The sequence below is a fragment of the Amycolatopsis azurea DSM 43854 genome (assembly GCF_001995215.1).
Lineage (GTDB): Bacteria > Actinomycetota > Actinomycetes > Mycobacteriales > Pseudonocardiaceae > Amycolatopsis > Amycolatopsis azurea.
In genome coordinates this window covers 115,344-173,014 of the sequence record NZ_MUXN01000025.1, presented here as the reverse complement: position 1 = coordinate 173,014, position 57,671 = coordinate 115,344, and the positions used below count along the sequence as shown (strand labels likewise).

At 69.0% G+C, this 57,671-nt stretch carries 50 protein-coding genes and 1 pseudogene (2 of these 51 cut by a window edge); 43 read left to right on the top strand and 8 right to left on the bottom strand.

Annotated elements, in window-relative coordinates:
* The 12 genes and pseudogenes from B0293_RS33330 to B0293_RS33280 all read left to right on the top strand — a co-directional run.
* A protein-coding gene (locus B0293_RS33330; protein WP_005158073.1) for a tryptophan halogenase family protein crosses the window boundary here: on the top strand, nt 1–790 show its 3' portion. Its footprint begins 680 nt before the window's first position; 790 of the gene's 1,470 nt are visible here — the last part of the coding sequence; the start codon falls outside the window, past its left edge; the stop codon is at nt 788–790.
* Between the two features lie 46 nt (nt 791–836).
* The gene (locus B0293_RS33325; protein WP_005158075.1) at nt 837–2,042 is read left to right on the top strand and encodes a glycosyltransferase; all 1,206 of its coding nucleotides are present in this window, start codon (nt 837–839) and stop codon (nt 2,040–2,042) included.
* 29 nt (nt 2,043–2,071) lie between these two features.
* Nucleotides 2,072–3,223: a glycosyltransferase gene (locus B0293_RS33320; RefSeq protein ID WP_005158078.1), complete on the top strand. Its 1,152-nt coding sequence runs from the start codon at nt 2,072–2,074 to the stop codon at nt 3,221–3,223.
* Nucleotides 3,224–3,231: 8 nt separating this feature from the next.
* Nucleotides 3,232–4,464, top strand: coding sequence for a glycosyltransferase (locus B0293_RS33315; RefSeq protein WP_005158086.1), 1,233 nt, complete (start codon nt 3,232–3,234; stop codon nt 4,462–4,464).
* Nucleotides 4,464–5,684, top strand: a pseudogene (locus B0293_RS44935) (glycosyltransferase); the annotation flags it as partial. The gene B0293_RS33315 and the pseudogene B0293_RS44935, both read left to right, overlap by 1 nt.
* Nucleotides 5,685–5,699: 15 nt before the next feature.
* On the top strand, nt 5,700–6,449 hold the full coding sequence (locus tag B0293_RS44930) for an FkbM family methyltransferase (protein ID WP_407640113.1): 750 nt from the start codon (nt 5,700–5,702) through the stop codon (nt 6,447–6,449).
* A 91-nt stretch (nt 6,450–6,540) separates the two neighbouring features.
* Complete coding sequence (locus B0293_RS33305; RefSeq protein ID WP_005158091.1) at nt 6,541–7,320, top strand: class I SAM-dependent methyltransferase; 780 nt, start codon at nt 6,541–6,543, stop codon at nt 7,318–7,320.
* 26 nt (nt 7,321–7,346) lie between these two features.
* Nucleotides 7,347–8,504 (top strand): glycosyltransferase, encoded by a 1,158-nt coding sequence (locus B0293_RS33300; RefSeq protein WP_005158092.1) that lies wholly within the window; start codon nt 7,347–7,349, stop codon nt 8,502–8,504.
* Nucleotides 8,505–8,550: 46 nt separating this feature from the next.
* On the top strand, nt 8,551–9,810 hold the full coding sequence (locus tag B0293_RS33295) for a class I SAM-dependent methyltransferase (protein WP_052014469.1): 1,260 nt from the start codon (nt 8,551–8,553) through the stop codon (nt 9,808–9,810).
* Nucleotides 9,811–9,851: 41 nt separating this feature from the next.
* On the top strand, nt 9,852–10,676 hold the full coding sequence (locus B0293_RS33290; RefSeq protein ID WP_005158095.1) for a PIG-L deacetylase family protein: 825 nt from the start codon (nt 9,852–9,854) through the stop codon (nt 10,674–10,676).
* Between the two features lie 47 nt (nt 10,677–10,723).
* On the top strand, nt 10,724–12,583 hold the full coding sequence (locus B0293_RS44430; RefSeq protein ID WP_005158097.1) for an ArnT family glycosyltransferase: 1,860 nt from the start codon (nt 10,724–10,726) through the stop codon (nt 12,581–12,583).
* Nucleotides 12,580–13,935 carry a hypothetical protein gene (locus B0293_RS33280; protein ID WP_005158099.1) on the top strand — a complete coding sequence of 452 codons (1,356 nt, stop codon included), beginning with the start codon at nt 12,580–12,582 and terminating at the stop codon, nt 13,933–13,935. The genes B0293_RS44430 and B0293_RS33280 overlap by 4 nt, the downstream gene beginning before the upstream one ends.
* 453 nt (nt 13,936–14,388) lie before the next feature.
* Here the strand turns inward: B0293_RS33280 and B0293_RS33275 are convergent, their stop codons facing one another.
* Entirely contained in the window at nt 14,389–15,672 is a 1,284-nt protein-coding gene (locus B0293_RS33275; protein ID WP_005166430.1) for an aminotransferase-like domain-containing protein, read from the bottom strand.
* Nucleotides 15,673–15,828: 156 nt separating this feature from the next.
* Here B0293_RS33275 and B0293_RS33270 point away from each other — a divergent pair, with 156 nt between their 5' ends.
* The 15 genes from B0293_RS33270 to B0293_RS33200 all read left to right on the top strand — a co-directional run bounded on the left by B0293_RS33270 (nt 15,829) and on the right by B0293_RS33200 (nt 32,902).
* Entirely contained in the window at nt 15,829–16,659 is an 831-nt protein-coding gene (locus B0293_RS33270; protein ID WP_039919611.1) for an alpha/beta fold hydrolase, read from the top strand.
* Nucleotides 16,656–18,389, top strand: a complete 1,734-nt coding sequence (locus tag B0293_RS33265) for an amino acid adenylation domain-containing protein (RefSeq protein ID WP_005166432.1) — start codon at nt 16,656–16,658, stop codon at nt 18,387–18,389. The genes B0293_RS33270 and B0293_RS33265 overlap by 4 nt, the downstream gene beginning before the upstream one ends.
* Nucleotides 18,390–18,403: 14 nt before the next feature.
* Nucleotides 18,404–19,594, top strand: a complete 1,191-nt coding sequence (locus tag B0293_RS33260; protein WP_005166433.1) for a cytochrome P450 — start codon at nt 18,404–18,406, stop codon at nt 19,592–19,594.
* Nucleotides 19,595–19,703: 109 nt separating this feature from the next.
* The gene (hppD, locus tag B0293_RS33255) at nt 19,704–20,762 is read left to right on the top strand and encodes a 4-hydroxyphenylpyruvate dioxygenase (protein WP_005166435.1); all 1,059 of its coding nucleotides are present in this window, start codon (nt 19,704–19,706) and stop codon (nt 20,760–20,762) included.
* The gene (locus B0293_RS33250; RefSeq protein WP_005166437.1) at nt 20,759–21,835 is read left to right on the top strand and encodes an alpha-hydroxy acid oxidase; all 1,077 of its coding nucleotides are present in this window, start codon (nt 20,759–20,761) and stop codon (nt 21,833–21,835) included. The genes hppD and B0293_RS33250 overlap by 4 nt, the downstream gene beginning before the upstream one ends.
* Before the next feature lie 40 nt (nt 21,836–21,875).
* On the top strand, nt 21,876–23,225 hold the full coding sequence (locus B0293_RS33245) for a cation:proton antiporter (RefSeq protein WP_005166439.1): 1,350 nt from the start codon (nt 21,876–21,878) through the stop codon (nt 23,223–23,225).
* A gap of 419 nt (nt 23,226–23,644) precedes the next feature.
* Nucleotides 23,645–25,096 carry an NDP-hexose 2,3-dehydratase family protein gene (locus B0293_RS33240; RefSeq protein ID WP_005166444.1) on the top strand — a complete coding sequence of 484 codons (1,452 nt, stop codon included), beginning with the start codon at nt 23,645–23,647 and terminating at the stop codon, nt 25,094–25,096.
* Nucleotides 25,093–26,202 (top strand): DegT/DnrJ/EryC1/StrS family aminotransferase, encoded by a 1,110-nt coding sequence (locus B0293_RS33235; protein ID WP_005166446.1) that lies wholly within the window; start codon nt 25,093–25,095, stop codon nt 26,200–26,202. Before B0293_RS33240 ends, B0293_RS33235 begins: the two co-directional genes overlap by 4 nt.
* Nucleotides 26,203–26,230: 28 nt before the next feature.
* Entirely contained in the window at nt 26,231–26,863 is a 633-nt protein-coding gene (locus tag B0293_RS33230; protein WP_005166448.1) for a dTDP-4-dehydrorhamnose 3,5-epimerase family protein, read from the top strand.
* The gene (locus B0293_RS33225) at nt 26,860–27,657 is read left to right on the top strand and encodes an SDR family oxidoreductase (protein ID WP_005166449.1); all 798 of its coding nucleotides are present in this window, start codon (nt 26,860–26,862) and stop codon (nt 27,655–27,657) included. Before B0293_RS33230 ends, B0293_RS33225 begins: the two co-directional genes overlap by 4 nt.
* Before the next feature lie 190 nt (nt 27,658–27,847).
* Entirely contained in the window at nt 27,848–28,948 is a 1,101-nt protein-coding gene (dpgA, locus tag B0293_RS33220) for a 3,5-dihydroxyphenylacetyl-CoA synthase DpgA (protein ID WP_005166451.1), read from the top strand.
* Nucleotides 28,942–29,604 carry an enoyl-CoA-hydratase DpgB gene (dpgB, locus tag B0293_RS33215; RefSeq protein ID WP_005166455.1) on the top strand — a complete coding sequence of 221 codons (663 nt, stop codon included), beginning with the start codon at nt 28,942–28,944 and terminating at the stop codon, nt 29,602–29,604. The genes dpgA and dpgB overlap by 7 nt, the downstream gene beginning before the upstream one ends.
* Nucleotides 29,601–30,815: a (3,5-dihydroxyphenyl)acetyl-CoA 1,2-dioxygenase DpgC gene (gene dpgC / locus B0293_RS33210; RefSeq protein ID WP_077241454.1), complete on the top strand. Its 1,215-nt coding sequence runs from the start codon at nt 29,601–29,603 to the stop codon at nt 30,813–30,815. Before dpgB ends, dpgC begins: the two co-directional genes overlap by 4 nt.
* Entirely contained in the window at nt 30,812–31,609 is a 798-nt protein-coding gene (dpgD, locus tag B0293_RS33205) for an enoyl-CoA-hydratase DpgD (RefSeq protein ID WP_039918929.1), read from the top strand. The genes dpgC and dpgD overlap by 4 nt, the downstream gene beginning before the upstream one ends.
* A gap of 216 nt (nt 31,610–31,825) precedes the next feature.
* Entirely contained in the window at nt 31,826–32,902 is a 1,077-nt protein-coding gene (locus B0293_RS33200; RefSeq protein ID WP_085939694.1) for a 3-deoxy-7-phosphoheptulonate synthase, read from the top strand.
* Between the two features lie 21 nt (nt 32,903–32,923).
* Here B0293_RS33200 and B0293_RS33195 read toward each other — a convergent pair whose 3' ends face one another.
* Nucleotides 32,924–33,304, bottom strand: coding sequence for a winged helix-turn-helix transcriptional regulator (locus B0293_RS33195; RefSeq protein ID WP_245191998.1), 381 nt, complete (start codon nt 33,302–33,304; stop codon nt 32,924–32,926).
* 46 nt (nt 33,305–33,350) lie between these two features.
* On the opposite strand from B0293_RS33195, the gene B0293_RS33190 reads away from it, so the two are divergent.
* Nucleotides 33,351–33,923 (top strand): hypothetical protein, encoded by a 573-nt coding sequence (locus B0293_RS33190; protein WP_245191997.1) that lies wholly within the window; start codon nt 33,351–33,353, stop codon nt 33,921–33,923.
* 56 nt (nt 33,924–33,979) lie between these two features.
* Here B0293_RS33190 and B0293_RS33185 read toward each other — a convergent pair whose 3' ends face one another.
* Entirely contained in the window at nt 33,980–34,552 is a 573-nt protein-coding gene (locus tag B0293_RS33185) for a peptide deformylase (RefSeq protein ID WP_039918928.1), read from the bottom strand.
* Between the two features lie 46 nt (nt 34,553–34,598).
* Here B0293_RS33185 and B0293_RS33180 point away from each other — a divergent pair, with 46 nt between their 5' ends.
* A complete protein-coding gene (locus tag B0293_RS33180) occupies nt 34,599–35,150 on the top strand; it encodes a PadR family transcriptional regulator (RefSeq protein WP_005160907.1) in 552 nt (183 codons plus the stop codon).
* A gap of 7 nt (nt 35,151–35,157) precedes the next feature.
* Here B0293_RS33180 and B0293_RS33175 read toward each other — a convergent pair whose 3' ends face one another.
* Nucleotides 35,158–36,048 carry an oxidoreductase gene (locus B0293_RS33175; RefSeq protein ID WP_005160905.1) on the bottom strand — a complete coding sequence of 297 codons (891 nt, stop codon included), beginning with the start codon at nt 36,046–36,048 and terminating at the stop codon, nt 35,158–35,160.
* A gap of 95 nt (nt 36,049–36,143) precedes the next feature.
* On the opposite strand from B0293_RS33175, the gene B0293_RS33170 reads away from it, so the two are divergent.
* Nucleotides 36,144–36,821 (top strand): response regulator transcription factor, encoded by a 678-nt coding sequence (locus tag B0293_RS33170; protein WP_005160902.1) that lies wholly within the window; start codon nt 36,144–36,146, stop codon nt 36,819–36,821.
* Nucleotides 36,822–36,885: 64 nt separating this feature from the next.
* Here the strand turns inward: B0293_RS33170 and B0293_RS33165 are convergent, their stop codons facing one another.
* Nucleotides 36,886–37,473, bottom strand: a complete 588-nt coding sequence (locus tag B0293_RS33165) for a cadmium resistance transporter (RefSeq protein ID WP_077241453.1) — start codon at nt 37,471–37,473, stop codon at nt 36,886–36,888.
* A 72-nt stretch (nt 37,474–37,545) separates the two neighbouring features.
* Here B0293_RS33165 and B0293_RS33160 point away from each other — a divergent pair, with 72 nt between their 5' ends.
* Both B0293_RS33160 and B0293_RS33155 read left to right on the top strand, forming a co-directional pair.
* Nucleotides 37,546–38,349, top strand: coding sequence for an ArsR/SmtB family transcription factor (locus B0293_RS33160; RefSeq protein ID WP_039918927.1), 804 nt, complete (start codon nt 37,546–37,548; stop codon nt 38,347–38,349).
* Nucleotides 38,350–38,353: 4 nt separating this feature from the next.
* A complete protein-coding gene (locus B0293_RS33155; RefSeq protein WP_005160895.1) occupies nt 38,354–39,700 on the top strand; it encodes an MFS transporter in 1,347 nt (448 codons plus the stop codon).
* Between the two features lie 100 nt (nt 39,701–39,800).
* Here B0293_RS33155 and B0293_RS33150 read toward each other — a convergent pair whose 3' ends face one another.
* The 3 genes from B0293_RS33150 to B0293_RS33140 all read right to left on the bottom strand — a co-directional run bounded on the left by B0293_RS33150 (nt 39,801) and on the right by B0293_RS33140 (nt 41,722).
* The gene (locus B0293_RS33150; RefSeq protein WP_005160892.1) at nt 39,801–40,094 is read right to left on the bottom strand and encodes a hypothetical protein; all 294 of its coding nucleotides are present in this window, start codon (nt 40,092–40,094) and stop codon (nt 39,801–39,803) included.
* A gap of 251 nt (nt 40,095–40,345) precedes the next feature.
* Nucleotides 40,346–40,948, bottom strand: a complete 603-nt coding sequence (locus tag B0293_RS33145) for a C39 family peptidase (protein ID WP_005160890.1) — start codon at nt 40,946–40,948, stop codon at nt 40,346–40,348.
* Nucleotides 40,949–40,996: 48 nt separating this feature from the next.
* Nucleotides 40,997–41,722: a S1 family peptidase gene (locus B0293_RS33140; RefSeq protein ID WP_039918936.1), complete on the bottom strand. Its 726-nt coding sequence runs from the start codon at nt 41,720–41,722 to the stop codon at nt 40,997–40,999.
* 421 nt (nt 41,723–42,143) lie between these two features.
* Here B0293_RS33140 and B0293_RS33135 point away from each other — a divergent pair, with 421 nt between their 5' ends.
* From B0293_RS33135 to B0293_RS33090, 11 genes are all read left to right on the top strand, one after another.
* Entirely contained in the window at nt 42,144–42,458 is a 315-nt protein-coding gene (locus B0293_RS33135; protein ID WP_005160886.1) for a hypothetical protein, read from the top strand.
* 35 nt (nt 42,459–42,493) lie between these two features.
* Nucleotides 42,494–43,702, top strand: a complete 1,209-nt coding sequence (locus B0293_RS33130) for a hypothetical protein (RefSeq protein WP_005160883.1) — start codon at nt 42,494–42,496, stop codon at nt 43,700–43,702.
* Between the two features lie 64 nt (nt 43,703–43,766).
* Nucleotides 43,767–44,168 carry a hypothetical protein gene (locus B0293_RS33125; protein WP_005160880.1) on the top strand — a complete coding sequence of 134 codons (402 nt, stop codon included), beginning with the start codon at nt 43,767–43,769 and terminating at the stop codon, nt 44,166–44,168.
* A gap of 676 nt (nt 44,169–44,844) precedes the next feature.
* A complete protein-coding gene (locus B0293_RS33120; protein WP_005160877.1) occupies nt 44,845–47,145 on the top strand; it encodes a vWA domain-containing protein in 2,301 nt (766 codons plus the stop codon).
* 25 nt (nt 47,146–47,170) lie between these two features.
* The gene (locus tag B0293_RS33115; protein WP_005160875.1) at nt 47,171–50,329 is read left to right on the top strand and encodes a tubulin-like doman-containing protein; all 3,159 of its coding nucleotides are present in this window, start codon (nt 47,171–47,173) and stop codon (nt 50,327–50,329) included.
* Complete coding sequence (locus B0293_RS33110; protein WP_005160872.1) at nt 50,326–52,500, top strand: hypothetical protein; 2,175 nt, start codon at nt 50,326–50,328, stop codon at nt 52,498–52,500. Before B0293_RS33115 ends, B0293_RS33110 begins: the two co-directional genes overlap by 4 nt.
* Before the next feature lie 2 nt (nt 52,501–52,502).
* Entirely contained in the window at nt 52,503–53,531 is a 1,029-nt protein-coding gene (locus B0293_RS33105) for a hypothetical protein (protein WP_005160869.1), read from the top strand.
* On the top strand, nt 53,528–54,664 hold the full coding sequence (locus B0293_RS33100) for a TRAFAC clade GTPase domain-containing protein (RefSeq protein WP_005160867.1): 1,137 nt from the start codon (nt 53,528–53,530) through the stop codon (nt 54,662–54,664). The genes B0293_RS33105 and B0293_RS33100 overlap by 4 nt, the downstream gene beginning before the upstream one ends.
* Nucleotides 54,661–56,370 carry a hypothetical protein gene (locus B0293_RS43600; protein ID WP_005160865.1) on the top strand — a complete coding sequence of 570 codons (1,710 nt, stop codon included), beginning with the start codon at nt 54,661–54,663 and terminating at the stop codon, nt 56,368–56,370. Before B0293_RS33100 ends, B0293_RS43600 begins: the two co-directional genes overlap by 4 nt.
* Nucleotides 56,361–57,248 (top strand): DUF4231 domain-containing protein, encoded by an 888-nt coding sequence (locus tag B0293_RS33095; protein WP_052014513.1) that lies wholly within the window; start codon nt 56,361–56,363, stop codon nt 57,246–57,248. Before B0293_RS43600 ends, B0293_RS33095 begins: the two co-directional genes overlap by 10 nt.
* A 3-nt stretch (nt 57,249–57,251) precedes the next feature.
* A protein-coding gene (locus B0293_RS33090; RefSeq protein WP_005160854.1) for a TIR domain-containing protein crosses the window boundary here: on the top strand, nt 57,252–57,671 show its 5' end (the start). Its footprint extends 876 nt past the window's final position; the window shows 420 of its 1,296 coding nt (coding positions 1–420); its start codon is at nt 57,252–57,254; the stop codon falls past the right edge of the window.

The following is a 57,671-nucleotide window of genomic DNA, read 5'->3' as shown; positions in this document are numbered from 1 at the left end:
CGACACGCTGACCAGCGTCGGCGCGGTGGTGCGCCGGGAGGACGCGGACAAGGTCCAGGGCGACCGGGAGAAGGCGCTCACCTCCTTGATCGCCGAGGCCCCGTTGATCGCGGAGTACCTCAAGGACGCGAAGCGGGTGACGACGGGCAAGTACGGGGAGATCCGCGTCCGCAAGGACTATTCCTACAACCAGACCGAGTTCTGGCGGCCGGGGATGATCCTGGTCGGTGACGCCGCCTGCTTCGTCGACCCGGTGTTCTCTTCCGGCGTGCACCTGGCGACCTACAGCGGTCTGCTCGCGGCGCGGTCGATCAACAGCGTCCTCGCCGGGGATCTGGACGAGAAGACCGCCCTGACCGAGTTCGAGGCGCGATACCGCCGCGAGTACAGCGTGTACTACGAGTTCCTCGTGGCGTTCTACGAGATGAACGTGAACGAGGAGTCGTACTTCTGGCAGGCCAAGAAGGTCACCAAGAGCAAGCACACCGACCTGGAGTCGTTCGTCGACCTCGTCGGCGGGGTGTCCTCCGGGGAGAACGCCCTGGTGAACCAGCTCGTCGAGCGCAGCGCCGAGTTCGCCACCGCCGTCGACACGATGGCGGGCGGTGACGACGCCAGCATGGTGCCGCTGTTCAAGTCGCAGGTCGTCCGGCAGGTGATGCAGGAGGGCGGCCAGGAACAGATGCGGGTGGTCCTCGGCGAGGACGCCGAGCCGGAGATGCCGCTGTTCCCCGGCGGGCTGGTGGTCTCGCCCGACGGCATGAAGTGGCTGCCCCACCATCCCGTCTGAGCCGACCCAGCCGACGCCGGAACCAGCGGAACGAGGGAAGTACGCGATGCGGGTGTTGTTGTCGATGTTCGGGACACGCGGGGATCTCGAACCGGTGCTGGCGTTGGCGGTGCGGTTGCGGAACCGCGGCGTCGAGGTGCGGGTCTGCGGGCCCGCGGACTTCGCGGAGCGGCTGGCCGAATTCGGGGTGCCGATGGTGCCGGTCGGCCCGCCGGTCCGGACGGGCGCGGGGCCAGGGCCCGGGTTCGCGACCGAGCTGATCGACGCGCAGTTCGACCAGGTGCCCGCGGCCGCCGAGGGCTGTGACGTGGTGGTGGCGACGGGGATGGTGGCCGTCGCCTCCGCCGTCCGGTCGGTGGCGGAGAAGCTGGGGATCCCCTACTTCTACGCCGCCTGCCATCCGATCGACATCCGGTCGCCGTTCGACCCGCAGCTGCGGCCCGATCGCGACGGCGAGTCGTTCGCGCTGGACGACACCGACCAGCATTCGCTGCGGGACATGCGCGACGAGGGCCTGTTCCAGCGGTTCGGAGAACCGGTCAACCGCAGGCGGGCCGCGCTCGGGCTTCCGCCGGTGGACGGCATCATCGACCACGCCTACACCGATCGCCCCTGGCTGGCGGCGGATCCGGTCCTGGTCCCGCTGCGGCAAGGTCAGGAGGCCGTGCAGACCGGGTCCTGGTACCTGGTCGACGAACGGCCTCTGCCCGCCGAGGTGGAGGAATTCTTGGCAGCGGGGACGCCGCCGGTGTACGTGGGCTTCGGCAGCCTGGACGCTCCCGACGACGCCGCCAGGGTGGCCATCGAGTCGGTCCGCGCCCAGGGGCGCCGGGTGATCCTGTCGCGCGGCTGGGCCGAGCTGGCCCGGATCGATGACGAGAGCGACTGTCTCGTCATCGACGAGGTGAACGTCCAGGTGCTGTTCGGCCGGGTGGCCGCCGTCGTCCATCACGGCGGTTCGGGGACGGCGCACGTGGCCACCCGGGCCGGGGTCCCGCAGATCATCATCTTCCAGGGCATGGACCAGCCGTACTTCGCCGCCAGGGTCGCCGAACTGGGGATCGGCGTGGCCCACGACGGCCCGGTCCCGACCGTCGAATCGCTGTCGGCCGCGCTCGTCACGGCCCTGGCGCCGGAGACGAGCGCGCGAGCCAAGGCCGTGGCCGAGATCGCCCGCACGGACGGGGCGGCGGCGGCCGCGGAACTGGTGCTCGGCGCGGTCAGCCGGGGAATGCCCGCGGTTTCGGTGTGAACCGGACAAGCTCGATCAGGAGAGGCGAGATGCGCGTTCTGTTGTGGGCCAGGGGATCACGCGGCGACGTCGAACCGCTGGTGGCCTTGGCGGCGAAGCTGCGGGAGACCGGCGCCGAGGTGCGGATGTGCGCGCCGCCGGACAGCGCGGCGCGGCTGGCGGAGATCGGGGTGCCGCTGGTGCCGGTCGAACGCTGGAAGGGCGCGTCGGCGTCGCACGGGACGCCCGACGCCGAGGCCGGGTCGAACGCCGAGCGGCTCGAACAGATCCTCAAGGTCGCTGAAGGCTGTGACGTCGTGGTGGCGGCCGGTCTGCTCTCCGGCGCGGTCGCCGTCCGGTCGGTGGCCGAGAAACTGGGCATCCCCTACTTCAACGTCGTGCTCTGCCCGATCCACCTGCCCTCGGCGCTCCCGCCGTCGCAGCGGGCCGACTACAACCAGGGCACCGACAACCTGATCGGCGGCATGCTCAACGACCAGCGGGTCGCCCTCGGCCTGCCGCCGGTGAAGAACCTGTTCGACTACGCCGCCACCGACCGTCCCTGGCTGGCGGCGGATCCACTCCTCGCCACCTTGCGGCCGGGCGAGGAGGCGTTGCAGACCGGGGCGTGGATCCTGCCCGACGAACGGCCGCTTTCCCCTGAGCTGGAAGCGTTTCTGGCCGCGGGTGAGCCGCCGGTGTACGTCGGTTTCGGCAGCTCGCCGGAAACCGCCGACGTCGCGAGGGCGGCCATTACGGCGGTCCGTGCCCAGGGCCACCGGGTGCTCCTTTCCCGCGGCTGGGCGGACCTGGCCCTGCCCGACGACGGCGCCGACTGTTTCGCCATCGGCGAGGCCAACTTCCAGGAGCTGTTCCGCCGGGTGGCCGCCGTCGTCCACCACGAAGGCACGGGTACGACGCACGTGGCCGCGCGGGCGGGCGTCCCCCAGGTCGTGGTGCGCCACATCGTCGGCCAGGTGTACTACTCCGAGCGGATCGCCGACCTGGGGATCGGGGTGGCGATCGACGGTCCGGCACCGACGGTCGAGGCCCTGTCGGACGCGCTCACCACCGCGCTGTCCGCGGAGACCCGCGCGCGGGCGGCCGACGTCGCGGGCCGGATCCGCACCGACGGGCCGACGGTGGCCGTGGAACTGCTGCGCGACGCGGTCAGCCGGGAGAAGCCGGCGGTTCCCGCGTGAACGACGTAATGCGGGTGCTGTTGTCGACGTCCGGCAGTCGCGGCGACGTCGAACCACTGGTGGCCTTGGCGGTGCGGCTGCGGGAACTCGGGGCGGAGGTGCGGATGTGCGCGCCTCCGGACGCGGGGGAGCGGCTGGCCGAGTTCGGGGTGCCGCTGGTGCCGGTCGGCGAGTCGACGCGTGCGATGACGCACGAGAAGAAACCGCCGTCGCCCAAGGACGGACCCCGGCTTTCGGCCGAAGCGATCGCCACGCAGTTCGAGCAGGTCCCGGCGGGCGCCGAAGGCTGTGACGCCGTGGTGGCGACCGGGATGCTCGCGGCCGCGGTGGCCGTGCGGTCGGTCGCCGAGAAGCTCGGCATCCCGTACTTCTACGCCTTCCACTGCCCGATCTACCTGCCGTCGCCGCACTACCCGCCCCCGCCACCGCTCGGCGAGCCGCCCGCCCCGGCCGGGACCGACATCCGTTCGCTGTGGGCGCGGAACAGCCAGAGTGCGTATCGGCGGTTCGGCGAGCCGCTCAACAGCGAGCGGGCCGCGATCGGGTTGCCGCCGGTGGACGACATCTTCTCCTACGGCTACACCGATCACCCCTTGCTGGCGTCGGATCCGGTCGTGGCCCCCTTGTTGCCGACGGATCTCGACGCCGTCCAGACCGGGGCCTGGACACTGCCCGACGAACGGCCGCTTTCCCCTGAGCTGGAAGCGTTTCTGGCCGCGGGTGAGCCGCCGGTGTACGTCGGTTTCGGCAGTATGCGCGCCCCGGAGGACGCCGCGAAGGTGGCCGTCGAGGCGGTTCGCGCTCAGGGCCGCCGGATGATCCTTTCCCGTGGCTGGGCCGATTTGACGCTGATCGACGATCAGGCCGACTGCTTCGCCGTCGGCGAGGTGAACCACCAGGTGCTGTTCGGCCGGGTGGCCGCCGTCGTCCATCACGGCGGGGTGGGGACGACGACCGCGGCCGCGCGGGCCGGTGCCCCGCAGGTCGTGGTGCCCCAGATCGCGGACCAGCCGTATTTCGCCGGCCGGGTGGCCGAACTGGGGATCGGGGCGGCCCACGACGGCCCGACCCCGACCGTCGATTCGCTGTCGGCCGCGCTCACCGTCGCGCTCTCCCCGGAAACCCGGGCGCGGGCGGCCGCGGTGGCGGGCACGATCCACCACGACGGGGCGGCGGTGGCCGCGAAACTGGTCCTAGAAGCGGTTAACCGCCAAGGATCCACAGAACGAGGAACCCTGTGATGCGTGTCTTGTTGTCGACGAGCGGACTCCGCGGCGACGTCGAACCGATGGTGGCGCTGGCGACCCGGCTGCGGGCGCTGGGTGTCCAAGTGCGGATGTGCGCACCTCCGGACGCCGCGGACCGCTTCGCCGGTCTCGACGTCGAGGTGGTCCCGGTCGGACAGTCGCTGCGCGCGATGATGCGCGCGATCACCGGATCGTCGCGCGGGGACGGGCTCCGGCTCCCTGCCGAGGAGATCGACGAGCAGTTCGACCAGGTCCCGGCGGCCGCCGAGGGCTGCGACGCGGTGGTGGCGACCGGAGTGCTGTCCGCCGCGATCGGGGTGCGGTCGGTCGCCGAAAAGCTGGGCATCCCGTACTTCTACGCCGCCTACTGCCCGATCTACCTGCCCTCGCCGCATTTTCCGCCACCGCTCGGACGCGGTGACGGTGAGCCGCCCGAGGACCTGGACATCAACGACAACCGGGCGCTGTGGGAGTTCTACAACCAGGTCTACTTCGACAGGTACGGTGGCCCGCTCAACCGCAGGCGCGCCGAAATCGGGCTGCCGCCGGTGGAGAAGCTCATCGACTACGGCTGCACCGACCGGCCCTGGCTGGCCGCGGACCCGCTCCTGGCCCCGCTGAAGCCGGACCAGGACGTGGTGCAGACCGGGGCGTGGATCCTGCCCGACGAACGTCCGCTTTCCCCTGAGCTGGAGGCGTTTCTGGCCGACGGTGAGCCGCCCGTGTTCGTGGGCTTCGGCAGTACCTCGGACACCGACGTCACCGCGAAACTGGCCGTCGAGGCGATCCGGGCCCAGGGCCGCCGGGTCGTTCTTTCCCGTGGCTGGGCCGAGCTGGCCCTGCCCGACGACCGGGCAGACTGTTTCGCCGTCGGTGAGACCAACTTCCAGGCGCTGTTCGGCAGGGTCGCCGCCGTCGTCCATCACGGCGGTGGCGGAACGACGACCGTGGCTGCGCGGGCGGGTGTCCCTCAGGTCGCCATACCCCAGATGACGGATCAGCCGTACTTCGCCGATCAGGTGGCCGCGCTGGGTATCGGCGTGGCCTTCGAGGAGTACGGCCCGGCCCCGACTTTCGAGTCCTTGTCCGCCGCGCTCGCCACGGCGCTTTCCCCGGAAACCCGCGAGCGGGCGGCCGCCGTGGCCGCCGAGATCCGCTCCGACGGGACGACGGTCGCCGCCGGACTGCTACGCGACGCGGTCGGCCGAAGCGAGAAAGGAAACTCGAACATGTCCGGAAACATCACGCAGGCGAACGAGCCGGTGCTGGTCGAGGTGACGGAGGACTTCACCTGCTACGCCGGTCCGGATCCGTCGGGTCAGCACGACGAGCTGATGTTCATCTTCAACGAGGTCTTCCATTTCGACACCTACGCTCAGAGCGTTGGCGCGGTACCCGAGAACGGGGTCATTCTCGACGTCGGCGCCAATGTCGGGCTTTTCTCGATTTACGCGAAAAGGCAAAAACCGAATGCCAAGCTGATCGCCTTCGAGCCCATTCCGGCGTCGGCTGCGGCGCTGCGCCGGAACGTCGAACTGCACGGCATGTCCGGCCTGACCATTCACCAGCTGGCCTTGGGCGAGGCGGATCGGAAGGACGTCGCCTTCACCTACTACCCCGGCATGCCCGGGAACTCGACGCGGCATCCGGAGACGAAGAACGAACACTTCGCGGCTCAAGCGGTCGAGGTCGGCGTCGAGGTGGCGACACTTTCCTCCGTGCTGGCACAGCATCCCGAGCTGGACCGCGTCGACCTGGTCAAGGTCGACGTCGAAGGTTCGGAGCTGGAGGTCCTCGCCGGATTGACCGAGGACGACTGGGCGAAGATCCGGTCCTGGGTCATCGAAATCAGCGACGCGAAGGGCGAGTTGGCCGAACTCCGGAAGGAACTGGAGAGCCGCGGTTACACCGTGGAGGCCGAACTCGACGACAAGATCATGGTGGAACCGATGTATCTGGTGCACGCTTCCCGAAAATGACGCCATTCCGTGGCCGACGTGGACATCGCGCAAAATGACTAGGGTGGAAAACATGTCCAAGCTTGCCTCTGAACCGCATGAGAACCGGCAAATGGCGGAGTGGTTCGGTCTCGACGCCGCGCGCTACGACCGCGCCCGCCCCGGCTATCCGGGCGCGCTGGTCGACCGGATCATCGGCTTGAGCCCCGGCAAGAACTTCGTGGACGTCGGCTGCGGCACGGGCCTCTCCTCGCGTCCGTTCCAGGCGGCGGGCTGCACGGTGCTCGGAGTCGAACCGGACGCGCGGATGGCGGACGTCGCGCGAGGGCGGGGTCTCGACGTCGAGGTCGCCAAATTCGAGGACTGGGACCCGGCGGGCCGCACCTTCGACGCGGTCGTCTCGGGTACCGCCTGGCACTGGGTGGACCCGCTCGCGGGGGCGCGCAAGGTGGCGGGCGTGCTGGCGCCGAACGGCCTGATCGCGTTGTTCGACAACGGTTTCGAGCTGCCGCCGGCCGTCATGAAGGCGCAGGGCGAGGCGTACCGGCACGCCGTTCCCGACGCCTCCTTCCAGGAACCGTCCAAAGAGGACAGAGAAGGGGACGTGGAGGAGTACGCCAAACAGATCTACGCCAAGCAGTACGTGAAGGCGGCCGAAGGCATCCAGCAGACCGGTGCGTTCACCGAGCCGCAGCGACTGCGCTTCGTCTGGGAACGCGTCTACACCCGTGACGAATGGCTGGACCTGGTCCCCACCCAGGGCGGGCTCAACCACCTCGACGACGACGCGCGCACCCGGTTCCTCACGCATCTCGGCGCGTCGATCGACGCGCTGGGCGGCTCCTTCACCATTCACTACGCCACCGAAGGCATCACCGCGACCAGGCGGTGAACGCCATCGGGAGAAGGGGAACCGGCATGCGGGTGTTGTTCTGGGCGTACGGGCCGCGCGGGGATGTCGAACCGTTGGTGGCACTGGCGGTGCGGGTGCGGGAACTCGGCGCGGAAGTGCGGATGTGCGCGCCTCCCGACTACGTGGAGCGGCTGGCGGAAGTCGGTGTGCCGCACGTGGTCGTCGGCGAGTCGGTGCTCGAAGGGGCCCGAAGCGGGCTGGGCGGGCCGCCCGACCCCGAGCAGGCCGTCGCGGGGATCGCCGAGCAGTTCGACAAGGTCCCGGCGGCCGCCGAGGGCTGTGACGTGGTGGTCGCGAGCGGTCTGCTGACCGGCGCGATCGCCGTGCGGTCGGTGGCCGAGAAGCTCGGCATCCCGTACTTCTTCGCCGTCGCGTCCCCGATTCTGCAGCCGTCACCGGAGCAGCGGGGCATGTACAACCAGGGCATCGACAAGATGTTCGGCGGCGCGCTCGACGATCGGCGCGCGGCGATCGGCCTGCCCCCGGTGCGGAACCTGTTCGACTACGGCTGCACCGATCGTCCTTTGCTGGCGGCGGACGAGGTCTTGGCCCCGCCGCGGCCGGAGTTGGCCGGGGTGCGGACCGGAGCGTGGATGGTCTCCGACGAACGGCCGCTTTCCCCTGCGCTGGAAGCGTTCCTGACGGACGGCGAGCCGCCGGTGTACGTGGGTTTCGGTAGCTCGCCCGCTCCCGACGACGTCGCCAGGGTGGCCGTCGAGGCGATCCGGTCCCAGGGCCGCCGGGTGATCCTCGCGCGCGGCTGGGCCGGTCTGACGCTTCCCGACGACGGCGCCGACTGTCTCGCCATCGACGAAGTGAACCAGCAGGTGTTGTTCGGCCGCGTGGCCGCCGTCGTCCACCACGGCGGGGTCGGCACGACGCATGTGGCCACGCGGGCCGGCGTCCCCCAGGTCGTGGTCCCGCAGATCGCGGACCATCCGCACCACGCGGGCCGGGTGGCCGAGCTGGGTGCCGGGGTGGCGCACGACGGTCCGAACCCGACCGTCGGGTCCCTGTCGGCCGCGCTCGTCACGGCCCTTTCCCCGGAAACCCGCGCGCGGGCCACTGCGGTGGCGGGCACGATCCGCGCCGATGGGACCACGGTGGCCGCGGAGCTGCTGCTCGACGCGGTCAGCCGGGAGAAGCCGTCTGTTTCTGTCTGAACCACCCCTTGGCTGGAAACCGAGTAAGGAAACGGGAGAACCGTCCATGAGCGCCACCGGAAAGCAAATGATCGCCGACAGCTGCCGGATCTGCGGCAACACGGAACTGTTGCCCGTACTGGATCTCGGCTCGCAAGCCGTCACGAGCGTGTTCCCGCGGACCCGCGGGATCGTCCCCGTCGTCCCGCTCGAACTGGTGAAGTGCTCGCAGGGCGGCTGTGGACTCGTCCAGCTCCTGCACACCACCGACTCCAGCCTGATGTACGGCCACGGCGGCTACGGCTACCGGTCCAGCATTCGGCCGTACATGATCAATCACCTGCACGGCATCGTCGGGCAGGTCACCGACCTGGTCGAGCTGCAGGCAGGCGACCTGGTCGTCGACATCGGCAGCAACGACTCCACCCTGCTGCGGGGCTACCCGGTGAACGGTCCGGAGCTGGTGGGCTTCGACCCCAACGGCGAACAGTTCCGCGACCTCTACCCCGACCACGTCGGCCTGGTCGCGGATTACTTCACCGGCAAGGCTTTCGCGGACCGCTACGGCGACCGGAAGGCCAAGGTCGTCACCTCGATCGCCATGTTCTACGACCTGCCCCGGCCGGTCGAGTTCATGCAGGAGATCCACGACATCCTCGACGAGGACGGCCTCTGGATCTCCGAGCAGGCGTACCTGCCGTCCATGCTGGACATGGTCGCCTACGACGCGATCTGCCACGAACACCTCGAGTACTACGCGCTGCGTCAGTTCGAGTGGATGGCCGAGAAGGTCGGCTTCACCGTCGTCAAGGCCGAGATGACCGAGGTGCACGGTGGCAGCATCCGGGTGACCATGGCGAAGAACAGCGGTCACTACAAGGTGGACGAAGCCGGCCTCGCGGCGTTCCGGCGCGGCGAGGAGGCCGTCGGCCTGCACACGATGGCCCCCTACGAGAAGTTCGCCGCCAGGACCAACGCGCACCGCGACGAACTGCGCGACTTCCTCGACGCCTCCCGGGCCGCGGGCAAGCTGACCCTGGGCTACGGCGCGTCGACCAAGGGCAACGTGATCCTCCAGTACTGCGGGCTGACCGAAAAGGACCTGCCCGCCATCGGTGAGGTCAACGCGGACAAGGCGGGATGCTTCACCCCGGGCAGCGAGATTCCCATCGTGTCGGAGGAAGACGCCAAGGCGCAGAAGCCCGACCAGCTGCTGGTCCTGCCGTGGGGATACCGCGACAGCTTCATCGAGCGCGAGCACGAGTACCTCGCGAACGGTGGAACGCTGGTCTTCCCGTTGCCCCAGCTCGAAATCAAGTCTTCCTGAGTACTGACCGCCATTCGGGCCGTTGTGAGGAGACCGATCACATGCTTGAAGACCCCGCGACGGCCCGGATCCTGGCGATCTCCCCGCATCTGAACGACGCGGTGCTGTCGGTCGGCGCCTGCCTCGCGCAGGCGGCGCGCGACGGCGCGGAGGTGCTCGTCCACACGGTGTTCGCCGGGAGCGCGCCGCCTCCGTATTCCGCCGCCGCCGAACGGATGCACGCGATATGGGGGCTCTCGCCGGAGGAAGACGCGACGCTCCTTCGTCGTGAAGAGGACGTCGCCGCTATCGGCCACTTAGGACTGTCCTATCGGCACGGACGATTCCTCGACTCCATCTATCGCAAGCGGCCGGACGGCGAATGGCTGGCGTCGCCCAGGGAAGGCGGCGCGAAACTCGCCGTCGAGGAACGCGCGCCGGACGGCGATCCCGGACTCGTCGCCGAGATCAAGGCCGACATCGAAGCGGTCATCGGGGACTTCGATCCCACGTTGATCGTGACCTGCGCGGCCATTCTCGATCATCCGGACAATCAAGTGTCCCGCGACGCCGCGCTGTTCGCCGCTTTCGAGAAGGACATCCCGATCCGGCTGTGGGAGGACCTTCCCTATGTGACGAACAGGCCGGGCCCGGTCGAGCTACCGCCGGGATTCCAGCGTGGTGCTCCCGCTTTCGTCGCGGTCGGCGAAGAGGTCCGGACACGGAAATTCGAGGCCGTGGAGTGCTATTCTTCCCAGCTGGGAATGCTCAACGGACGTAACAAGAACATGGTCCACCGAATGGACGAGCACGCCCGGAAGAATTCCCCGGACGGCGGATACGGCGAAACGACTTGGCCGGTCGTCCGCGTCGAAGAACACCGCTGAGCCCGACCTCCCTTTTGTCGACGCCGCATCACGCCCGGAGGTACCGAGTGTCCACAACACTCACTCATCTGCCGTCTCCACCCCAGGACACCACGCCTCCCGAAAGCGGACGCGGCCGGTGGGCGTTCTGGCGTTCGCCCGCCGGTCAACCGCCGTGGGCAAGGCCCGCGCTGCTGGGCATCGCGTTCGTCGCGGTGGTGCTCTACGCCTGGAACCTGCCGAGGGTGGACTACGCGCCGCTGTATTCGGACGCCGTCAAGAGCATGTCCGGGAGCTGGAAGGCGTTCCTGTTCGGCGCCGTCGACCCGCAGGCGACGGCCACCCTCGACAAGCTCGCCGGTTCGTTCGTGCCCCAGGTCGTCTCGGCCAAGATCTTCGGCTACAGCGAATGGTCACTCGCGCTGCCGCAGGTGATCGAGGGCGTGATCTCGGTGCTCGTGCTGTACCGGGTCGTGCGGCGCTGGGCGGGCGTCGTCCCCGGCCTGCTCGCCGCGGGCATCTTCACCCTCACACCGGTCGCCGCGTCGATGTTCGGGCACAGTATGCAGGACGGCCTGCTGACGATGTGCCTGGTGCTCGCCGTCGACGCCTACCAGCGCGCCGTCCTGGAAGGGCGGCTCCGGTCGCTGGTGTGGGCCAGTGTCTGGATCGGGATCGGCTTCCAGGCCAAGATGCTGCAGGCGTGGATGATCCTGCCCGCGCTGGCGATCGGCTATCTGCTCACCGCGCCGATCGAGACGCGCCGCCGGGTCAAGCACGTGGGGATCGCCGGAGTGGTGATGCTGGCGGTTTCGCTGTCGTGGGTCGCGCTCTACACCTTCACCCCGGCGAGTTCCCGGCCGTATGTCAGCGGCACCACGAACAACAGCGCCTTCGCCATGGTGTTCGGCTACAACGGTCTCGCGCGGGTCGGCATCAACCTGCCCGGCGCCGTGCCGGACGCGGGCCGTTCGGGCGGTGCGCCGGCGCTCGGCCCGCCGGACCATCCGCTGGACATGTCGGAGGCGGGCCCGGGTGACGTGGGCCAGGGCCCTGGTGACCGGGGAGCCGGTGACCGGGGACCCGGTGACACCGGTCCGGGTGACACGGGACCGGGAGCCGGTCAGCCTGGCCCCGGGGACATGGGACCCGGTGACACGGGGCCCGGTGACACCGGCCCGGGTCAAGGTCAGCCGGAGCCTGGACAGGGTCAGCCCGGTCCGGGTGACGTGCTGGTGCTGCCCAACGGTGACGTGATCGTGGGGCCGGGCGGCGGACCGCCTCCGCAGGCGGACCCGTCGAAGGTCGAGAGCCGCACGGACCCCTTGGGCTGGAACAAGTTGCTCGACGGGCACCTCGGCGTCGCGATCTCGTGGCTGTTTCCGCTCGCCTTCCTGGCGCTGTTCTGCGGGCTGTGGTGGTCGCGCCGGGCCGAGCGCACCGACCCGGTGCGCGGCGGACTGCTGATGTGGGGCGTGTGGCTGGTGACCTTCACCTTCGTCTTCAGCTTCGGGGACGTCGCGCACACCGCGTACGTGGCCTCGTTCGCTCCCGCACTCGCCGCCCTTTCCGCTCTGGGCATCGTGATGTTCTGGCGGGCGTACCAGCGCGGCGGCCGGGCGGCCTGGGCACTGCCGGTCGCGATCGCGGCGCAGGTGGCGTGGAGCGCCTGGCTCTGGTCGCACTACCCGGGCTTCCTGCCCTGGGCGAGGTGGGGCACGCTGGCACTCGGCGTACTCGCGCTCGTCGTGCTGATCCTGGCGCGGGTCCTCAAGAATCCCTCGTCCACGGTGGTGAAGGCCGGACTCGTCGTCGGCGTCGTGGCCATGCTGGCCGCACCCGCCACCTACGCCGTCTCCGTCCTGGACTCCGACTACTCCGGCAGTTCCTTCGACGCCAACGCCGGCCCCGCTTCAGGATCCGCGTGACGGATCTGCGTATCGCTCCCGGCGAATCCCTCGCCGGGAGCGACATCCAGACGGGCTGGCGTGCGCCGACGCGGATCGCGTTCCGCTTCTGCGTCGTCTACTTCGGACTGTTCTGCCTGCTCCTCCCGCAGATCCTGTTCGCGCTCCTGGGGGCGCTCGGCCCGTGGATCGTCGGCCCCGCCCAGCCGTGGTTCGTGTTCGTGACGGACCTGGTCACCGGCTGGGCGGGCAGGACCTTCTTCGGCGTCGACGCGGTGCTGCACGCGGACTCGGGAGCCGGGGACCAAACGGCGGTCTGGGTGCTGGCGTTCTGCATCCTGATCGTGGCGGCGGTGACCACGGTGGTGTGGACGGCTTTCGACCGTCGTACCGCCCACCCGCGGCTGCTGGCGTGGTTCACGCTGTTCGTGCGGCTGTGCCTCGGCGGGCAGATGCTCGGCTACGGGGTCGGCAAACTGGTTCCCAGCCAGATGCCCGGCCCGACACTGACACAGTTGTTGCAGCCCTTCGGCGACCTGAGCCCGGCCTCGGTGCTGTGGCTCCAGGTCGGCAGCTCTCCGCCGTACGAAATGGCTCTCGGCGCGGTGGAGGTCCTGGCCGGGCTGCTGCTGTTCGTGCCGAGGACCGCGGTGCTGGGCGCCGTGGTGAGCCTGGCGAGCATGGCGAACGTGTTCCTGATGAACATGACGTTCGACATCCCGGAGAAGCTGCTCTCCTCGCACCTGATCCTGCTCGCGCTGTTCCTGCTGGCCCCGTACTTCTGGCGGCTGGTCAAGGTGTTCGTGCTGAACCGCGCGGCCGAGCCGTTGACGCAACCTCCGCTGTTCGCCGACGCACGGAAGAACCGCGTCGCGGTTTGGCTTCAAGTGGCCCTCGGCCTCTGGATCGCGGTGAGCGGCGGGTATTCCCGGTGGGAGATCTGGTCCGAACAGGACGGACCCGGCAGCCCCAAGTCCGCGCTGTACGGGATCTGGGACGTGCGGGACTTCTCCTTGGACGGGCAGCCGGTGCCGCCGTTGACGACCGACGAGAACCGTTGGCAGCGGGTCGTTTTCGACGATCCGGAGGCGGCGACCTACCAGCGGATGAACGGCGAACTGGTGCCGGCGCGCGCGGACCTCCGCCCCGACGGGCAGCTGGAACTCGCCGCGGTGCCAGAGCAGCCCGGTGCCGAAAGCCCGCCACCTTTCGCGACGCTGCGCGCCTCGCGAACCGGGCCCGATCGGCTTTCGTTGAGCGGGAAACTGCGTGACCGGGCGGTCGTGATCACGCTGGAACGCGTGGATCCGAACAGCTTCACGCTGCGGAGCCGGGGATTCAACTGGGTGCAGGACTACCCGTACTTCCGTTAGCCGGGTGGGCCTTCCTTCGTGCGCGGGGGCCTGGGCGGGGGCTTGGGTGTGTGCCGGTGGCATGTCGCGAAAGCCACTTTCGGGACATCAGGTGTCGCGAAAGTGGCTTTCGCGACACCGCCCTCCTGTCAGACCGCGCCGGGTACAGGTGGTCGTGAGTGATAAGTGTCGTTCTAACGACACTTATCACTCACGACCACCCGCACCGATCGCTCGCGTAACCTCGGCCGGAGGTTGCGAAAGCCACTTTCGCAACGTTGAAGGTTGCGAAAGTGGCTTTCGCAACACCTGAGGTCGGCGTACGGGCGAGCGACTGAACACGCCACATTGCCTTACCCCTCAATAACCCGAAACGCCACTCACGACCACCGCGCGCCCGCCCCAAGTACGTGAAGGCCCCCTTCACTGCGCTAGACGCAATGAAGGGGGCCTTCACGTACTTTCAGGGCAACCTCAGAGGCGCGAGGTGATCAGGGCGGCCAGCCGCGAGACGCCCTCTTCGATCAGGTCCGGGGTCAGCAGGCTGATCGACAGCCGCAGCTGGTGGAACCCGCCCTTGCCGCCGTAGAAGTGGTGCATCGGGGTGAACAGCACGCCGTGGTCGCGGGCCGAGATCTCCAGCAGTTCGTCGTCGACGACGAACGGCACGGTGACCGTCACGAAGAACCCGCCCGTCGGGGAGTTCCACGAAACCCCCTCGCACGCGCCGAGCCTGCGCTTGAGCTCGCCCAGCGTGAGGTGCAGATTCCGTTGGTAGATCGCGATTTCCCGCTCGTTGGCCTTGGTCAGGCTGAAATCGTTGAGCAGGAGCTTCCCGGCGATCACCGCCTGCGCGATGGGGGAGGTGTTCACCGTGAGCATGCCCTTGAGCTTCGAAAGCTGGTCGGCGTACAGGCCGCCGTCGGCCATCCGCTGGTCCGCCACCGCGAAGCCGACCCGGGCACCGGGCATACCGCTCTTGGCGAAGGAACCTATGTAGACCACGGATCCCGACCGGTCGAGCGATTTGAGCGAGGGCAGCCGCTCGGCCCCGAACAGCCCGTACGCGTTGTCCTCCAGCAGCAGGATGCCGTGCGCCTCGGCGACGTCGAGGAGCCGGTGCCGCGACGGCAGATCCATGCTGGTGCCGGTGGGGTTGGCGAAGTTGGGGGTCACGTAGCAGGCCCGGACCCGCTTGCCCTGCTCGTCGGCCCGCTTCAGCTGGAGGACGAGGTCGTCCGGGTCGATGCCGTTCTCGTTCGACCGGACCGGCCAGACGGGGGTGTCGGTGAGCAGCGCCGCCCCGGTCAGGCCGACGTAGGTGGGCGCGGGGGCGAGCAGCACGTCCCGGTCGCTCGCCCGCAGTGTGCGGAGGACCAGGAACATGGCCTCCTGCGCGCCGACGGTGACGACGACGGATTCGGGGGCGGTGTCGATGTGCTCGTCCTCGGCGAGATTGCGCGCGATGAGGTCGGCGATGACGCCCTTGGTGGTGCCGTATTGGAACAGCGTCCGGGTGACACCCGCTTCGTCCATTTTCCGGTCGTCGCGCAGATGCGCGCAATAGGCGTCGAGGTAGGTGTGAATGAGTCGGATGTCGAAGAACTCTTCGTACGGCCGGCCTGCCGCCATGGAAATGGCCACAGGGTATTCGTCGATCAGTTCGTTCAGCAGGTTCATCGACGAGATGGCCGGATCGGTGAGCGATCCGTGCAGCGTTTCCACGTTCAAGTGAGTGGACAGACCGTTTGAATCCATGAATACTAGGATTTCCATACGCCGCTGAGGTGTCAAGAAAAGTCCGTGGACGCCGGAACGGTTTCCCGTTTTCTCGCGCTGTCCATCGCTGAATACTTCGGACACCCGATCTCCGAAGGTACGGTCGGCTTCGTGCCATTCTCCGGGAGGAGCATCATGCTGATGACAACCGAGAACGGGATCCGGTTGTCCTACAACGACTTCGGCGACGGACCGCCCGTACTGTTGCTGACCGGGACCGGCGCGCCGAGCTCGGTGTGGGATCTGTATCAGGTACCCGCGCTCCGCGCCGCCGGTTTCCGGGTGATCACCATGGACAACCGCGGGATCCCGCCGAGCGACGACGGTGCCGCCGGATTCACCATCGAAGATCTCGTTTCGGACGTCGCCGCGTTGATCGACTATCTCGACGCGGTGCCCTGCCGGGTGATCGGCACGTCGATGGGTTCGTACATCGCGCAGGAGCTGGCGCTCGCGCGACCGGAGTTGCTGGACTCGGTCCTGTTGATGGCCGCCTGTGGCAAGAGCAGTCTCGTCCAGCGGGTGCTCGCGGAAGGCGAGGCGAAGCTGATCGAGCAGGGCACCGAGTTGCCGCCGGGTTTCCTCGCCGCGATCCGCGCCATGCACAACCTGGGGCCGGCGACGCTCGCCGACGACGACCTCACCGGTGACTGGCTCGACCTGTTCGAGGCGGCGGGAGCCTGGGGTCAGGGAGTCCGGTCACAACTGCTGCTGAGCGCGCTGCCCGACCGCCTCGACGCCTACCGCGCGATCAAGGTTCCCTGCCACGTCGTCTCTTTCGAGCACGACCTCGTGGCGCCACCGGCCGCCGGACTGGAACTGGCGTCGGCGATCCCCGGCGCGACCTACCGCACGATTCCCGGCTGCGGGCATTTCGGCTACCTGGAGAACCCGGACGCGGTGAACCGGGAGCTGATCCGGTTCCTCCGCGCAGAATCCCGCGAGACACTGGGAGAGACCGCATGACCGTCCTTTCGGCGGCCACCACGCCGGCCCTGTTCGAAGCCACCGCGGCGGTGCTGCCGGACAGGCCCGCGGTGGCGATGGACTCGACCACGCTCACCTACGCCGAGCTGAACGGCGAAGCCAACCGGCTCGCCCGCAGGCTCGTGGCGCACGGCGTCGGCCCGGAGAAGCTGGTCGCGCTGGCCATGCCGAGGTCGATCGAGTTCGTCATCGCGATCCTGGCCGTGCACAAGGCGGGCGCCGCGTACGTGCCCGTCGATCCGGACTATCCGGAGGAACGCAAGCGGCACATGCTGGACGACACGGCGGCGCACTGCCTGCTGTGCCTCCCCGGCCAGGACGTGACCGGCGCTCCCGTGATCCTGAGTGTGGAACGGGAACCGGGCCGGTCCGAGCCGGACTTGGCCGACGAGGACCGGCTCGCGCCGCTGCTTCCCGACCACCCCGCGTACGTCATCTACACCTCGGGCTCGACAGGGAAGCCGAAGGGCGTGCTGGTCACGCACCGCGGGATCCCGAACCTGGCCGACGACTACGTGCGCCGCCAGAAACTGGTGCCCTCCAGCAGGTTGCTGGCCTTCGCGTCGCCCAGTTTCGACGCCGCGGTCGCCGAGTTCTGGCCGATCTGGCAGGCCGGTGGCTGCCTGGTGCTGGCCTCCGCGCCGGACCTCGTCCCCGGCGAGCCGCTCGGCAGGCTGGTGCGCGACCAGGGCATCACCCACGTCACGCTGCCGCCGTCCGCGCTGGCGCCGCTGGAGGAGTCCGGCGGCCTGCCCGCCGGGCTGACGCTGCTGGTCGCGGGCGAGGCGTGCCCCGCGCCGGTCGCGAAACGCTGGGCCACGGACCGCGTGATGATCAACGCCTACGGCCCGACGGAGGTCACCGTCGCGGTGACCGCGAGCGAGCCGCTGACCGGGGAGGACACCCCGCCGATCGGCAGGCCCATCACCGGTGTCCGGACCTACGTGTTGGACGATCTGCTGCGGCCGGTGCCGGACGGCGACGAGGGCGAGCTGTACACGGTGGGCCCCGGTCTCGCCCGCGGTTACCTCCGGCGAGCGGCCGCGACCGCGGAACGGTTCCTGCCGGATCCGTTCGGCGGGCCGGGTGGCCGCATGTACCGCACCGGCGACCGCGTGCGGATGCGCCCGGACGGTCAGTACGTCTTCGTCGGCCGGGTCGACGATCAGCTGAAGGTGCGCGGTCACCGCATCGAACCGGGTGAGGTCGAGGCCGCGTTGCTCGCGGTGGACGGCGTGGCCCAGGCGGTCGTGACCGAGCACGAGAACCGGCTCGTCGCCTACGTGGTCGGCACCGCCGGCGCCCGGGTGCCCACCGAAAACCTCCTGGCGCCGCTGAGGGAGCGGCTGCCCGCGTACCTGGTGCCCGACGTGGTCGTCGGTCTGCCGAGCCTGCCGGTCTCGCCGAACGGCAAGATCGACCGGGTCGCCCTGCCCACTCCCGAAGAGGAGCACGCCGGACGCGCGGCGGGCCGGGCACCGCTCACCCCCACCGAGATCATCCTGGCCGAGTTGTTCGCCGAAGTGCTCGGCGTCAGCAGCGTCGGCGTCGAAGACAGCTTCTTCGAAGTCGGCGGTCACTCGCTGCTCGCGACCCGGCTGGTGAGCCGGATCCGCGAGCGCCTGAAGATCCGGCTCCGGGTGCAGGCCTTCTTCGACGCGCCGACGGTGGCGCGGCTCGCCAAGGTGCTCGACGGCGCTCAAACCTGACCTGGAGACCATTCATGCGGACGACGGCAGCCGTCGATCTCGGCGACCCCGATCTGTACACGACCTTGGACCGCCACACCCGCTGGCGCGAGCTCGCGCTGGAGGACGCGATGGTGTGGAGCGAGCCGGGCAGTTCGCCCGGCGGCTTCTGGTCCGTGTTCTCGCACCAGGCGTGCGCCGCGGTGCTCGCGCCGTCGGCGCCGTTCACCTCCGAGTACGGGATGATGATCGGTTTCGACCGCGACCATCCCGACAACTCGGGCGGCCAGATGATGGTGGTCTCCGAACAGGAGCAGCACCGCAAACTGCGCAAGCTGGTCGGGCCGCTGCTGTCGAGGGCGGCCGCGCGGAAACTGTCGGAGCGGGTGCGGACCGAGGTGCGCGGCGTACTCGACCAGGTGCTCGACGGCGAGGTGTGCGACGTCGCCGCGGCGATCGGCCCGCGCATCCCCGCCGCCGTCGTCTGCGAGATCCTCGGCGTTCCCGTCGAAGACCAGGACATGCTCATCGACCTGACCAATCACGCGTTCGGCGGTGAGGACGAACTGTTCGACGGGATGACGCCGCGCCAGGCGCACACCGAGATCCTCGTCTACTTCGACGAACTCGTCGGCGCGCGACGGGAAAGCCCCGGTGAAGACCTCGTCAGCACGTTGCTGTCCGACGACAGCCTCTCGATCGACGACGTGGTCCTCAACTGCGACAACGTGTTGATCGGCGGGAACGAGACCACCCGGCACGCGATCACCGGCGCGGTGCACGCTTTCGCCACGGTGCCGGGACTTCTCGCCGCTGTCCGGGACGGCGGCGCGGACGTCGACACCGTCGTCGACGAGGTGCTGCGCTGGACCTCGCCCGCGATGCACGTGCTCCGGGTGTCGACGGGCGAGGTCACGGTCAACGGCCGCGACCTGGCGTCCGGCACGCCGGTGGTCGCGTGGCTTCCCGCCGCGAACCGGGATCCCGCCGTCTTCGACGATCCCGACACGTTCCGGCCGGACCGGAAACCCAATCGGCACATCGCCTTCGGACACGGCATGCACCACTGTCTCGGTTCCGCGCTCGCCCGGATCGAGCTGGCGGTCGTGCTGCGCGAGGTGGCCGAACGAGTGTCGCGGGTGGACCTGGTGGAGGAACCGTCGTGGTTGCGCGCTGTCGTCGTGCAGGGGTATCGGGAACTTCCGGTCCGGTTCGCCGGACGCTGACCTTCGTCTGTCTGATGTGGACGGAAGTGTCAAGCGGACACCATTGAAGCGCAAGGTGCTTCGCGCCATCCTGAGATCGAGGATTACATCTATTCCACGGAGGAATGTCTTGTCTTCTCACGAAACCACACAGAATTTCGAGATCGAGTACGTGGAAATGTACGTGGCCAACCTGGAGGTGGCCGCGTCCGGCTGGATGGACAAGTACGGCTTCTCCGTCGCCGCCACCGACCGGTCGGCCGACCACCGGAGCGTGACGCTGCGGCACGCCGAGATCACCCTCGTCCTCACCGAGCCGCTGTCCGACCGGCACCCCGGCGCGACGTACCTGCAGACCCACGGTGAAGGCGTGGCCGACATCGCGCTGCGCACGCCGGACGTGGCCGCCGCCTTCGAGGCCGCGGTGAAGGGCGGCGCGCAAGCCGTCCGCGAGCCGGAGAAGCGCGCGGACTCGGTCGTCACGGCCACCGTCAGCGGGTTCGGCGACGTCGTGCACACCCTGATTCAGCGTGACGTCTCGGAGGAATCGCCGGAGGCCTTCCGGCGCGGGGACGGCGTCGACCTGAACCTCATCGACCACTTCGCGGTCTGCCTCAACGCCGGGGATCTCGGCCCCACGGTGGCGTACTACGAGCGCGCCCTCGGGTTCAAGCAGATCTTCGAAGAGCACATCGTGGTCGGTTCCCAGGCGATGAACTCCACCGTCGTGCAGAGCCTTTCGGGTGCGGTGACCCTCACCCTGATCGAGCCCGACAAGACCGCCGACCCGGGCCAGATCGACGACTTCATCAAGGAGCACCACGGTGCGGGCATCCAGCACATCGCCTTCACCAGCCCGGACGCTGTCCGCGCGGTCAAGGAGCTTTCCGCGCGTGGCGTGGAATTCCTGAAGACCCCGGACACCTACTACGACCTGCTCGGCGAGCGGATCGAGCTGGAGACGCACTCCCTGGACGACCTGCGGGAGACGAAACTGCTCGCCGACGAGGACCACGGCGGCCAGCTGTTCCAGATCTTCACCGCCTCCACGCATCCGCGCAAGACGATCTTCTTCGAGATCATCGAGCGGCAGGGCGCGGGAACGTTCGGCAGCTCGAACATCAAGGCCCTGTACGAAGCCGTCGAGCTGGAGCGGACCGGACAGAGCAACGGCCCCGCCCGGCGATGACCCACCTCTGCCTGGACGACCTCGAACGTGCCGCGCACGCTGCCCTTCCCGGCGAGGTCTGGGATTTCCTCGCCGGGGGCAGCGGCGCGGAGGCGTCGCTGGAGGCCAACCGCGCCGCGTTCTCCCGGATCTTCGTGATCCCCAGGATGTTGCGCGACCTGGCCGATGCCACGATCGAGGCCGAGGTTCTCGGCCGGCGCGCCGCGCTGCCCGTGGCGGTCGCGCCGGTCGCGTACCAGCGGTTGTTCCATCCCGAGGGTGAGCTCGCCGCGGCTCGCGCGGCACGGGACGCCGGGGTGCCGTACACGATCTGCACGCTGAGCAGCGTTCCGCTGGAGGAGATCGCGGCCGTCGGCGGGCGACCGTGGTTCCAGCTGTACTGGCTGCGCGACGAGAAACGCTGCTTGGAGCTCGTCCGCCGCGCGGAGGACGCCGGCTGCGAAGCGATCGTGTTCACCGTGGACGTGCCATGGATGGGACGCCGGTTGCGTGACATGCGGAACGGCTTCGCGTTGCCGGAATCCGTGACCGCGGCCAACTTCGACGCCGGATCGGCCGCACACCGGCGTACCAGCGGGAGTTCGGCCGTCGCCGACCACACCGCGCGGGAATTCGCGGCGGCCACTTGGGAATCGGTCGAGGCTGTCCGCGCGCACACCGATCTTCCGGTGGTGCTCAAAGGGATCCTCGCGGTCGAGGACGCCGTCCGCGCTGTCGACGCGGGGGTCGCCGGAATCGTGGTGTCCAACCACGGAGGACGACAGTTGGACGGCGCCGTACCGGGGATCGAGATGCTCGGCGAGATCGCCGAAGCGGTTTCCGGCGGCTGCGAAGTCCTGCTGGACGGCGGAATCCGGACCGGCGGGGACGTCCTCAAGGCGATCGCGCTCGGCGCGTCGTCCGTACTGGTCGGGCGGCCGGTGATGTGGGGGCTGGCCTCGGCGGGCCAGGACGGCGCCCGGCAGGTCCTCGATCTGCTCGCCGTCGAACTCCGGAACGCGCTGGGCCTGGCGGGCTGCGACTCGGTGAGCGCGGCCCGGCGGCTGAACACGAGGGGCCCCCGGTACGGCTGATCCGTTTCCGTCCGTGGTGGTCCTTTCCCGAAGGAGGAAAGTGCTTCTCTCGCTTCCCGCGCCGATCGCCCCGATCGCCGCGCACAGTCTCCTGCTCTTCCTGCTCCAGGTCGGCTTGCTGCTCCTGCTCGCCGTCGTCTTCGGCAAGCTGGCCGCCCGGTTCGGGATGCCCGCCGTCGTCGGCGAACTGGTCGTCGGGGTACTCCTCGGCCCGTCCCTGCTGGCGTGGGCCGCGCCGGGACTGCACGGCTGGCTGTTCCCGGCCGCCGCCGAGCAGTACCACCTTCTCGACGCCGTCGGGCAGATCGGGGTCATCCTGCTGGTCGGTTTCACCGGCATGCAGATGGACATGGGCCTGCTCCGCCGTCGGCGCGCCGCGGCCGCCGGGGTGGGTCTCGGCGGCCTGATCGTCCCGCTCGGCCTGGGCATCGGCGCGGGTTACGTCCTGCCCAAGGTGCTGATCCCCGAGGGCACGGACATCACCGTCTTCGCGCTCTTCCTCGGTGTGGCGTTGTGCGTCAGCGCCATCCCGGTCATCGCCAAGACGCTGATGGACATGAAACTGCTGCACCGCAACGTCGGGCAGCTCACGCTCGCCGCCGGCGCGATCGAGGACGCGTTCGGCTGGTTCATGCTGTCGATCGTCAGCGCGATGGCGGTCACCGCGGTGTCGACCGGCGCCGTGCTCCTCTCGCTCGGCTACCTGGCCGCCGTGATCGTCTTCGCGCTCACCATCGGCAGGCCACTGGTCCGGGGCGTGCTGCGCACCGCCGCGAAGTCCGACAGTCCCGGGCTCACCGTCTCCGCCGCCGTCGTCCTGATACTCCTCGCCTCGGCGGGGACGCAGGCTCTCGGTCTGGAGGCGATCTTCGGCGCTTTCGTCTGCGGCATCCTGATCAGCACCTCCGGCAAGGTCGACCCGGCCAAGCTGGCTCCGCTTCGCACGGTCGTCCTTTCGGTGTTCGCGCCGGTCTTCTTCGCCACGGCGGGGTTGCGGATGGACCTCACCGCGCTGATCCGCCCGCAGGTCCTCCTCACCGGGCTGGCGGTGCTGGCGCTGGCCATCATCGGCAAGTTCGTCGGCGCGTACGCGGGCGCACGGCTCAGCGGCCTGAACAAATGGGAAGGACTCGCGCTCGGCGCGGGACTGAACGCGCGCGGCGTCATCGAGATCGTGGTGGCCATGGTCGGCCTGCGGCTGGGCATCCTCAGCGTGGAGATCTACACGATCGTCATCCTCGTCGCGATCGTCACTTCCCTGATGGCGCCGCCGATCCTGCGGTTCGCGATGAAGCGGGTGGAACAGACCGCCGAGGAAGAGGTGCGCGAGACCGAGCACCGGGCGTGGACCTCGGAACCGGCGAAGAACGAGCAGGAACAGCCGCTGTAGCACCGCTTTCGCGCTTGGACTGGGTTGTCCGGCGGCAGCGGCGGTGGGGAGGTGTCGCGAAAGCCACTTTCACGACGCCTGATGTCCCGAAAGTGGCTTTCACAACCCGCCTTCTCCGCCGCCCACAAGGACCGCCGACCCGAGGCGAAGGGAGCCTTCCGCGCGTGCAACGAGGGGAAAGTCCCCTTCACCTCACCCCTTGCCCCCCTGCCCCCTCGCCTCGAGCACCTGTCCGTGAAGGCCTCCTTGAGAGACCCAGAGTCCCTCAAGGAGGCCTTCACGGACCTGGCACCCCACCCGGCCCACCGATAGCCGCGCCTTTTCCTTGACCGAAAAGGGAATTGGACGACCTGGACCGTCGTGATCACCCGAAGCTACCTTCAACGACATGGAGCGGTGCGATGACTAGGAGTCCGTTGATGCTGTCCGGTCTCGTCCCGCGGAACGCGGTGCGCCGCCGGGACGACCGTGACCACACGGACCGGATCGCGTTGTCGGCCGCGACCACCGACGGGGTGCAGATGCGGACCGACGAGGTCCGCGCCTGGATCGCGGAACGCCGTGAGGCCAACACCTTCCACGTCGAACGCATCCCGTTCGCGGACATGGACCAGTGGTGGTTCGAGGCGGCCACCGGCAATCTCGTGCACCGCAGCGGCCGGTTCTTCGCCATCGAAGGCCTGCACGTGGTCGAACACGACGGCCCCCATGGTGACGGCCCCTACCGGGAATGGCAGCAGCCCGTCATCAAACAACCCGAAGTGGGCATCCTCGGCATCCTCGCCAAGGAGTTCGACGGGGTCCTGCATTTCCTGATGCAGGCCAAAATGGAGCCGGGAAACCCCAACCTGATCCAGCTCTCGCCGACCGTGCAGGCCACCCGCAGCAACTACACCAAGGCGCACGGCGGCACGAACGTCAAGCTGATCGAGCATTTCGCCCCGCCCGATCCCGAACGGGTCATCGTCGACGTTCTCCAGGCGGAGCAAGGATCCTGGTTCTTCCGCAAGTCCAATCGCAACATGATCGTCGAGACCGTCGACGACGTTCCGGGAGTGGGCGACTTCCGCTGGCTCACCCTCGGCCAGATCGCGGAACTGCTGCACGAGGACGAGACGATCAACATGAACGCCAGGAGCGTCCTTTCGTGTTTGCCTTACCACGACCCGGCTCCCGGCGCGTTGTTCTCCGACGTCCAGCTCCTCTCGTGGTTCACGAACGAACGATCGCGACACGACGTGCGGGCACACCGCATCCCGCTCAAGGACGTGGGCGGCTGGAAACAGGGCGTCGAGGCGATCGAGCACGAGGACGGCCGCTTCTTCAACGTCCGCGCGGTGGCGGTGAAGGGCAGCAACCGCGAGAAGATCAGCTGGACCCAGCCGTTGCTCGAATCCGTCGGTGAGGGTGTCGTGGCGTTCCTCCGGCGCGAGATCGACGGCGTCCCGCACGTCCTGGTGCACGCCCGCGCCGACGCCGGTTTCCTGGACACGGTCGAGCTGGCGCCGACGGTCCAGCGCACGCCGCTCAACTACGCGCACCTGCCCGCGGAGAACCGTCCGCCGTTCCTCGACTTCGTCCAGGACGCTCCCCGGTCACGGATCCGTTACGAGGCAGTCCATTCCGAGGAGGGCGGCCGGTTCCTCAACGCCAGGGCCCGCTATCTGGTGGTCGACGCCGACGAGATCGACGATCCGCCACCCGGTTTCGCCTGGGTCACCCCGGCGCAGCTCACCACGCTCACCCGGCACGGGCACTACGTCAGTGTCGAGGCCCGCACGCTGCTCGCCTGCGTCAACGCCGCGACGGCACAGCCGCGCGCGAAGTCCGTCATCGATTTCCCCTCTGTTCACGGAAAGGCTCGCGCATGACCACGCGTGTTTGGGACTACCTGGCCGAATACCAGGCCGAGCGGCTCGACCTGCTGAACGCGGTCGAGACGGTCTTCGATTCCGGACAGCTCGTGCTCGGCGCGAGCCTGCGCGGGTTCGAAGCGGAGTTCGCCGCCTACCACGGGGCCGGGCAGTGCGTCGGTCTCGACAACGGGACGAACGCGATCAAACTCGGCTTGCAGGCCTTGGGAGTCGGGCCGGGAGACGAGGTCATCACGGTCTCGAACACCGCCGCCCCGACCGTGGTCGCCATCGACGGCACGGGCGCCACCCCGGTCTTCGTCGACGTCCGCGAGGACGACTTCCTGATGGACACCGGCCAGGTCGAAGCCGCGATCACCGAGCGAACCAAATGCCTGCTGCCCGTTCACCTGTACGGGCAGTGCGTGGATCTGGCTCCCTTGCGGCGGCTCGCCGCGAAGTACGGACTGTCCATTTTGGAGGACTGCGCCCAGGCGCACGGGGCACGGCAGAACGGCGTCGTCGCGGGTGCGACCGGCGACGTGGCCGCGTTCTCGTTCTATCCCACCAAGGTGCTCGGCGCGTACGGCGACGGCGGCGCGGCCATCACCTCCGACGAGTCCGTCGCGGCCAAGCTGCGCCGTCTGCGGTACTACGGCATGGAAGAGCGTTACTACACCGTGGAGACGCCTGCCCACAACAGCCGGTTGGACGAGGTCCAGGCCGAGATCCTGCGGCGCAAGCTCAAGCGGCTCGACGACTACACCGCCGCCCGACGGGCCGTCGCCCAGCGCTATGTCGAAGGCCTCGGCGACACCGAACTGAAGCTGCCGAAGACCGTCGACGGCAACGAGCACGTGTTCTACGTCTACGTGGTCCGGCACCCGCGGCGCGACGAGATCCTCGAGCGCCTCAAGGCCTACGACATCCACCTGAACATCAGCTACCCGTGGCCGGTGCACACGATGACCGGATTCGCCCACCTCGGCTACGAGACGGGCTCGCTCCCGGTCACCGAAAAGCTGGCGGGCGAGATCTTCTCGCTGCCGATGTATCCCGCGCTTTCCCCCGACCTGCAGGACAAGGTCATCCACGCGGTCCGCGAAGTGCTGTCCAGTCTCTGACCGACCACGCCGAACACAGGAGCAAGCTGTGCAAGCACGCAAACTCGCCGTCGAAGGCGCGATCGAGTTCACTCCTCGCGTCTTCCCCGACGACCGGGGCATGTTCCTCTCGCCGTATCAGGAGGAGGCCTTCGTCGAGGCCAACGGCGCCCCGCTGTTCCGGGTGGCGCAGACGAACCACAGCGTGTCCAAGCGCGGTGTCATGCGGGGCGTCCATTACACCGTGACGCCGCCCGGTGTCGCGAAGTACGTCTACTGCGCGCGCGGCAAGGCGCTGGACATCGTGGTCGACATCCGGGTCGGCTCGCCCACGTTCGGCAAGACCGACGTCGTCCTGATGGACCAGGAGACGCACCGGACGATGTACTTCCCCGTCGGGCTCGGCCACGCGTTCGTGGCGCTCGAGGACGACACCGTCATGTCTTACATGATCTCCGGAACCTATGTGCCGCGGAACGAACTCGCTCTTTCGGTACTGGACCCCGCGCTGGAACTGAACCTGGGCCTCGGGGACCTCGGGGTCGACCCGATCCTGTCCGAACGGGACACGGTGGCGATCACCCTCGCCGAGGCGAAGGAGCGGGGGCTCCTGCCGGACTACGCCACCAGCCTGGAACTCGAGCGGCGGCTGACCGAAGCCCCCGTCCCCGTCGCTCGATGATCGCGGAGACGAAGAGGGACGGCGGGCACGATCCCGTCGCCGCACTGCGCGGCGCCGGGGTCGTCGTCACCGGTGCCGGCCGGGGCATCGGCGCCGCGCTGGCGCGGAGATTCGCCGAAGCGGGCGCGCGGGTCGTGGTCAACGACAGGCATCCCGACCGGGCCGCCGCCGTCGCCGCCGAGATCGGCGGGTTTTCGTTGCCCGGCAACGCTTCGGATCGCCTGGTACCCGCGGCGCGCGAACTGCTGGGCGGGCCCGTCGACGTCTACTGCGCCAATGCCGGTGTTTTGAAGACCGGCGGCCCCGAAGCCTCCGACGACGACTGGACGACGTCCTGGGACGTCAACGTCATGGCGCATGTGCACGCCGCCCGCGACCTGGTGCCCGAATGGCTGGAGCGAGGACGGGGCCGGTTCGTCTCGGTGGCCTCGTCGGCGGCTCTGCTGACCCTGATCGGATCCGCGCCGTACGCGGTCTCCAAACACGCGTCGCTCGCGTTCGCCGAATGGCTGTCGGTGACCTACCGGCACCTCGGCATCCACGTGCACGCGATCTGCCCCCGTGCCGTGCGCACCGAAGCGTACGAAGCGGAGCTCGAATCCGCCGAACTGCAACTGCTTTCGACCGCCATCGGACCCGAGAAGGTGGCGGACGCGTTGTTCGAAAGCATCGCGGCGGACCGGTTCCTGGTCCTCCCGCATCCCGAGGTCGCCGACCACGCGGCCCAGCGCGTCACCGACCGCGAACGCTGGCTCAGTGACATCAACCGGATGCAGACCAGCAGCTCGCGCTGAAGCGTCCGTGACGAATTGTGATTCTCCTTGCCCATAACGGTTTCCTGCCTTGGACGCGTTGACCGTCACGATCGGCGAAGCCTAATTTCGAAATGTTCACACCAGTTCCGCGAAAGGTGGGATCCATGCGCGCTGCGCCGTTCAAGCAGCTGCTCCGTAGCAAGCTCAGAACCTGGGGGTGGATGTACCGATGACCGCCATCGTCGAACCCGCCGAAGAACTGTCCGTTTTCCGCGGCCTGACCGAGATCACCCGGTTCGCCGGCGTGGGCACCGCGGTCTCCGCGTCGTCCTATTCGCAGTCCGAACTCCTCGAAATCCTCGACGTCGAGGATCCGAAGATCCGGTCGGTCTTCCTGAACAGCGCCATCGACCGGCGCTTCCTCACCCTTCCGCCGGAAGACCCGGACGGCGGACGCGTGTCCGAACCGCAGGGTGACCTCCTCGACAAGCACAAGAAGATCGCCGTCGACATGGGATGCCGGGCGCTGGAGGCCTGTCTGAAGTCGGCGGGCGCGACGCTTTCGGACCTGCGTCACCTGTGCTGCGTCACCTCGACCGGGTTCCTCACCCCCGGTCTCAGCGCGCTGATCATCCGCGAACTGGGCATCGACCCGCATTGCAGCCGGTCCGACATCGTGGGCATGGGCTGCAACGCCGGTCTCAACGCGCTCAACGTGGTCGCGGGCTGGTCGGCGGCGCATCCGGGGGAACTCGGCGTCGTCCTGTGCAGCGAGGCGTGCTCTGCCGCCTACGCCCTGGACGGAACCATGCGGACCGCGGTGGTCAACAGCCTGTTCGGCGACGGCTCGGCGGCGCTGGCCGTCATCTCCGGCGACGGGCGCGTGCCGGGTCCGCGCGTCCTGAAATTCGCCAGTTACATCATCACCGACGCGGTCGAAGCGATGCGGTACGACTGGGACCGTGACCAGGACCGGTTCAGTTTCTTCCTCGACCCGCAGATTCCCTACGTGGTCGGCGCGCACGCCGAAATCGTCATAGACCGGCTGCTGGCCGGAACCGGCTTGCGCCGCAGCGACATCGGCCACTGGCTGGTGCACTCCGGCGGCAAGAAGGTGATCGACGCGGTCGTCGTGAACCTCGGTCTGAGCCGGTACGACGTCCGCCACACCACCGGTGTGCTGCGCGACTACGGGAACCTTTCCAGCGGCTCCTTCCTCTTCTCCTACGAGCGGCTCGCCGACGAAGAGGTCGCCAACCCCGGGGACTACGGCGTGCTCATGACCATGGGGCCCGGCTCCACTATCGAAATGGCGCTTATTCAATGGTGACGCGTAACGAGATCACGGGCGACCTGGTGCTGCGGTTCGACGGCTCCCGACCGCTGTCGATCGCGGCGGTCGAGGAGATCGACGCCCTCTGCGACCGTGCCGAAGACCGGCGTGAGCCGGGACCGGTCACCGTCCACGTCACGGGCGCTCCGCCCGCCGACTGGGCGAAGGGGCTGACGGTCGGCCTGGTGTCCAAATGGGAACGGGTCGTCCGCCGGTTCGAACGGCTCGGCAGGCTCACCGCCGCGGTGGCGTCGGGCGAATGCGCCGGAATGGCACTGGACCTCCTGCTCGCCGCCGACATCCGGATCGCCGAACCGGGCACCCGGTTGCGGCTTTCCAGTGCGGGCGGCGGCACCTGGCCGGGGATGACCGTGTACCGCCTCACCAAACAGGCGGGTGCGGCGGGCATCCGGCGGGCCGTGCTGCTGGGGACGCCGATCGAGACCGGCCGCGCGCTCGCCCTCGACCTCGTCGACGAGGTGTCCGAAGATCCGGCGAAGACGCTGGCAGAGCTGGCCGGCGTCGCGGACGGCGCCGAGACGGCGATCCGCCGTCAGCTGATCTTCGAAGCGGGCTCGACCACCTTCGAGGAGGCGCTCGGTTCCCACCTGGCCGCGGCCGACCGGGCCCTGCGGCGGGAAGCCAAGTCGTGACGACACTCGCGCCAGGGCTCGATCTCCGAGCCCTGGCGGGGGAGGCCCACCGGGTCGACGACGAGATCCGCGCGCTGCGCACGGCCCTCGTCGAAGCGCACGCCGAAGAGATCTACGACGGACTCACCGACGGCCGGACGCGATACCTGCGGATGGACGAACTCGTCCGTGCCGCGGCCGTCGCCCATCCCGGCCTGGTGCCGTCGGAAGAGCAGATGGCCGCCGAGGATTCCCTGCCCCAGGCGGACAAAGTGGGGCGCGAGATCGACCAGGGGATCTTCCTGCGCGGAATCCTGCGTGCCCCGAAAGCCGGTCCGCATCTGCTCGACGCCATGCTCAGGCCCACCGCCAGGGCGCTGGAGCTGCTGCCCGGGTTCATCGAGACGGGCGTCGTCGAGATGGAGGCCGTCCGGCTGGAGCGCCGTGACGGCGTCGCGCATCTGACCCTGTGCCGGGACGATTGCCTGAACGCCGAGGACGCCCAGCAGGTCGACGACATGGAGACCGCCGTCGATCTGACGCTTCTCGACCCTTCGGTCCGAAGTGGACTGTTGCGAGGCGGGGTGATGAGCCATCCCCGCTACCTGGGACGCCGGGTGTTCTGTGCGGGGATCAACCTCAAGAAGCTCAGCTCCGGTGCCATCCCGCTCGTCGATTTCCTGCTGCGGCGGGAAACCGGCTACATCCAGAAGATCTTCCGCGGGCTGCTCACGGACGGCGCCTGGCATTCCCGGCTGACCGACAAGCCGTGGACGGCGGCCGTCGATTCCTTCGCCATCGGCGGCGGGACCCAGCTCCTGCTGGTCTTCGATCACGTGCTGGCGGCGTCGGACGCGTACCTCAGCCTGCCCGCGGCGAAGGAGGGGATCATCCCCGGGGTGTCGAACTTCCGGCTTTCCCGGATCGCCGGACCGCGCGTGGCCCGGCAGGTGATCCTCGGTGGGCGCAGGCTCCGGGCGGACGAGCCGGACGCCCGCTCCATCGTCGACGAGGTCGTCCCGCCGGAGGAGATGGACGCGGCGATCGACCGCGCGCTGGCCCGGCTCGACGGGGAAGCCGTGGTGGCCAACCGGCGCATGCTGAATCTGGCCGAGGAGCCGCCGGAGGAATTCCGCCGGTACATCGCCGAATTCGCGCTACAGCAGGCTTTGCGCATCTACGGCGCGGACGTGATCGGCAAGGTGGACGGTTTCGCGGTGGGTGCGCGATGAGCGAGAACCGGGTGCGCTACGAAAAGAAGGACCACGTCGCCCACGTGACGATGGACCGGCCCGACGTGCTGAACGCGATGGACCGGCGGATGCACGCGGAACTCGCCGGGATCTGGGACGACGTCGAGGCCGACGACGACATCAGGGCCGTCGTCCTGACCGGCGCGGGGGACCGCGCTTTCTCGGTCGGCCAGGACCTCAAGGAACGCGCGCGGCTCACCGAGGACGGTGTGGAGGCCTCGACGTTCGGCAGCGCCGGTCAGCCGGGGCATCCGCGGCTGACCGACCGGTTCACCCTGTCCAAACCGGTGGTCGCCCGCGTGCACGGCTACGCGCTGGGCGGCGGTTTCGAACTGATGCTGGCGTGCGACATTGCCATCGTCTCCGAGGACGCGGTCTTCGCGCTCCCGGAAGTCCGGCTCGGCCTGATCGCCGGCGCCGGGGGAGTGTTCCGGTTGCCGCGTCAGCTGCCGCAGAAAGTGGCGATGGGATATCTGCTGACCGGCCGCCGGATGGACGCGGCGACCGCGCTCCGGTACGGACTCGTGAACGAGGTCGTCCCTTTCGGCGAGCTGGACCGGTGTGTCGCCGAATGGACGGACAGTCTCGTGCGTGCCGCCCCGCTTTCGGTCCGCGCGATCAAGGAGGCAGCGCTGCGATCGCTGGACCTCCCGCTGGAAGAGGCGTTCAAAGCCTCGTATCCATGGGAAGAACGACGGCGGCGGAGCGCGGACGCGACCGAAGGCGCCCGCGCCTTCGCCGAGAAACGGGATCCGATCTGGACCGGGCGATAGCTTTCCCGATCGGGTTGGACGGCGCTTTTTCCGTTGTTTTACGTGCCGGATGGTGGGAGATTTCGAAGTAAGAGAAATCACCGGAAAATCTCCTCGCGCCAAGCGATGCCGGGCTTTTCCCGAGCTGCTTCATCGTTCACCCGAGACCGCCGCCCCGGCCGGGGAAACCCCGGCTTTCCCCTTGCCCGGTGCCGGCAGAAATCCTGGATACCTGTGATGACAACCATCGCCGCCGTCGATCTCGACAACCAGCGCATCGACCGCCTGGTCCCGTTGGTCACCCCCGCCCTGCTGCACCACGAACTCCCGCTCAGCGCCACCGCGGCCGACACGGTGCGACAGGGGCGCGAAAACGTCGTCCGCGTTCTCGACGGCACGGACGACCGGCTGCTCGTGATCGCCGGTCCCTGTTCCATCCACGATCCCGCCGCGGCACTCGAATACGCCGACCGCCTCGCCGCCCTCGCCGGCCGATTCGTCAACGACCTGCTGATCGTCATGCGGGTCTATTTCGAAAAGCCCCGCACGGTCGGTGGCTGGAAAGGGCTCATCAACGACCCGCACCTCGACGGCACCGGCGACGTCAACCGCGGGCTGCGCATCGCCAGGGACCTTCTTCTCGAACTCGCCGAGGGCGGCCTGCCCGCCGCGTGCGAGTGGCTGGACACCACCATTCCGGCCTATCTCGCCGACACCGTCTCCTGGGGCGCGATCGGCGCCCGGACGGTGGAAAGCCAGAACCACCGGATGCTGGCCAGCGGTCTGTCGATGCCCGTCGGCTTCAAGAACCGGCGTGACGGCGATGTCACCGTCGCCGTCGACGCCATCCGCGCCGCCGAGGCACGCCACGTCGTCCCCGGCGTCGACCCCAGCGGCCTGCCCGCGATCCTGCACACCGTCGGCAATCCGGACTGTCACGTCGTCCTGCGCGGGGGCAACAGCGCACCGAACCACAACCCGGCGTCCGTCCGCGCGACGCTCACCACTTTGCAGAACGCCGGTCTGCCCCGCCGCGTCGTGATCGACGCCAGCCACGACAACAGCCGCAAGGACCACCTGCGGCAGGCCGTCGTCGCCGAACAGATCGCCGAGCAGGTCCGGAACGGTCAGCGCGGGATCGTCGGCGTCATGCTGGAATCCAACCTCCAGGCGGGCCGCCAGGACCTCCACCCCGACCGGCCGCTCACCTACGGGCAGTCGATCACGGACGCCTGCATCGACATCGCCGCGACCCAGGAGGTTCTCGAAACCCTCGCCGGCGCGGCCGCCGCCCGGCGGACCGCACTCGCGTGATCAGAGACGTAACTCGCGTGCTCAGATCGCGTCGGCGCAGCCCATCGCGGTGTTCGGCGCGGCCTCGCCGCCCACGTGCCGAAGATGTGCCTCGCCCCAGACCCTGACTTCCTCGACCACGGGCAGGACCGTGGTCCCGTACGGGGTGAGCCGGTAGATCACGGGCGCCGGGACCGGCCCGGTCACCACGCGTTCGACGAGTCCGTCGGCTTCGAGCTCCCGCAACTGCTCGGCCAGCACCTTGGGCGTGATCGGCGTACCCCGGCGGCGAAGACCGGCGAAATGGGACTCGCCGTGGGCGAGCCAGTACAGCAGCGTCAATTTCCATTTCCCGCCGATCGCGGCGAACGCGGCGGCCATCGGGCAGCCGGGCAGCGGGTTGGGGCGCGAAAGGTTACCCACAGGTGCCTTCTTGTCCATGGCCGTCCTCCGCTCCGATAGTCGGACCATGACCGTGCCATACAAACGAATCCTGACGGTGTGCCTTTCGGCCTTCCTGCTGATCGCGACGGCGGCGTCGGGCGACGCGTCGACGTCACCCGGCGCCGCCGACGCCCAACGAGCCTTCGATTGGGAGATCGGCGCCTGGCGCTCCACCGTGCGGGTCCTCGCCGAACCGCTTTCGGACTCCGCGGACCACTGGCTCCAGTTCGCGGGCACCAGCACCGTGCGCCCGCTCATGGACCGGCGGGCGAACGCCCTCGAGTTCGAGGTCGCGGGACCGAACGGCCGCATCGACGCCCTCAACCTGCGGTTGTACGAACCGCAGGCGCAGCGCTGGAGCCTGACCTTCGTCAACATGCGCGACGGCCTGCTCACCCCGGCGGTCTACGGCGGGTTCCGCGACGGCGTCGGCGACTTCCGCGGCGACGACACCCTGGGCGGCCGTCCGATCAAGGTGCGCTTCCTGATCTTCCGGCCAGGACCGGACGAGGCGCGGTTCGAGCAGGCGTTCTCGGCCGACGGCGGAACGACGTGGGAGACCAACTGGGTCGCCGTGGACCACCGGATCCGCCGGTGACCTGAACCGGTGCCTCGACTCAGTGTCTTGAATCAGTGGCCGAATCAGTGGCCGAATCAGTGGCCGAACGGGTCCGGGACGTCGCCGGGCAGCCAGGTGTGTCCCGGCCCGGTCCAGCCGTTCCGCTTGAGCATCCGCTTCGCGCCCCGCGCGTGCCTGCCGACGAGCCGCTCCAGATAGAGCTTGCCCGCCAGGTGATCGGTCTCGTGCTGCGAGCAGCGCGCGAAGAAACCGGTGCCTTCGACGGTGATCGGCTCACCGTGTTCGTCGACGCCGTCGACGGCGGCCCATCCCGCGCGGCCGGTGGGGAAGACCTCGCCGGGAACGGAAAGGCAGCCTTCGAGATCGTCGTCCGGATGGGGCATCGTCTCGGGGATTTCGGACGTCCGCAGGACCGGATTGACGATGTGCCCCCGGTGGCGCGTCCCGGTGTCGTCCGGGCAGTCGTAGATGAAGACGCTCCGGGGATCCCCGATCTGATTGGCCGCCAGGCCCGCGCCGTTGGCGGCGGTGTTGGTCTCGTACAGGTCCTCGATGAGGCGGGCGAGGTCGTCGTCGAACTCGGTGACCTGGGTCGCCACCGTGGCCAGCGCCTGCTCACCGCGGATGAGGATGGGACGGATCGTCATGCGCACGAGAGTACTCAAACACGAGTACTCGTGTTGTACTAGACGGGTGAACCCGACCAGGCTCTTCATCCTCGGCGCCCTCGCCAAACGCGGGCCCATGCACGGCCATCAACTCCGCCGCGAGGCGCGGATGGACCGAACCGATCTGTGGTCGCAGGTCAAACCGGGTTCGCTCTACGGGGCCTTGCACCGGCTCGAAGGCGAGAAACTGATCGAGCCCGTGCGGACAGAGCAGCTCGGCGCGCTGCCCGCGCGGACGGTCTACTCGATCACCGCCGAAGGACACCGTGAGCTTCGTGCCCTCCGTGACGAGGCCTTCGCCGAAGTGGTCCTCAAACCTGACCCGGTGGACCTCGCGCTGGTCGTCAGCGGAGACCTCGACCGCGAGATGCTGCGGGGCTATCTCGAAGACAGGCTCGCGGCGCTGACGGCCCAGGCGACCCAGTTCGGTCACCTGGGCGAACGGCGGTGGCCCGATCAGTCCGTCGCCGACGACCTCGTCCTGGAGCACGCCCGTCTGCGGATCGAAGCCGAGCTGCGCTGGCACGAGCTGGTGCTCGCCCGGTTGGACAAGCTGTCCGAGGTGGACGGCGGCTGAGCGCCCGTCACCCTCGGGCGATGCCGTCGAGCAGGGCCAGCTCGTCGTCGCCGAGCCGGATGCCGCCCGCCGCGACGTTCTCCTCCAGGTGCCCGGGGTCGCCGGTCCCGGGGATGGCGAGCACGTGCGCGCCCCGGTGCAGGGTCCAGGCGACCCGGATCTGGGCCGGGGTCGAGTCGTGCGCCGCCGCGACCTTCGCGACCTCGGCCTCGCCCGGGACGGTGTCGGGCGTGGCGTCGCCGGGGAACGAGGTCGTCACGGCGAAGAAGGGCACGAACGCGACACCGTGCTCGGCGCACAGGTCGACCAGGGCGTCGTCCTCCCGGTCGGTCAGGCCGTAGCGGTTCTGCACGCAGACCACCGGGGCGATCGTCCTCGCTTCGAGCAGCTGTTCCGGCACGATGTTGGAGATGCCGAGGTGGCGGATCAGGCCCGCTTCGCGCAGGTCCGCGAGCGCGCCGAAATGTTCGGCCATCGAACCGGGTTCCTTGCCCATCCCGGCGCCCCAGCGCAGGTTGACGACGTCGAGGTGGTCGAGCCCGAGCTGCCGGATGTTCTCCTCGACCTGGCCGCGAAGCCGGTCAGGTCGCGCGTAGAAGAATTCGCCGTCGCGGGACCGGCCCGCGCCGACCTTCGTGGTGATCACCAGGTCGTCGGAGTAGGGCTGGAGCGCGGTGCTGATCAGCTCGTTCGCCGAACGCGTGGGGGTGAAGTAGAACGAGGCGGTGTCGATGTGGTTGACGCCGAGTTCGATCGCGCGGCGCAGGACGGCGATCGCGTCCGCGCGGCTCTTGGGCTTCTCGTCCCAGGGCATCCCGGTCAGCCGCATCGCGCCGAGGCCGACGCGGTTGACGGTGAGGTCGCCGAGGCGCCAGGTGCTGTCGTGAAGGTTCGTCATACTCATCAGCGTCGCGACGGGCCCGCCGGAAGTCAGAAAATGGCAACAAGCTGCCAGCTGGTCGCGAACCGCCGGGTTGGGGCAGTATCGAGCTCATGCGGACGGGCGGCGGTCTCACGAGGGCGGGCGATTCGGTCACCGTCGTGCGCGGCGAAGAGGAGCTGTTCCACCGGGTCGGGCACCTGTTCTCCACCGTGACCGACCTGGCCTGCGCCGCCAACGACCTCGCGACTTGGGTGGCCGATCGCCGGTCGGACGAACTCACCGCGGCCGCCGAGCGCCGGGCGGGCGACGTGCGGATCCGCAAGATCTACCGGGCCGGGCTGCTGCTCGACGCGGTGTCCGCGCAGGAGCTGGCCCGGACCCGGGACCGGTTCGGCGCGCAGATCCGCATCTCCACCGAGGACCTCAACGAAACGATCATCATGGACGGCAGGATCGTGATCCTGGCCGGTGACCTCACCGCCGGTCAGCGCGGCTACAGCGTCATCACCCAGCCCGAAACCGTGCAAGGAGTGATTTCGCTGTTCGAGTCGGCGTGGCGGTCCGCGACCGACCTCGCCGTCTACGACGCGCAGGTCTCCGAGATCCGCGGGCTCGCGCCCGCGGTGCTGGACCTGCTCGGCAGCGGCGTCAAGGACGAAGCCGCCGCCCGCACCCTCGGCCTCGGCGTGCGGACCTACCGGCGCCGGGTGGCCGAGCTGATGGCCGCGCTGGGCGCCGAGTCCCGTTTCCAGGCAGGCGTCCGGGCCCGCGAACTAGGCCTGGTCTAGGCGCCCGCCGGTAAGTTGCCGGAGCTGGAGAATGATGGCGGCGATCGTGGGCTCAGCCAGATGGTCATCGACGACGTTCTCTTGATTGCTTTGCGAGGAGTATTGGCAAAGGTCGGGGTGTTCGTCGCAGAATTTTCGAGCTCGTTGGAAGGCTTCGGCGGCCTTTCGGAGAAATTCCTCGACCTCGGCGTCCCCAGCGGGAGAGAGCCTTGGTCACAAGGGGACGACTGGCCAGGAACCAGCCGATGGCGCACCACAGGGCGACGCCGATGAGGAACACCACGACGTAGCCGATCATGCCGCCGGTCCCGGCCACGGCGAACACCGGCACGTGGACGCCGATGTTGTCGCCGCCGTTGGCGAAGGTGACCGTGGCGACCAGGAGGATGCCCGCGCCCTTGTCGTCGGCGGGTTTCTCGTCCGTGTCCTCGGAGGCGGCGTGGCGGTCCCGGTAGAGCTTCCACGCAGCACGCAGGCCCAGCAGCAGCGGCAGCAGCCCGAGGTAACACCGCCAGCACCAGCAGCCGGCTACCGCCCACTGCGCCCGTAAGGGGATCGTCGCAGGGACTGCCGCTGACGCCGCGCCGTCCACGTTAGGACTGACCGGAATCACCGACGAGCGCACACCTTCAACTACCCCGTAGTTGACCAAGGCAGGCTCCGCTCAGTAGGCACCCGAGGCCCCTCATTGACAGGTGACTTTGAAGTCACCTATTTTTACGGCATGTCTACGGGCTCGGGGCAGTACGACGCGGCGGTGACCATCGCGGCGATTGCCGACCCAAGTCGGCGCCTCATCCTCGATCTGCTGCGCGCGAAGGACGGGCAGGCGGTGAGGGCGTATGAGGAGGCACTGCCCCACCTGGGGCGTCACGCCGTCCTCAAGCACGTGAGTGTGCTCGAGCGGGCCGGCCTGTTGCTTACGCGCAAGGTCGGCCGGCAACGGTTCTGCTACCTCAACCCTGTGCCGCTGCTGGATCTTGCGCGGCAGTGGACCACCGACTACTCGGCCGCGTGGGGACATCAACTCATCGACCTGCGCAACCACACCGAGACGCTCGAAAGGAATAGCACCATGACTGATCAGGCACCCGACTTCGTCCAGCAGGTCGTGATCCATGCGCCCATACAGCGGGTGTGGGACGCGATCACCACCACCGACGCCCATCGGTGGTATTTCGGTGCTCGGTTGTCCACCACCGAACAAGGCGCCGACTACACGATCGACGACACCGACGATCGCACCCACATCCGCGGCACCAATCTCGAGGTGGACCCGCCAAGGCTGTTGGTCCAGACCTTCGACGCCCGCTGGGATGAGGGAGTCCGCGCCGACGCCCCCAGCCACGTGACCTGGCGCCTGGAGGAGCGCGGTCCACTGACCTTCGTGACCGTCGAACACCGCGGCGTCGCCGGCACCGAGACCGGACGTCAGTCCGCGAGGGGTTGGCCCTGTCTGCTCAGCAGCCTCAAGACCTACCTCGAGACGGGTTCGCCACTGCCACTGCCCGCCGGCATGGCCGGGTGAGATCGTGGAGTTCACAGGCGAAGAGATCATGACCGAGACCGCCGCACCAGCAGTGCCCGAACCGTGGCGGCGTAACGTCGCGCTGTTCTTGACCGGACAGACGGTGTCGCTGTTCGGCTCGATGATCGTGCAGTTCGCCGTGATGTGGTACGTGACTCTGGAGACTCAGTCCGGTCTGGCGGTCGCCCTCTACGCGATCGCGGGATTCGCGCCGCAGGGGGTGGTGTCGATCTTCGGCGGCGTACTGGCCGATCGGATCAATCGGCGGTGGCTGGTGATGGCGGCCGACGCCGGGATCGCTGCCGCCACGTTGATGCTGGCGCTGTTGATGATGAACGGCATCACCGATCTGTGGCTCATCTTGCTCGCGGTCGGCGTACGATCACTCGGCGCCGGCGTACAGACGCCGAGCGTGCAGGCGATGATCCCGCAGATCGTGCCACCCGATCAGTTGATGCGGGTGAACGGGGTGTTCCAGACCATCCAGTCGATCATGGCGCTGGCGGCACCGGCGGCCGCGGCGGCGATCTACGCCGGGGCCGGTATCGTGCCGGTATTCTTCCTCGACGTGGTCACAGCGGTGATCGGGATCGGATTCCTCGCCCGGGTCAGCGTTCCCACACTGACCCGAGTGGCGCAGGCCACGACCAGCTACCGCCAGGATCTGGTGGAGGGAATGCGGTACATCTGGTCGCGGGGGATCGTCCGCTGGCTGATGGGCGTGTTCGCGATCATGTTCGTGTTGACCGGGGCGCCGGGCTTCATCACCCCGCTACTGATCGCCCGCAGTTTCGGTTCCGAGAAATGGATGCTGGCCGTGCTGCAGATCGCCTTCACTGTCGGCATGATGCTCGGCGGTGTCTTGGTGGCAACCATACTCGCGAAACGGAGCCGGATCGGGTTGATCCTGTTCGCCACGTTCGGCTTCGCGATCTTCATCATGCTGCTGGGCGTTGCCCCGAATCTGTGGGGCTTCTACGGGTTCATGTTTACGATTGGCCTGCTGGTGCCGTTGTTCTCGACGCCATTCACGACGCTGATCCAAGAGACCGTCGAGCCGGAGAAGTACGGTCGAGTGTTCAGCCATGTCGCAATCGTGATGGCACTGGGCAACCCGATCGGCATGGCCGTGTTCGGGCCGCTGGCGGACGTGATCAGCGTCGAGAACCTCTTCATCGCGACTGGCGCGGTCGGAGTCGCGGTGATGACGATCGCCATCATGCTGCCGTCCGGACGCGCAGCGGTGGCTGCTGCCCGCGCACCAAGTCCGGGATCAGACGACAACGGCACACCGAAGGATCCCGAATCGGGTCCGGAAGAGCCCGTGGGGACCCACACGGCGCTCCGGTAGTGGACTCCGACGGTGTTTGCTGAGGATTCCACTCGACCAACTCGGCGTCGATCTGGGACAGCACGTGTTGATCGGCAAACATCCAGACCAGGGCAAGTGCTCACCGTGCTCGCGGCGGGCCGCCGTCGCCGCGGACCGCCACCAGCATCGACCCGCCGCCGGGAGCGACCAGCCGCAGCCGCTCACCCGGCCGCAGCGCCGCCCACCGCACCCGCCTGCCGTTCACCCGCCCCCCGACAGCGTCGAACTCCGACACCAGCAGCGGCTCACCGGTCCTCGCCGACGGCCGCCACGCCGAGCCCTCGACAGCGAGCGGACGCATCAGGTCCAGGTAGCGGTGCACCTCCGCGAGGGCCCGGTAGCCCGTCCGGCGTGACCGGCCGACGCTCGACATCCCAGGACTCCCAGCCTGCCGCCGAGAATAAGATCAACTGCACTCCTCGTACATACATTCGAGACAGGTAGGAGTGCAACAGAGTTGCGGCAGGTCAGCGCCCTGGTGAAGTCTCTAACGAGACACAGCAACAAAGCGGAGAGAAGTCACTATGTCCCGCATCTGGCGCGACATCGAAGATCGTGAGGGTGACGGCCTTGACGACCATGAGTATCGGGTGTGCCTGTGCTGGATCTAGGTGTTGCGTAAAATCAGCCGGTGCCGAAGACCATGCCTCGCAGGGCGTAGAACCGCTCGAAGTCCTCGTCGTCCACGTGGGCGTCCTGCTGGCCGTGCGGGCCGGTCCCCGACGGGTTGTTCATGACCAGACCCGACTCGGTCACGCCGGTGACCAGCACCAGATGCCCGCCCTTCCGGGGAGGGTCGCTCTTCGGCTCCCTGATCGACTTGTGCACCGACGCCATCACCTGGTGTCCCTGCGCGACCAGGCTCCGCAGCTCGGGCAGGTCGAAATCGACCCGCACCTCGCCGTCGATCCCGAACCGGTCCGCCGCCCAGCCGAGGAACGGTGCGTAGATCAGGCCGTGCACGCCGGTCTCGTGCCGCACGTAACCGCCGAACCGCTCGCATTCCTTGGCCAGTTCGACGCTCGGCGGGACCTCCTGCCCCCGCTGGGCCAGCATCATCCGCAGACAAGCCATGCCGCAGGCACGCCACGACCAGAACTCGTACTCCTGCGCGGAAACGGCGCCGGAATCCGCCCACCGCGGGTCGTCGGCGGCCGACATCGCGCCGGTGACGATCGCCGCGACGAGTTCGGGGGATTCCCATTGCGAGAAATACGGAATGGGCATACGCGCAGTCTCGCACACGAGAACCGGGGGCAGGAAGCAAGGCCGCGACTACAGGCCGCCGACCTCTTTTTCGATCCACGGGCGGACATCGGGCGACGTCAGGTCCACATAGATCGACGGGCTCGCGCCACAGTGGATCGAGGTGCCCCGGCTGTCGCTGCCGATCAGGTTCCAGACGCCGTCGACCTTCGTGATCTGCGGGCCACCGGAGTCGCCGTAGCAGTCGCCGCCGTCATTCGGGTTGTCGGTACAGATCTCATGCCCCGCGTTGATCTTGTAACAACTGGTGTCCGGGAGGACAGAGGTGTCGAACTCGTTGTTGTGGATGGACATCGGGCCGCAGTTCGCGAGGTCGCAGGTCTGCCCCCAGCCGAGCAGCCGGGTCGCGGTGCCCACGGTGGCGGCCTCCGGGCCAGGGATCCGGATCGGGGCGTACGACACCGATTCGGCCAGTCGCAGCAGTTTCACGTCGGCGTAGCGATGAGGGACCTGCTCGACGACGCCCACGCTCTTGGCCTTGGTCCGGTCGTTGTTCCCTATCCGTACCGATTTCACCGCCGGGTTGCAGTGCTTGGCCGTGATCACCCAGTTGGGCTTGATCAGCGAACCGGTACAACCGTCGACGATGTAGACCGCGAAAGGATAGGGCTCGGTGGCTTTGCGGCCGCCGACGATCGAGGTGATCGGCCCTTCGTCGCCGGTCGCCGCCGCGGCCACCGGCGAGGCGAAACCGGACACCGCCGTCGCCATCGCGACGAGAAAAAACGCCAGCATGGATTTGACCTTCACAGTGACTCCGTCCATTTGGAGTGCGCGAACAATGGCCGGGCGAAGCGTTGTGGGAAAACGTCGGAAAAGGCAAGCTGTCCATTCCGGCTCGATGCCGGGAAGAACGGTGAGACGGTGGGGTAGCCCGATCGAGTGAGTATCGATGACCGAAAGTAGTGGATCACGGTGGTGTCGCCTGGCTGGGGCGCTGTCGGCATCCGGCCGCCGGCGGGTGCCGACGAGGTAAGATCTTCGGGTCGACTTCGGGGAACCGACACGCTGCCGGGTGCGTCGATGTACACGAACGGCGGCATCGCCGTTTCCGGAAACGGCGCGCACGGGTGGGCGGGAGCTCATAGGGTGCGCGGGTACGGCAATGTGGGCAGAAGAAGTGCGGGCGCAGGCGCCACGACTGGAGGGATCATCCATGACTCGCCGATTCGATCCGGAGCAGATCGCGTCGTTGGCCAAGAAGGTCGGCGGGCTCAAGGAGGGCTTCAGCGGGACGAGCAAGGACCTGGGCGACGGCGACCCTGGTGGCGCGTTCGGCGACCTGAAGAACGCCGCCGGCACGGGCAAGACGATGAAGGGGTTCCACCAGGGCGTCAACGCGCATCTGGACGCCGCCTCGAAGCTCGTCGACGCCGCGTCCATCGCGCTGTCCAAGGCCGCCGAGCGCATGCGGAACGACGAAGCCGCGGGTGTGCACACCCTCCGCGGCAACGGCCGCGAGCGGGACTGATTCGGACTGAAGACGGGAACCAGGGGGATTTACCGATGACCACCGCGGAGCGGAATCCGGGCACGCTCGACGACCCGTCGCACGACCGTCCGAAGTCACTGGACGCCATCGACAAGCACGCCCAGCAGGCGCAGAAGCTCAACTCGGGCGCGGTCAACGACCAGGCCAGGAAGGTCGGCGGAGCCGCCACCAGGGCGAACGACCTCGGAGACGACCTCAAGGTCTTCCGCGACGACGTCCTGCGCCACTGGGAGGGCAAGGACGCCGACGCCGTCGCCGACCACCTCGAGAAGCTCGGCAAGGCCAGCTACAAGGTCAGCGACAAGGCCGAAGCGGCCAAGAACATCCTCCAGCGCGTGTCCGAGATCCTGGACGACGTCAAGAAGAAGGTCGCGCAGCTCGCCCAGGAGGCCAACGACAAGGACGCGGACAACCGCGCGCTGATCGACTCGGCCCGCCGCCGGAAGAACAGCTCCAAGGACGACAACGAGATCGCCATCGCCGCGTCCGACATCGAGCGGCTCCGGCAGCTCAACGAGAAGGACTCCAACGGCAAGAAGGACGAGATCGAGAAGGCGCTGGACGACGCCGAGAAGCAGATCGACGACCTCCTCAAGCCGCTCGGCCTGGAGATCGAGGGCGGTTTCCTGGAACTGGTGCCCGCGGACACCGGCGGGACCACCGCGTCGAGTGTCCACGCCACCCCGGTCAACCACGTGCCCAGCCACGGCGGCGGGGACGGCGGTGGTGGCGGTGGCGGCCACGGCGGTGGCGGCGGCGGGGGTGGCGTCGCCGGGGTCCAGGGCGACGGGCGGCCCGCCAAGCCGATCGACGCGCGCGGCGACAACCCGGCCAAGATCGCCGAGAAGTTCCTCGGCCGTAACGCCGGTGACCTCAAGGGCAGCGGTGAGCTGCCCGCCATGCAGTCGTGGGTGCCCAACAACGTCAACTGCGCGAACTTCGTCTCCGGCTGCCTGGAAGCGGCGGGCCTCATCGACAAGGGCCAGGCCAGCGCCTCGGTCGCCGGTCTGACGGCCAACCTCCAGGCGGACGGCTGGCGGGAAGTGCCGCTCTCGCAGGCGAAACCCGGCGACGTGGTGATCTCGAACAACGGCGGGCACGTCGTGCTGTACGCGGGTGACGGCCAGTTCATCGGCTCGAACAACGTCAACCCCGACGGTTCGCAGAAGATCAGCATGGGCGGCGGTGGCGGCCTCGTGAAGATCCTCACCCCGCCGACCTGATCCGACAGAACGCCAGCGCATCACCGGGCAAGCCGATGCTGCCCCGCCAGTGGGAGGAAGCTTGATGTACACCCGATCGTTCCCGGAGGCGCTGAGCCCCGGCGACCCGGTCCGGGAAGCGGTGCTCCAGGCCGCCACCGCCCGGCTCGACGAGGAGTTCGGCGACCAGGTCCGGGTGGCCGTGGAACAGCTCGACCGGCTCGGTCCCTGGGCGTTCCTCCAGGGGACGATGCGCGGCGTCGAAGCCGGACGGCCGTACTACGCCGGCACCATCTACGAGAACAAGCGGGCCGACGGCGTCATGTCCGACGTCTACGTCGCCCTGCTCAAGAAGACCAGCGAGACGACCGTCGACGACGACCCGCGGTCCTGGCGCCTGGCGCGCTACGCCATCGGTCCGACCGACGTCGCCTGGCTGACCTGGCCGGACGAGCACGAGGTGCCACAGTCGCTGTTCGGGTTCTGACCGTCTGAAGTACATGAAGGCCCCCTTCCTTGCGTCTAGCGCAAGGAAGGGGGCCTTCATGTACTTCAGGGGGATGGGTGCCGGTACCGAGTCGGCCGGGGTGGTCGTGAGCGGTAAGTGTCGTTAGAACGCGACTTACCACTCACGACCCACGTGCCCCAGCACTCACCGCCGCCGGTCCGTGAAGGCTCCTTGCCTACCTTGAGGGTAGGGAAGGAGGCCTTCACTGCGTTGTCGACGCGTCCTTTGGGCTCCTGGGGCAGGGCGGGCCAGGGCGCGTGTCGCGAAAGCCACTTTCGCGACGTCCGACGTCCCGAAAGTGGCTTTCGCGACATGGTCGCCGAGGCTATCGCTTTTTCTCCCGCCCGCTTAAACGCTTTGCAAAACTTTGTCACGCGCCTTTCGAATCTTTCGGAAAAAAGACAAAAGCAAGGCGCCCGTGAATGGTGATGTCACAGTCCATCTTGGACAAAAGATCACCGCGTCTCCCGTCGGCCACGGCGAAATCGCGCCGCGATACCCGGCCGTGAAGTTGGACAAGAACACGCCGGTTCCGTGATTTCTGTCGAGAAAACTCCCGTGGTCCATAAGGCGTAACGAACGTCGTCCTGTCGCCGACAGTTGCGTGTGTCCGCCGAGGACACCTCAACTCACATCGATCGCGCGGGGTGCTTTCGTGTTCATCAACCAGAGGGCGCTCGGGCGAAGCGTTTCCCGTTCGGTGCGGGTGCTCGCGCTGTGGGCGGTATTCGCGACGCTCCTCGCCGGAACCCCCGCCGAGGCGCGATTCCCGAAGGTCGTTGACCGGTCGTTTTCCCTGCGACAGCAGGAACCGCCTCAGGTCCAGCCCGCGCGGCTGGTGATCCTCGTCGATGAATCGGGCAGTATCGGCCCCGCCGATCTGGAGCGGGAACGAGAAGCCGCCGCGACGATCGCGCTCGGGGAATTCGCCCCCGGTTCCTCGGTCGCCGTCGTCGGTTTCGCCAGCGACAACGGGAGCCAGTCCCCGGTGGACGTCGTCTGCCCGCCGGTCACCGTGAAAACCGCGCAGGACCAGCAAAGTCTCGCTGACTGCATCAGGAAGCTCCGCAAGCGGGACAAGGCCGAGGGCGACGGCACCGATCATTACGCGGCCATGCAGCAGGCGATGGACTACCTCGACGACGGCCCGCCCGGTTCGGCGGTGAAACCGAAGATGATCTTCCTGCTGACCGACGGCAAGCTCGACGTGTCCGAGAGTCCGCGTTACGGCCCCGACAACGCGGGGGACCAGCGGAATCAGGCGGCGTCACGAGGGCTGGACGACACGCTGCGCGACGCGGTCGAGGCGGGCGTCCAGGTCTGGCCGCTGGGGTTCGGCGACGTCGACCGCGGCCAGCTCGACCGCTTCGCCACCGGTGGGTTCCAGGGCACCTGCGGTCCGACGGTCCCGCGGCCGTCCGCGACCGTCGCCGCCGACGCCGCCGCGGTGTCCGGCTTCCTCCTCAAGGCGTTCGGCACCGCTCGCTGCGCCGGCAGCGGGGACATCCAGCGCCGGCGGCTGGCGGCGGGCGAAGAAGAGTCGGTCACCTTGAACGTGCCCGAGATCGCCACCGACGGCTCGATCGTCGTGGTGAAACAGGACGCCCGGGTCTCGGTGCGGTTCTTCGACCCGCGCGGCCGCGAGGTCCCGAAAGCGGGGCAGCTGGGGACGTCGTCCTTCCAGGACAGCGGCGCCAACGGGCCGGTCGAATCGCTCCGCATCACCAACCCGGAGCCGGGGAACTGGACCGTCAAACTGACGTCGCCGCCCGGGCTCCCCGACATCGAGGTGAGCGCGGTCGTGCTCTGGCAGGGCGCCGTCCGGGCGTCCCTCACGGTCGACCCGCCCGCCCCGCAACGCGGTCAGCGGGTCAAGGTCCTGCTGACGCTCCAGACCCGCAACCGGCCGATCCGCGATCCCGCCCAGCTGACGGGCCTGGCCTTCACCGTGTCCATGACGAACGGGACGGCCACGTCCGAGGTGCCGATGTCGGACAACGGCGCGAACGGCGACGACCGGGCGGGCGACGGCGTCTACACCGGATCGGTCGTCGTCCCGGAAACCGCGGCCAAGACGACCAAGTTCGTCGGCAGTGTCCAGGGCATCGGCGTCAGCGGCGACACCAGGACCGTGCTCACGACGCTGTCCGACGGCCGTCCCGGGCTGTCGGCCCAGATCGCCCTCGGCCAGTCGACCCGGGTGGAGCCCGGCCGGTCCGTGTCCGGCACGGTCACCGTCGAAAGCCTGCTGGGGGTCCGAGCAAAGGTCAGATTGCAGATCACCGACGCGGCGCCGGGCACCAAGGCCAGCATCCCCGGCGACCGGACGGTGTTCGAGGTGCCCGCCACCGGCCGGGCGGACTTCCCGTTCGACGTCGTGTTCGCGGCGGACAGCGCGAGCGGGACCAACGGTCTCACCGTCAGCCTGGTGGACGACGCGAACCCGGCGACCACGCTCGCGAACTACCCCTTGTCGATCCAGGTCGGTTATCCGCCGCCGCCGACGCCGTGGTGGCTCTACCTCGGGGTGCCCGGCGCGCTGATCGTGCTCGCCGCCCTCGGGGTGTGGGCGCGGGCCCGGCACCGGAGGCGCCGTGTCAGCGGGCTCGCGGTGTTCCTGTTCCAGCGCGGCCGTCAGATCAGCGACATCGCGGCGCCGGCGGGCGGGGAGACGCGGTTCCCGTTCGTGCTGCGGTCCGAGCACGGTGTGGCGCCCCAGCTCGCGCCACCCGCCCCGGACGACGAGGAGGTGTACCGGCTCACCCGCGATGGCCGCCGGTTCACCCTGCTGACCCCGTTCGGCGAGCGGTATCCCCTGCACGACGGCGAACGCTGCGACGCGGGCGAGGGACTCGAACTCGAGATCCGGGACGAAGGCGCGATGACGCTCGCCGCCGACCACGAAGGCGGCGAGTCCGAGTTCGGTGCGACGACCCGCTACCCGGACCTGCTCTGAGAACGCCGAGAAAGGACCACCCCTGATGCAGATCTACCAGCCGATGATGTTCGTCGGCCTCGGCGGGACCGGCTGCCGGGTCGGCGCGGAGCTGGAACGACGGCTGCGCGAGGAACTGTGCGGCCCCGACGGCGCCGCGCTGCAGGAAGTCATGCAGGGCAAGAACTTCCTGCCGTACCAGCTGCCGTCCTGTTTGCAGTTCGTCTACGCGGACCTGAGCGAGGACGAGTTCGGCGGCCTCGAACGGCGGGTGGTGCCGGATCCCGAGCACCTCGCCGCCGCCGAGCGCACCATGCACCTGGTCCGCGACCTGATCCCGGAGCACGACACCTATCCGGAGGTCGCGCGAAGCCTGCGCCTGTCCGCGGACGACTACGTCTCCCCGTGGCTGCCCCAGCCCGCGGGCGAACCGCGGATCGGACCGCTCTCGCGCGGCGCGGGGCAGCTGCCGACGATCGGGCGGGCGGCGCTGTTCGAAACCTTCCGCGCGGGTATGGCGCCCGCGCAGACACCGCTGAACCGCGCGATCGGCAACATCAACAACTCCCTCGGCGAGCTGTCCGTCCTCGGCGGCGGGCACCGCGGGATGTCCTGCGACGTCTTCGTGGCGTTCTCGGTCGCGGGCGGCACCGGCAGCGGCCTGTTCTACGACTACCTGCATCTGATCGGCGACGCCTTCAGCCGCAACGACTACCGGGCGCGCATCTATCCGCTGGTGCTCATGCCGTCGGCGTTCGAGGAAGGGCTCGGCGGCGGCCGGGCCGCCCGGCTCAACGCGGGTCGCGCGCTGCTCGACCTGTTCCGCCTCGTCGACGACCAGAACGCCCAGCAGGCCGGTACCGAACTGGACCACGCCGGGGTGAGCGGGACACTTTCCGTCCGCTACCCCGGGCATTCCGAGATCCGGCTGCGCGCGGCCACCGTGCAGACCGCGTTCCTCTTCAGCATGGGCGCCGGGGTGCGCCGCGACGACCTGCACCGCTCGATCGTCTCCCTCGTGCTGTCCCTGGTGGGTACCGACATCGGCGGGGACACCGACCCGCTGCGCTACGGCGACCGGCGTGACTACATGTCGTTCGCGGACAGTTTCATCAACAGCGCGGTCGAACGGGAGACCCCGGCGTCCACGGGTATCGGGAACCGGGGTGTGTCGACGAGTTCGGTCGCGTCCATGACGATCCCCGCCGACGACATCGCGGACATCGTCGCGTCGCGGCTCGTCGCCGCCGCGGTCACCGAGCTCGTCGTCCCGCCGCCCGGGCAGGCGGAGAGCAACGCGGGCCTGGTCGAGCGGTTCTTCACGGAGTCCAATTTGGACGCTCTCCGGCTCCGGGCCCCGTTGCCCATCAAGGAACCTTCGGCGGCCAGCGGGACGGAGAACATCCAGAACGCGCTCGCGACCCGGGCCAGGACCATGGAGTCCGCGCTGCGCACGCTGGAGCAGCAGCTGACCGGCCAGGTGCCCGAGCTGGTGCAGAACTTCGACCCGCACCGGGCGGTCCGCGGGCTGCTCGAAGAGATCGACGTGTTCCGGCTGAGCCGGGTCGTGTTCGGCGACGGGCAGGGCGAGGGCCTCGGCGCGGTCGGTTTCGGCAAGCTCATGAGCCTCCGCCGGGCCGAGCCACCCGCCCCGGCGGGGATCACCCTGAACCCGCCCGCCCCGGTCGGGATCACGAAGAAACTGTTGCGGCAGCTCAAATGGGCCGATCCGGCGGTCCGCGCGTCGATAGTCCGCCAGGACGAGTGGTACGCGTGGCGGGCCAAACGCGCCTGGAACGCGGCGTGGAACGACCAGTCGTCCCGCTGGGACGGCAAGGTGCAGAGTCTGGTCCGGGACATCACCTCGCTGGTCTCGGCGTTCCGCGGGCACGCCGAAGCCGACTCCCGGCGTTTCCACGTGCGGGCCAAGGAGCTCTACCAGCAGCGCGTCGGCGTCACCTATCTGCTGCCCCGGCACGGCGAGCTGGATTCCTTCTACCAGGCCGTTCTCCGCCGGTTCGTCGAGTACCACACCGCGCACGGCCGCCTGCGGCCCACGGCGACCCCCGGCGACCTGCTGAACGAGATCCTCGGTGAGCTGGGCTGGCGCCAGGCGTGGGAGATCATGGTGGCGAACCGGGATCCCGCGGCCGCCGTCGCCTTCGTCCGCGACCGCGCGAAGCAGGCCGTCAAACGGCTTTTCGACCATCGGGACGGCCAATACCGTCCGCTCCTGCCCGCGTTGCAGGACCTCCTCGCGGCGGCGGCCGGCCGGACCGGGGTGTCGGTGGCCGAGGACGATCTCCTCCAGTTCCGGGAGAAACTCGCCGGTCTCGTGCCCGGCGGGTTCGCCCCGGGCGGCACCGGCCGCCTGCGCATCCTGTTCTCCTACCCGGCCGCGACCAAGGACGCCGAACTGGAGAAGTACCTGCGGCAGGAGGTGGCGCTGCCCCGGTCGGCGGACACGATCGTCGAGTTCCGGCCGATCGCGGCCGAGACCATCGCCGTGGTGCTGTTCCGGACCTCGATGGGACTGACCGAGGTGCCGGAGGTCCGCGAGGTGCTCAAACACTGGTCGGACGCGCTGCGCAACGAGCAGCGCCAGGACTTCCTGAAATGGCGGCAGCGCCTCGGCTACGACTTCGGTCATCTCGCGACCACCCCGGAACACCGCGAGCGGATCCTCCACCATCTGCTGTGCGCGATCTGGAACGACCAGGTCCGCATCGGCCAGGACGAGGACGAGGAGTCGCCGCGGCTGATCACCGTCGGCGTCGGCTCCGCCGAGGTGAGCATGCGCCTGGAGCTGCGGCCCTACGGCAGGTTGTCCAGCTGGGCCAGCGTGTTGACCTCCTACGAGGAATGGGTGCTCGCCGACGACGAGCAGATCCGCCGCGATCTGTGCGAGCAGCTGACGTCCTGCGTGCCCACCGGTGTCGACCGCACCCCGCGGCTGCCCTCGGCCCTGTTCGAGCGGTTGATGAAGCTGCCGGCCGCGCAGATCGCCGAGATCGACGCCACGCTCGCCGACCGGGCGGGCGCGGGCGGCCGCACCCGGCTCACCGCGTTGCGGGAGTTCTGGACCGACACCTTCCCGAAGGCGCTCGCGCTTTCGTTCCGCGGTGTCAACAACCCGATCCAGGACAACCTCGCGGATCTCCACCGGTGGGTCCACGACGAACTGCACGGAGGCTACGGCCGATGACCCGTGACCCGGTACTCGTGCTCGACGTGCGCGAGCCAGGCCATGACCGAACCCAGCTCGAAGCCGCCGACGAGGACGTCGCCGAGCTGTACCCCGGCTACGTGGTCGTGGTCGCGTGCGTGCGGGACCTGCCCGCCCACGACGCCGCGTTCCGACGGCTCGCGGGCCTGTCCCAGCTCGAAGGAGTGGTGCTCGTCGCGACCGGTCCGCTCAACGCCGAGGACGGCGGCTCGATGCTGCGCACCCCGGCGGCCCTGCGCAGCATCGGCGTCACGCTGTGGGTCGGCGACGAATCCGGCGTGCTGTGGAACGGCGCTTCGCACCGGGCCGTCGAGCGGACGGAGGAGGTGACGCTCGCCGATCTCCTCACCGCCCTGCGCCAGCCGCTGGTCTTCGCCCGCGTGCACAAGGCCGTCAGCCAGATCCCGCACCAGGCGGTCAGTCCGGGGCTCGACATCGAGTACGCGACGGTGCCGGACTCGACGCTGCGGCTGCTGCGCGTCCGCGCGCTGCGGCATCTCGCCACGGCGGAAGGGGATTCGGGCGGTGCCCCCGCGGGTTCGATCGGCTCGGCCATCGACAAGTTCCTCGAAGGACATCAGGCGGAGGACCCCGCCACGCTGGTCCAGCCGGGATCGGCGCTCGACCGGGCTCGCGCGGCGTCCGGGTCCGCCCTGACGGCCGCGCGCAACGCCGTCGACCTCCTGTCGCGTCCGATGAGCCTGGTGCGACGGCGGCTGGACCCGGTCGCGGTGTTCCGCGAGGCGGGGGACGCGCTCACGGCGTATCTGCGGATCGCGGGCGAGATCGCGAGCGCGATCACCGGGATGGCCGCGGGCGGGCCGCCGCAGACCGCGAAGCTCGTGGACGCCGGGTTGCCCGCCCCGGTCGAGTCGCGGAGCCGGGATCTCGCGGCCGTGCTGGAGGAGACGGTCGAAGCCGGTCTCGTCAGCGGACGGCCCTTGCCCGGCCTGGCCAGGGAGGCGAAACAGAAGGGCAACGAGCTCATCCGCCCGGACGATCCGGCGCTGCGCGGCGGTTTCGACGCGGCGGCACGGGCGGCGGAACGCGTCCGGCGGACGCCGCGGTTCACGGTCTGGCCCTTCCCCATGGTGCCGTTGCTCTGCGCCGTCCTGCTGACCTGCGCCGCCGGGGCCGCGCTGGGGTCGTCCGGTGTCGTCGTCGGACCCGCGCTGGTGGTGCTCTGGATCGGGCTGCTGCACCGGCTGCTCTACGGCGGTCCCGCGAGGGCGGCGAACGCCACCCGGCTGGTGCTGTCGGTGGTCGCCGTGGCCGCGGTGGGGGCGGCGGTCGGGCACAAGATGCGCTTCCTGTCGCCACCGGAGGTCTCCACGCTCCCGGCGAGCCTCTTCCTCGGTCTCCTCTTGGCCGCCGCGGCCGTCACCGCCGCGATGCTCGCGTGGCGGGACGCGGTGTCGCGGTGGACGGCGTGCCTGCCACTGGGCACCGCGAGCGCGGCGCACCGGGACCTGGTGGCGACGATGAACCGGCTGGTCACCGAGCGCTGGCTGCCGATCACCGGGCTGACCCGGCTGGCGGACTCCCTGTTCACCGTGGCCGCCGCGCTCGACGGCGTGGCGAAGGCGTTCGCGGAGACCGCCGACCAGTTCGGGCCCGGGACCGGATCGGTGCCCGACAGTTCCGGGAGCCTGACGCTCGTGCTCCGGCAGGATCTCGCACGGATCGCCACCGACGTGCTGCGGCCGGTGTTCGGCGAGATCGCCGTCGACGCGCCGCTGACCGGCGACGACCAGCGCTGCCGCACCGAGGCCAGGGAGCATCTCGCGCGGTACAACCATCACCTCGACCACCGCGGCATCACCGTGCCGCCGTCGGGCCGCACCGACGACGAGCATCGCCAGGCACTGGCCGGTCAGCTGTGGCACGAATCGGCGAAGAGCAGGCGCATCCTGCTCGCCGGGCCGCGCAGCCCCCTCGCGCAGCTGTGCCGTTCCCGGGACCTCCGCCTCCTGTCGTTCGACAACGTGACGATGGTGCATTTCGCGCCGCCCGATCTGCCCGATCCGGCGCTCAACCCGGACTACGAACTGCTTCGCCCCGGCGGAAACGCGGTCGGCGTGCTCCGGCTGGTCCCGCTCTTCACCAAATACGTCCGCCAGGCGGAAGAAATCCAGCCGGAGGAGACATGAACATGGACGACGACGAGTACGGGGAGCTGACCGGGCTGACCCCGCTGGGTGATCCGGGCAGCTGGCGCGTGCGGCCGGTGGCGGAGGTGGCCAACACGACCTCCCTGCTCAGGATCGACGTGGTCGAGACGACCGGCGAGGTTCGCCTGCTGCGCAAGCGTTTGCCCGCCGAGGTGCGGGGCGCGGAAGACCTCGTGATCGCCGAACGCCAGCTGGACAACGAGATCCGGGCGCTGGTGCGGCTGTGGGCGCGCTACGCCCACGACTATCCCGCCGAGCTGCCGCATCTGGTCGGCTACAACTTCGACGCGGTCGAGCCGTTCGTGCTGATGGCGAGCATCCAGGCCGCCGAGCCCGACGGCGGCGAGCAGCGTCGCATCCTGATGGTCAGCGAACGGCGGAAGTTCCGGGAGGGGCTGTTCCGCGCGCTGGCCGCGGTGCACGCGGTGGACCTGGTCCACGGCGCGGTGCAACTCGGCACGCTCTGCTGGCGCGCGGACAGCTTCCAGCTGCTGGGTTTCGAGCATTCCGCGGGCAGCAGGGAAAAGCCGCGGTCGCGGCCGATCACGCTGGCGAACCGGGCCTTGCCCGCCGGTCCCGCCGATCCCGCCGACGACATCCGGGCGGCCGCGGTCGCCTATTTCGAACGGCTCGAAGGCCGTCCGCCCACGGAAGCCGAGCTGGCCGCGCCCGCCGAACTGGAGAAGCGGCTGGACGCCGAGATGCGCGGGACCTTCGCGCGCGAGCCCGCGGGCCGCCCGACCGCCGGAACGGTCGTCCGTGCCATGCAGGCGCACGCGGAACTCCCGGATCCCATCGACGTCGACCACGCGCTGCGCCGGGGCTGGCACGCCTTCGACACGCGGTATCCCGTCGCGACGGACGAGTTCCCCGTGCTGACCGTCCCGCCGTCGCCGCCCGAGCCGCCGCCGGTCGTTCCGCTCAACCGGAAGATCCCCGCTTTCGTCGCGGTCGCGGTCGGCGCGGCGATGCTCGTCGGGCTCGCGATCTGGATGGTGGTGTCCGCGTGACCGAACTCGAACCCGCCGAGCCGAAGCCCGCTTCCCGGCGGATCGTGCTGTGCCCGATCTGTGTCGACCGGATTCCCTGGCCGGAACAGCTGTACCGGCCGACCGTCCGGGAACAGCAGCTCGTCTGGGAAGCCCTCGACCTGTCCCGGCAGACCAATCCGGACAAGTACCAGTACGCGAGGACACGCGCCTACGTCCGCTGCCCGAACCCGTCCCAGGACGGCACTCCGACGCATTACCTGCCCGCCGTGCACGACGACTACGGCGCGCCGATCGTGATCGGGGTCGTCGGCCGGAGCACGTCGGGCAAGACCCATCTGCTCATCACCATGCTGTCGGAGATGCTCCGCGGCGGCCTCCACGAGCACGACCTGACCTTCGAGGTCGCCGACAAGATCCAGCACGAGAAATCGGCGCAGGAGATGGAGCGGCTCCGCCGGGGCGACGTACTGGGCGCGACCGACTCCGACCACTGGTCGTTCACCAGCTACCTCCTGGTCCGCCGTCCGGGCAAACCCACCCGGCCGCTGATCTTCTTCGACGTCCAGGGCGAGGATTTCGTCGAGCGGGGAATGACCAGCGAACGGCGCGCGCAGTTCGTCCTCGGCGCGGACGCGCTGCTGTTCGTCGACGATCCGGCGCGCGGACTGCCGTTGTGGCGTCCCAACGCGAAGAGCACGCGCGATCTCAAGGCGTCCCAACAGGACAACCGGGCGTTCGCCGGGGCGATCGCGCGCCTGCACGGGAAAGCGGACGGCAGCCGGGTGCCGGCGGCGATCGCCCTGACCAAGGCCGACGAGCTGCGGTACGACTATCCGGTCGACCATTGGCTGCGGCGCGAGGACGTTTCGGGAGAGCTGCACGCCGAGGAGTTCCGGGCGGAGAGCCGCGACGTCTACGCCGTGCTGGAGCGCTATCAGGCGAAACCGATGCTCGAAGTGGCCGAGCGGTTCTCGCGGTGCACCCTGCACTTCGTCTCCGCGACCGGCGGCTCGGCGACGACGGAAGAGGAGACCGGCCGGGAGCTGTATCCCCGGGGCGTCCGGCCGATGCGGGTGCTGCAACCCATCCTGGCCCTGCTGGCGATGACCGACGTGCTCGACGGCGCCGAGGCCGACAGGGTCGGCCGATGACCGGCGACACCGTGACCGGCCAGGCCGTCCACCACGTGCTGGTGCGCGAGGACCGGGCCGTCGGCATGAGCATCGTCAACAGTTCGATGGACGCCAGCTCCAACGCCGGGCCGCTCAAGGCGTGGTGGGGTGAGCAGCTCGCGCCGCACTATCGGCTGAAGGACGGCACGGGGACCCCGCCGAAGGAGGCCTTCACCTTCACCCATCTCGAAGACGGGCAGGCGGCGGTGCTCCGCCGTCTCGCCGGTGGCTCCGGGATCGGCCGGAACTTCTGTCACGCGGTCGTCGGCCCGGTCGCCGTGCTCGACGACATCGCGCTGCCCACCACCCTCTGGCGCGGCTGGCTGCAGCCGGAGGACTCCAACGCCGTCCTGAAGGCGAGCGATCCCGTCAAATTCACCGAACGGGTGGCGGGCAACCGGACCAAGCTGCTCCGCCGCTCCGCGGACATCCCGCGGGAACACCTGATCGGGCTGCTGGGGCTGGCCTGCCGGTACCCGCGCCAGGCACTCGACGTCGCGGGGATCGACACCGAACTGGTGCCCGCCGCGCTGCAGGCGGTCAAGGAGCTCGCCACGGCGGTGGGACGGCGGCCCCGGCCGTGGACCTATTCCAGCTTCGAAGACGGTTTCGTCCCGCACCGGTCGCTCCAGTTCGTCTTCCTGCGGCGGCTGCCGGACAAGATGGCGGGCGGTTCCGGCGATCGCGTCGTCGCCGACCTCGGCGGTGACCTGCCGATGAGCGCGGAGCACCGGCAGGCCGCCGCCTGGCTCTACGGCAGCCTCCGCGAGATCTGGCATTCCGGGTCCACCGACCAGCATCGGCGGGCGCGCGACTGGGAGGAACTGCGCGCGGAGATCGGCAAGCACACCGGGCGCGCCGACGAGTTCTCCGATCGGTTCGCGCAGTTCGCCTCGCGCAGGCTGCATCTGGCCCTGTCCCCGGCGTCGTCGTCGGCGGCCGCGGAGCCCACGGAAGAGGAAGACGAAGACGAGGCCCAGGGCGGCGTCCAGGGCACGCTGCCCGACCCGGCCGACCACCTCGTCCTGGAAACCGACGAACCGGAGGACGTCACCGTGGAACGAGACCCGCGGCCCGCCATCGCCGCGGTGGTGCACGAGCCGCTCAGCCGTCCCCGGCAGGGGCTGCCCAGCGCGCCTCCGACCTACGACATCGTCGCCGAACAGGCGGCGCCCGCCGCCATGACGGTGACCCCCGATCCGTTGTGGCAACGGATCATGAACGCCCGGAACGCGATGGAACTCGCCGCGGCGTTCCCCGGCAACAACCGGGTTTCACTGTCCGTCGACGAGCGCTGGTGGATCTGGCACAAGTGGCAGGGCGGCCGCCTCGACGAGATCCTGCGGGATCTGCCCCAGTCCGAGAAGGAGAACTGTTTCACCGCCATTTTGGATCTGTTGCTCGGTTCCGCCGATGAGAGAGCGACACAGGACGAGATCGCGAGGGGCCTGACGGAGTGGCTCGGCAAGGGCAACCAGGCCATCTACGTCGACAAGACCGCCGCCAGACGCCGCACCGCGCGGCAGCGGCCACCCCAGACGCGGCTCGGGCGGCTCCACGCCCTGCTGAACGACGTCGGCCCCGTCCTCAAGATCACCTGGTCCGTGCTCGTGCTGGCGATCGTCCTCGTCACCATGGGCCTGCTCATCGGCCTGGGCACGATGGCGGTGGTCCTGTGGCCGTGAGCGCGCGGCTCGACGCCGTGGAACTGGTCTGGCGGCGGCAGAAACTCTGGTCCCGGACGGCCGACCGAGGGAAGGCCCGGGTCGAGCGCCAACGACGGACGGCCCTCATCGCGCTGCTGGTCGGGGCGGTGGCGGGCACCGCGGCGGCTCAGCTCTCGGCGGTCTCGCGTCCGGCCGCCACCACGCTGGCCGTGGTCGCCGCGCTCGCCGTCGGGGCCGGGGCCTTCGTCCGCGGCCGGACGGGCACCACCGCGTCGGATGACTGGGCCACCGCCCGGTCGGTCTCGGAAGCGCTCAAGGCCCAGGTCTTCCTGTACCTCTCCGGTGTCGCGCCTTACCACGGGACCGCGCACCGGCGGCTGCTCGACGACACGAACGCCTTGTGCGCCAAGGCTGGCAACCAGCTGACGAACGATACCGTCCTCGGCACCGTGGAGCCGCTGCCCGAGATCGACGGCGTCGACTCCTATGTGACCTCGCGGCTCACCGGCCACAAAGGACAGATCGCGTACTTCCGCGGCAACGCCGACCGGTACGTGAAGACGCTGGGCCGCTACCGCGTCCTCGAAACGATCCTCGGCGCCGCGGCGGCCGCCTTGCTCGCCTTCGCGAGTGTGGTGCACGTCGACGCGCTGACCGCGTGGATCGGCGTGGTCACCACGGTGGCCGCCGCGCTGGCCGCCCATTCCGCACAGGCGGAATACGAGTTCCTGGTGGCGGAATACCGCGCCACGGCCGATCTGCTCGAAGAACTGGTGGCCGACCGCGCCGCGCTGACCGAGCACGAATTCGTCGCCGCGTGCGAGCGAGTGCTCTCCCGGCAGAACGAGAGCTGGTTGCGCAGGCTCGGATCGGAAACCCCGGAGAAAGACCAGTGAACCATGGACCACGAAACACTCTGGCGGATCTTCGTCAGTCACAGCGCGAGCAAGACCACGGGCGTCGCCGCGCGGCTTCTCAAGGAGCTCAAGGGAGCCTTCGGCCCGAGCTACGCCGTCTGGACCGACAAATCGATCGGTGCCGGAATCGAATGGCGTCCCGAGATCGAATATTGGCTCAGGACAGCCGACTTCGGGGTGCTGCTTCTCGACGCGAGAGCCGTCGTCCGGAAATGGCTGGCCCGTGAATACAACTGGTTCAGGGCGTCTCCGGAGAAAAAGGCCATCTTCGCCGTCTTGATCGGGATCACCAAGAGGGACCTCGACGAGAACCCCGACTACCAGAACTTCAGCGACCTCAAGGACTATCAGATCCTGGAGGTCCCGGAGAGCGAAGACACGGAGGAGATCCTCGCGAGCGCC

Coding starts and splice junctions, on each gene's coding strand:
- B0293_RS33140 (WP_039918936.1), bottom strand. CDS start 41,722: ATGCTGGCGTTTTTTCTCGTCGCGATGGCGACGGCGGTGTCCGGTTTC.
- B0293_RS33110 (WP_005160872.1), top strand. CDS start 50,326: ATGACCCGTGACCCGGTACTCGTGCTCGACGTGCGCGAGCCAGGCCAT.
- B0293_RS33145 (WP_005160890.1), bottom strand. CDS start 40,948: ATGCCCATTCCGTATTTCTCGCAATGGGAATCCCCCGAACTCGTCGCG.
- B0293_RS43600 (WP_005160865.1), top strand. CDS start 54,661: ATGACCGGCGACACCGTGACCGGCCAGGCCGTCCACCACGTGCTGGTG.
- B0293_RS33150 (WP_005160892.1), bottom strand. CDS start 40,094: ATGTCGAGCGTCGGCCGGTCACGCCGGACGGGCTACCGGGCCCTCGCG.
- B0293_RS33225 (WP_005166449.1), top strand. CDS start 26,860: ATGATCGCGGAGACGAAGAGGGACGGCGGGCACGATCCCGTCGCCGCA.
- B0293_RS33170 (WP_005160902.1), top strand. CDS start 36,144: ATGCGGACGGGCGGCGGTCTCACGAGGGCGGGCGATTCGGTCACCGTC.
- B0293_RS33295 (WP_052014469.1), top strand. CDS start 8,551: ATGAGCGCCACCGGAAAGCAAATGATCGCCGACAGCTGCCGGATCTGC.
- B0293_RS33290 (WP_005158095.1), top strand. CDS start 9,852: ATGCTTGAAGACCCCGCGACGGCCCGGATCCTGGCGATCTCCCCGCAT.
- B0293_RS33250 (WP_005166437.1), top strand. CDS start 20,759: ATGACCCACCTCTGCCTGGACGACCTCGAACGTGCCGCGCACGCTGCC.
- B0293_RS33130 (WP_005160883.1), top strand. CDS start 42,494: ATGACCACCGCGGAGCGGAATCCGGGCACGCTCGACGACCCGTCGCAC.
- B0293_RS44930 (WP_407640113.1), top strand. CDS start 5,700: ATGTCCGGAAACATCACGCAGGCGAACGAGCCGGTGCTGGTCGAGGTG.
- B0293_RS33200 (WP_085939694.1), top strand. CDS start 31,826: ATGACAACCATCGCCGCCGTCGATCTCGACAACCAGCGCATCGACCGC.
- B0293_RS33305 (WP_005158091.1), top strand. CDS start 6,541: ATGGCGGAGTGGTTCGGTCTCGACGCCGCGCGCTACGACCGCGCCCGC.
- B0293_RS33260 (WP_005166433.1), top strand. CDS start 18,404: ATGCGGACGACGGCAGCCGTCGATCTCGGCGACCCCGATCTGTACACG.
- B0293_RS33175 (WP_005160905.1), bottom strand. CDS start 36,048: ATGACGAACCTTCACGACAGCACCTGGCGCCTCGGCGACCTCACCGTC.
- B0293_RS33240 (WP_005166444.1), top strand. CDS start 23,645: ATGCTGTCCGGTCTCGTCCCGCGGAACGCGGTGCGCCGCCGGGACGAC.
- B0293_RS33190 (WP_245191997.1), top strand. CDS start 33,351: ATGACCGTGCCATACAAACGAATCCTGACGGTGTGCCTTTCGGCCTTC.
- B0293_RS33185 (WP_039918928.1), bottom strand. CDS start 34,552: ATGACGATCCGTCCCATCCTCATCCGCGGTGAGCAGGCGCTGGCCACG.
- dpgB (WP_005166455.1), top strand. CDS start 28,942: ATGGTGACGCGTAACGAGATCACGGGCGACCTGGTGCTGCGGTTCGAC.
- B0293_RS33325 (WP_005158075.1), top strand. CDS start 837: ATGCGGGTGTTGTTGTCGATGTTCGGGACACGCGGGGATCTCGAACCG.
- B0293_RS33235 (WP_005166446.1), top strand. CDS start 25,093: ATGACCACGCGTGTTTGGGACTACCTGGCCGAATACCAGGCCGAGCGG.
- B0293_RS33270 (WP_039919611.1), top strand. CDS start 15,829: ATGCTGATGACAACCGAGAACGGGATCCGGTTGTCCTACAACGACTTC.
- B0293_RS33300 (WP_005158092.1), top strand. CDS start 7,347: ATGCGGGTGTTGTTCTGGGCGTACGGGCCGCGCGGGGATGTCGAACCG.
- B0293_RS33315 (WP_005158086.1), top strand. CDS start 3,232: ATGCGGGTGCTGTTGTCGACGTCCGGCAGTCGCGGCGACGTCGAACCA.
- B0293_RS33115 (WP_005160875.1), top strand. CDS start 47,171: ATGCAGATCTACCAGCCGATGATGTTCGTCGGCCTCGGCGGGACCGGC.
- dpgA (WP_005166451.1), top strand. CDS start 27,848: ATGACCGCCATCGTCGAACCCGCCGAAGAACTGTCCGTTTTCCGCGGC.
- B0293_RS33160 (WP_039918927.1), top strand. CDS start 37,546: ATGTCTACGGGCTCGGGGCAGTACGACGCGGCGGTGACCATCGCGGCG.
- B0293_RS33105 (WP_005160869.1), top strand. CDS start 52,503: ATGGACGACGACGAGTACGGGGAGCTGACCGGGCTGACCCCGCTGGGT.
- B0293_RS33125 (WP_005160880.1), top strand. CDS start 43,767: ATGTACACCCGATCGTTCCCGGAGGCGCTGAGCCCCGGCGACCCGGTC.
- dpgD (WP_039918929.1), top strand. CDS start 30,812: ATGAGCGAGAACCGGGTGCGCTACGAAAAGAAGGACCACGTCGCCCAC.
- B0293_RS33275 (WP_005166430.1), bottom strand. CDS start 15,672: ATGGATTCAAACGGTCTGTCCACTCACTTGAACGTGGAAACGCTGCAC.
- B0293_RS33265 (WP_005166432.1), top strand. CDS start 16,656: ATGACCGTCCTTTCGGCGGCCACCACGCCGGCCCTGTTCGAAGCCACC.
- B0293_RS33320 (WP_005158078.1), top strand. CDS start 2,072: ATGCGCGTTCTGTTGTGGGCCAGGGGATCACGCGGCGACGTCGAACCG.
- B0293_RS33135 (WP_005160886.1), top strand. CDS start 42,144: ATGACTCGCCGATTCGATCCGGAGCAGATCGCGTCGTTGGCCAAGAAG.